Genomic DNA, 57,671 nt, shown 5'->3' on the forward strand with positions numbered 1-57,671 from the left:
TCTTATAGTATTTCGTAATTAAATTATAGAACAGGTTAAATAAAAATTATCAATGAACCGTAGCAGCAGGATATGATGATTCGCTCATCGCCATCCTTCATTTATAATCTCTTTTAGAGGCCTTAATTATCAATTTAAAATACTTGGTGTTACTAAAAAGAATGCCTCATAAAAAAATGGAATTAAAATATCATCTTGTCTTAACATAGAGTATGTATGATTAAATTATAGGCAATCCAACTTGGTAATAAATAATGTCTGCTTTAAAAAATTTTAATAGCGTTATATGGGAAGAACTCAGTAAAAAAAATCAAATAAAACAAATTAAGGAAAAATTAAACCACTTTTTAGGAAATGAGATTTCTTATTTAAAACAATACCCAAACAATGATAGAAAACCAAACGAAGAACACTCAAAAAGTAATTCGGAGGAAACGTTTGAAGAAAGAATTCAAAATATTTTAAAAAATATAGAACAAATAGAGACTAAACTAGCCAAACTAAAATAAGTCTTCGATACGTCACTGGGCAAGATATTACCCAATTGGATACAATAGCTGATTAGTGTGTTAAGAAGAAACCTACCCTTTTACGTCAAAGCAAAAAGCGCTACAGGTGTACCACACATGGCCTTGACCTGCACTCCTACTGAAATAAAAAGCTCATTTGAGTCAAATAATTATCAAGTAGATTGATTTTTTTCTTTTTCAAAGTAAAATGCCCTCTTTTTAAACTATAGTTGTCCATGCGAGGTTATAATGAGATTAAAGTTTGATGGTTTTTTCAAAACAAAGACGAACAGTCCTTGTAGTGTAATACCAAAAATCCATACAGGTAGTATCCAAGCAAACCAGGGGGGATGTTTTGATGAATCGAGTATTAAAGTTACTCTTCCACATGTCACTCTAAATGACAAAAAGTTATCTGAACTTATTGAGAAAGAACATACCTATACCTTCAAATTGTAATCTTTGTTCCTGCCCTCTTGAATTTATAAAATCGGAAAAACTAGGATTATCGCTCTAATTAGGAGGGATGATTCACTTATAATTTAAATCGCATACTCAATGGTGCCGAGAAGAGGACTCGAACCTCCACGGAGTTACCCCCACTAGCACCTGAAGCTAGCGTGTCTACCAATTTCACCACCTCGGCATTCTGGCGCTAAAGTACTCATATTTTATAGAACTGTCAATAGGATAATTGGCTTCTTTTACTCGATTGTGGTGTTATCTCTGTTTCTGCACCGCTTCTTTTAATTCATGAAAAAACACGAATGTTTGTACTCACTTGCTTTTGCAGCACAATGATGTGATAAATAAACGTTTATAGCTTTACAAATACACTTTCAAATTGGCTCATTAATCATGAAAAAAATATTTATTGTTGCAAGTATCCTATTTTATAGCTCTATTGTAAGTGCGTCCCAATCCATAATTTGGACGGCAGTATTTGATAATATAACCCCTAGGTCAGAAGATGTTACCTTACAATATTGTCTAGAGCATACACCCACTGTAATGGTCACTACAGTAGATCAAGTCTTGAGTAAAGAAGGGGTAAAGGCTTTAAATGGATTGCGTGTAAACTATAACAGCTATAAAAGTACTAAAAAAGACGGGCTATTATTTAATGTAGTTAACGCGACAATTAGCGGAAAAGACTCCCATGGAGAATGGTCTACCCCCATAAAGATGTATCAACAAACTTTAAGTGAGCAAGATCAAGGTAAAACTTGGGTAGTATGGAGTACACCTAAATGTAAAGGAACGTTTATCGGCACACCGACAATCATTAACAACTAACCGCATTTTATTAATCAGTGTAAGGAACGCCTGCTTTAAGTATACGCTCCCTTACTCCTTGCCATGCCCCGGTGGCTGGAGGAAGCTCCATGACAATAACATTCGCGTTAGAAGCATCCGCCTTTCTTAATTGGTAGTATAAATCAAACGCTACTTTTCCAGGATTATCTTCAAGCAAATGAAAATGCCCCTCACTAATACCTATTGGTTGTTTGCTTGCTATCACGTAAATGTTATCAGTGTTTTTTTGGCAAAAATGAGCTAGGGTTTCATAGCTGTCAAAATAATACAGCTTTTTGTGGGGTTGGTAATGGCTGTTTAATTTCCCTGGGACACGTAAAGTATTTTCACCGTGTACCGATGAAAGAGCTATGAGTTCCGCTATCGCATTTTCATCAATCATCCCATGTCGTAAAATTTGATAATTATTGGCATCAGTTGCATCAATGATGGTTGATTCTATCCCTACAGTGCAACGACCACCATCTAAAATAGTTAATTCTTGATTAGGAAACGATTGGCCTACATGCTCTGCTGTAGTAGGGCTAACCTTCCCAAATGGATTTGCTGAGGGTGCAACGAGGGGTACGCTCAGTTTTGTTAATAACTCCTGAGCGATAGGATGAGCAGGACATCTGATTGCTACAGTCGTTTGGCCACCAGTTATTAATGGGCTAATTTGATTCGGTTTGCAATGAAAAACAAGCGTTAAAGGGCCGGGCCAGAATTTTTTAATTAATTGTTGTGCGTAAGCTGGGATGTCTTTAACCAACTGATTAATCGCCCAATTTTGCGCCACATGTATAATTAAAGGATGATTTAATGGTCTGTTTTTTATTGCAAAAACCGCTTTAATTGCCTTCTCATTATTGATAGGGGCTGCTAAGCCATAGACAGTTTCTGTAGGTATCGCAACAGGTTTTCCTTGTTGCAAATCGTGAATCGCTCGATCAATATTGGTAGTGATTAAAGGCATATTACAAAGCATGGATTAAAAATTTTTTATTTTTACACAATTTGCAAGAGAATGCAGCTATTTTTGCCTTTTCAATTTTACCTGCATAAAATTAAGAATAAAGTATTATTTAGGAAATCATGTCGTGTTACTTAGTTTATTAGGAAAAACTGTAGATGGTTATTTTTCATTTATCCCTAGAAATAAGCCCTCCCATGAACTGATGCAGGCAGTTCGTTTAGTTGCACATAGAGGAGCTCATAATTATGCCCAAGGAGTTATTGAAAATACACTTCCCGCTTTCGCCTTAGCCAAAGATTTAGGCTGTTGGGGGATCGAGTTTGATGTACGCAGTACAGCAGATAACGTATTAGTGGTTAATCATGATGCTACCTTGAAGCGTCTGTGGAGACATAATCAAGAAATCGCCAAAATAAGCTTTAATGAATTGCGTGCGCTTGCTCCTAATATCCCCACACTTGCAGAAGTAATTGCCGCATATGGCAAGAGTATGCATTTATTTATTGAATTAAAAACACCTATTCAGGATGAAGTAATCTTAGTAGATCAGTTACGAGAATTATCCGCTGGAGAGAACTACCATTTATTAACGTTACATTCACCCATTTTTTCTTCATTGACCCAATTCCCCAAAGAATCTTTATTACTCGTGGCCTCACATAATAATGTGCAAGAATTTTGTAATTTATGCATCAAAGAAAATTATGGGGGTGTATTAGGTCATTATCTTTTGATTCACAAAAAAGTAATCAATCAATTAAGGACAACTCAAAAAATTGTTGGCGTTGGTTTGGTTGACTCCAAGTACAGCTTATATAGAGAATTAAATCGAAGACTTAATTGGATTTTTACGGATCGCGCTGCTGAAATAACCAGATACTTGCAAGCCTTACAAAATAATGAAGAAAAAAACAAACTATAGGACATATTGACGATTCACGCTGATCTCCACTGTCATTAACTTAAAAGCTCCCTCAATTTTATGATTAATTTCCTGGAATAAAACAGTTTAGTACCCTGATGCATTATCTAAATATTGGAGGCAATAAACCATTTTTTGCTACCTACTTCAAATTGAGGCATTGTCCCTAACTCCTACTTGATTATTTTGTTTTACTCTCTGAAGGGCTCTGCCATCCTCCGCCTAGAGCCTGAAAAAGAGCAACAGTATCTGATAGCCGATTGGCTTGTGCTTGAATTAAATTTAATTTGGCTTGTTGATAAGTTAACTCATTAAGAATTAATCCTACCGTACTGCTATCACCTAATGTCAATTGGCGTTGTGCAATGTTCAGGCTTGTTAAGGCTGCGCGCTCTACGTTGCTTGCTGTTTGTAGGGAAAGAGCATCAGATTTAATCGCTTTTAAGGTATCAGCCACATTTTGGAAGGCGTTAATGACTGTTGCTCGATATTCTGCTGCAGCTTGCCTGTAGCTGGCTTCCACAGCACGTTGTTTATGACGCAAAGTCCCTGCATCAAAAATAGGCTGAGTGATAATCCCTGCCATTGCCCAGAATTGGGTATTAGATTGCAATAAAGTACCTATAGTAGTTGCTGCGCTTCCTAGATTAGTACCGCTACTATTAATCGTCACATTCGGCAATCGATTTGCGATAGCAACACCAATTAATGCATTTGCTGCATGCATTTGTGCCTCAGCAGCCCGGATATCAGGTCGATTTTCGAGTAGTTTTGCAGGCACGGAAAGAGGCAGCTCTCTTGGAAGATGTAATGAACTTAAGCGAAATTGTGGGGTATGTTGATCATCTGGAAAGCGTCCGGTTAAAGCATTAAGCAAATCACGCTGAATCGCAAGTTGTTTTTCCAACGGAGGAAGCATTGCTTCTGATGCCGCTAATGCTGCTTGTTGGATGGCAACATTGGATAATGCAGTATCACCCAATGTTAACTGTTGCTTGGTGATTGCCAAAAGTTTTTTTTGATTGGCAATGATATGCCGGGTTACCGTAATTTGCTCCCGCAAAGCAGCTTCCTGAATGACAGCATTCACCACATTTGTGGTTAGGGTCAAATACGTCGCAGCTAATTGAAAGTGTTGAACTTCCACTTGGGCAACTAATGATTCTATCTGACGTCTTGTGCCACCAAAAACATCAGGCGTATAAGAAACATAAAGCTGACCGGTAAATAAAGAATACAAATATTGATTGCTTGCCAAAACACTGGTAAGAATCTTTGCTGTTTGTTGGTATGTAGGCGAAAAGGAACTACCTACAAAAGGAAGTAGAGCCCCTTTTCCAGCATAGGCACTCTCAAGAGCAGCAGATAATGATTCTTGAGCTGCAGTTACTGTGGGATTATGCTGTAAACTTGCCAAGACCACATCATCGAGATCTTTGGAATGAAATAATTGCCACCATTGTTTCGGCAGTTCTTTGTTTGGGGCAAAATATTGAGCTTCGCCCATTTTTGTAGCAGTTACAGGTGTTTTTTTTCCCAATGATTTTGCCGTATAAGACTGAGGAAGTGTTTGTGTTGGCCTTTTATAATCGGGACCGACCGTACAATTGCTTAAGAAAAAAAATACCAGTAAAGCCCCCATACCCGAAAGGCGTTTAAAACGTATGTTAAAGAGCTTATTACAAAGTTCAAATCGCCAATTGTCTTTTTTATACTTACTCATCGCCTCCACCTCCATCGGTGTCTACTGCTTCTACCGTGTTCAATGAAGTGTTCCAAGTTGTAATAGTAGGTAGGGAGAATAAATAAAGTTAATAAAGTAGATACTGCAAGACCGCCAACGATTACTGTGGCTAAACCACGTTGTACATCTGTTCCTACCCCAGTTGCTAATGCAGCAGGAAGCATACCAAATGAGGCCACGGTTGCGGTCATGAGTATAGGACGCAAACGTTCGGCCGCGCCACATACCACCGCACGACTTAACGATTTATTGGTTTTACGAACCCTCCTAATGTTTGCAATCATAATAATCGCGTTTTGTATGGAAACACCAAAGAGGGCTATAAAACCAACGGCAGTAGCAACATTGAACGTTTCCCCTGTAATATGAAGTGTAACCAGTCCGCCTAGAGTTGCCATTGGCACTACACCCAAAATGAGAAAAACGAGGTGTAATTTTTGGAACTCAAAGAATAAAATGAGTCCCATAAGGACGAACATAAGACCTAAAATATAGATTAATCGTTTTTCCGCACGTTCCTGGCTTTCAAATTGTCCGGCCCATTCCAGACGAACTTGTTGCGCATCAAATTTTACCTCTTGAGCAATGCGCCGTTTGGCTTCATTGAGATAAGAAGTGAGATCTCGACCCCGATTATCCATACGCACCGTGATTTCTCGCTCTCCCATTTCATGAGCAATAGTGCTTTCACCAGTCTTATATTCGATGTTGGCTAATTCTGATAAAGGAATTTTAGCCCCATCAGAACTGATTAAAAATAAATTTCCTAAAGACTCAATGCTGTTCTTATCTGCTTTAGGAAAGCGTACGGTTGCATTGTAAATACGACTGCCCTCATAAATAGACGTTATTGGGGAGCCGCTAAGACCAGTTTGAATTAAATTAGTGATATCGGCGACATTAATACCATAGCGGGCTATTTTTTCTCTATTAGCTTGAATCGTTATTTGGGGAATGGGGGGCTCTTGGAATACGGACGCCGAGGCAGTGCCAGGAATCGTTTTTAATATAGCAACAATTTGATTGGCTATCCGGCGACACTCGCGTAAATCATCACCATAAATTCGTAAAGCAAGTGGACTATGTGCCCCTGCTATCATATCATTTACATTGTCAATAATAGGTTGGCTTATTCCTATGGTATAACCAGGCATCCTGGCAAATCGTTGTATAAGCTTGGCGATAAATTGAGCTTTTGTTTCATGATTAGGCCATTGTGAATAAGGATTTAAACCGACAGGCACCTCCATATGAGAAGGAGTCCATGGGTCAGTACCCTCATCATTGCGCCCTACTTGCGTGATCACATAAGAGACCTCAGGATATTCAAGGAGAGTATCGCGTAATGAACCTGCCATTTGATTGGCTTTTTCTAAAGATAAGCCCGGCGGCAAATCAACTTGCAACCAAAGTGATCCCTCATCCAACTCCGGTAAAAACTCACGACCTGCGGTAATACCTAAAAATAAGACCAAAATTAATGTAATTATTCCTAATACATAAGCAATATAAGAGCGCTTCAACAATTGACGTAGCAGCAATTGATAGCGTTTTGTTAACCAAATCAGAGGACGATTATGAAATATTTTTTGTGGTTTTCGTAACGCGGTATAGGCTAACCCTGGAATGAGCACTAAAGAGCAAATTAAAGCGCCTAAAAGAGCATAACTTACCGTATAAGCCATGGGCGTAAACAATTTGCCCTCAGCATGTTCAAACGCAAATAATGGCAAATACGCAGAGATGATAATTAAGGTCGCAAAAAATATAGGGCGAGCCACATAGTTAGTTACTTTTAAAGTATCTTCTGCGGTCAGCATTTTATCAGGATCTTGTTCCCTCTGGCGTAAAATTGCTTCCATTACGACAATTGCCCCATCAACAATGACTCCAAAATCAATAGAGCCTAAGGAAAAAAGGTTCGCAGGCATTTGCGTTAAATTCATGAGGATAAATACCGTTACTAAAGCTGCAGGGATTGCAACAGTAACGACCAGCGCACTACGCCAATTTCCAAGAAAGAGCATCAATACAAGCGAGACAAAGATGATTCCTTCAATGACCGTATGCTTTATTTTATCGACAGTAAGGTTCACTAATTTATCGCGATCAAGACAAGGAACAATAGAGACACCCATAGTATTAAGTTGCTCCTGCAATACATTTAATTTGGCATGTACTCCTTCTAATATTTTGCCAGCATTCTCACCTTTACGCATGAGAACGATTCCTTCAATCGTATCAGGATTATGATTTTTTCCTAATATCCCTTCACGCTCTTTGTGACCAAACTCCAGTTTGCCAAGATCACGAATAAGCACGGGGATACCATTTTGTTGTTTGACAACTATAGCGCCTAACTCGTCTAAAGTATGTACCTGACCCTTGCCACGAATGATGTAACTTTGTTCGCCTCGAGTAACACGCCCCCCTCCGGCAAAGGCCGTATTATTGTTTATTGCATTACTAATATCGTTTAAAGAGAGGTTATAAATTCGCATTTTAAGTGGATCGAGAGTAAGCTGAAACTCTTTAGTCAGCCCCCCAAAATTTATCACATCAGAAATCCCTGCAACTTGTTTTAGTTTGGGAAGAATTAACCAACGTTGAATTTCTGATAACTCCATCAGCGTTTTAGTATTGGATGTAAGTGTATACCGATAAATTTCGCTACTTGATCCAACCAGAGGATCCAAAGAAGGGGAAATACCCGGTGGTAATGAAATTTGGTTTAAAACTTCTTGAACTCGCTCTCGTGGAAAATATTCGTCTGTTCCATCCTTAAAAACCATAGTAATTAAGGATAAGGCAAAAGTGCTGCTGGAGCGTAGAACGGATATATTGGGTACCCCCACCAGGGCGCGCTCTAAGGGTATGGTAATTTGTTGTTCTATTTCTTCTGCAGCTAGTCCAGGTACTTGAGTGGTGACAGAAACACTGACATCATCAAGCTCTGGATAAGCCTCGACCATCATTTGAGTGCCAGAAATATAGCCATAAATGCCAATCAGAATAGCAGCTCCCCATGCAATGTGGCGACGATGAAAACATGTAGTGATTAGTTTATCAATCATTGACCAGTATTCCTCCAGAAACAACAATGCGATCACCGTGTTTTAATCCTGAGGTAATTCGTACAACATTTTTATCTTCAGGACCGAGCACTACGGCACGTGATTCAAAAGTCCACGGAGTTGTTTCAACATACACAGAGGTCGTGTCATCATTCATAAGAATTGCAGACAGCGGCACCATGACTTGTTCTTCTTGTGGCACCTCCATTTGTACTGCGGCAAACATATTAGGCTGTAGTTTGTGATTCGAATTTGTAAGGGCAAGGCGCGTTTTATTACATCGTGTGTCAGGATCAATTAAATTATTAACAAATGCCACTTTACCTTCCCAAATTTGATGAGGGTAAGCAATTAACGAAATTGATGCTTTAAGTCCTTTATGGACTGACGCAATTAAATGCTCTGGAACACAAGCAGCAACCCAAACAGACTGAATGTTAGATAACGTCAATATAGGGATTGTTGAATCATTGATGTATGAACCTATACCATAATTGATCGCAATGACTTTACCATCAATAGGAGCTTGAATGAGTAACCTACTAGGCTCATTATTGCCTAATGACTTTAATGTTGCTTGAGCACGTTGAACTTCAGCAAGGGCCTGAGTGTAATTGCTTTGCGCTTGTTCAATATCTTTAACTGAATTAGCTCCTGCGCGATTGACTTTTTGGGTACGCTTTAATGTTTCTTGAGTCTGCTTCAAAATACTCATGGCCTTAGCCAGATCAGAATATGCTTGAGCTAAGCCAGCTGATTGTAAAGTTGCTAAAACTTGATTGCGTTTTACTTCATCACCGAGCTTGATATTTAGTTCAGTCAGGTGTCCTGTCAGCGGAGGAAGAATATTTACTGTACGCACAGGATCAGCTTCAACTACGCCGGGCAAGAAAACGCGATGAGGTTTTTTTGATGTTTTAACGGGACGTACGATGAGTTGGGCACGTAAAGGAGAGTTTTCTGGGACGAATATATGATGATCTTTGCGAATAAGCATGGGGGTGGCTGCTTTTTTAGGGCTACTGTTTATAAGAGTCAGGCAGCCCCTAACCAAAAGGATAATGAGCAAGAGCAGCAAGAGCAGGATAATAATTCGAAATATTTTGACACCAGGGGCCTGATTTTTATCAGGATCATTAAAAGTAGAAAATAAAGAATGTATATCCATAAAGTTACTCTTTTTGCAAATTTAGAGTGTATTTCATGAAGAAAAATAATCTAAGGAGAAAAAAGGAGTAAAAGGGATGAAAAAGTGCAACTGTGGGCACAAACATAACATGGTTCCGTGTCATCAATTTTTGTACTCAGTATAATGAAACTTCTTTCTATGTGCTATAGCTTGATGCAGGACGATTTGGTAAGAAAATATTTTTAAAAAGCACGCGTTAGCATTTGATTGGATTCACAAAAAATAACTGTTGTGTCTGTTTCTGAAGCAATAAACACATTTTCTTTAAATCCATGCTCGGCTCATCAATATGTTCCAAAGAAAGACGAAAAGTTTGATGATGATTGGAGGGTATTTTATGTTTTGACATTATAGAATCTTTTGATATGGTTAGGTGGCATTTCAATTATAGCTTATCTTGGCGTTAGTCCAATTTTACTGAAGGACTCAGACCCTATTTTTTATTTTTAGAAATTAAGACAAGGAGGTTCGTATGTATACACTTTACTCATTTGGCACTCCCAACGGTATTAAACCAACCCTTATGCTGGAAGAGTTATCCCAACCGTATACGATCAAATCAATAGATATTTCCAAAGGCGAGCAATTTAATCCAGAATTTTTAAAAATTTCACCGAATAATAAGATCCCAGTTTTATATGATTCTCAAAAAGATTTTTATTTGTTTGAGAGTGTTGCAATTTTGCAATATCTTGCAGAAAAGCATGAAAAATTTTTACCGAGTACACCACAGGCTAAATACACGATTTTGCAGTGGTGTTATTTTCAAGCAGCTCACATTGGCCCAATGTTCGGTCAACTGGGCCACTTTCACCGTGCAGCTCCGGAACAGATTCCGTATGCACTCAAACGTTATGCAGATGAATGCGATCGTTTATTGGGTGTTATGGAAAAACAATTAACCAATTGTTCATTTATTGGCGGAGATGACTATACTATCGCAGATATGGCTATTTGGCCCTGGATTTATTGTTTTCAAGTGATTTACAAACAAACCATAGATACGCAAAGATTTGTCAACCTGCTTACATGGTATCAACGCCTAGGTGAACGTACTGCGGTGCAAGCTGCTTTAAAGGCCTATGAGTTATCCTTGGAAGGTAAGATTTAGCTCCGCAACAAACCTTGCTAAAAACTTCACCTTGCAGCATAACCTTAGTAAACCTCCTGCTGTTGTGGCGCTTGTTACAGAGGGGGACGCTCCTTTAAATATCACCCTTCACAACAGCACTGGAATTTTTCCTTAAGTGGACGTTTATAGGGAATACCAAAGATCAGTATCAATTGTCAATAAACCCTCTAGGAACAAGCGAGAAAATCCCCTCTCTCGGCTAGGGAGAAAATTGAGAGAGAGGAATAAAGATGCAAATCGCAAGTAGATTTAATTGCATTAAAGCGTCTGCGTCAGTTGAGATTCATGTGTTTCGGTAGACCCTTTGTCCTTCTGAGATGTAGCATAAAGCCCATTTTTGCTTAGAGATTCTCCAATGGAGGGTTCTTTAGAGCTTTGTGCTTTAGACAATTTTTGAGACAAGCCGTGGAGATCTAAACCTTCGAGTATATCCACTTGTTTTACCTGTCTTTCAAGGAGTTTCCGATACTCAGCATTAGTATTTTCTAACTCTTTTTGTACGCGCTCCAGTTTTTCTTCCGCCTCGCAAATTCGTGTTGATATTAGCAGAAAACTAGCTTCTTTATTTTTAAGAAAATCATCCAATTTTTCTTGGAATACTCGTTGTTTTTCTTCATTGCCAATTGTGGACGAAAACTCTGAGATTGCCGACCCCAAAGCATCTATCATTAATTTGGCGTTATGGAGATCTTCACCTAATTCTTTTCTTACCATCCCAATCTCCAAAATTTTCTCTGCCAACTCTCTCTGGCTGGTACCGTAGGCTTCATTAATATAGTACAGCTTTTCTTGAGCTCGTTGCAATAAATCTGTTTGTTGGTTGACACCCTCGGTTAACGTGTTGGCAACGCTTTGTAACCCTTCTTTGGTAATCGTAAGTGTTTCATTTATTTTAGAAGTGGCTCTCACTTGTTTATCAACAGCGTCGATTTGAGTGCTTAAAAAATTAATATTTTCTACAAGCCTTTGATTCTCTTGTGCAAACTTTGAAATTTCGATCTCTAATTGTTCACGAATTACATTTAAGGCATTAATCGTTAATTCAAGTAAATCTGCCAAACCTAAAATCCCTTTTTGCAAGCTTTCCACCACACTTGTGCTGCATTTGTGATGATCATCAAGAATAAGTCCACCTGCTGTATAGGTAATCGCTGTTACGCCACAGATTGCCAAAAGAAAACCAACATTGGCAGCAATGCCAATAATTAATGTAGGTAAAGTAAGTGCAACCCCTCCCAGAATTTTTTGCCACAGGGGTAGTTCGCCCCAAAAATCCGCAGCACGAGAGAAAAGGCTTGGATTTTTCTCCAAACTTTTAACCGTATTTTCCAAACTTTGCCTGATTTGTTCAAATATTTCTTTAGTAATTGTCATTTTTTTGAATTTATTTTCTTCAGTATCACTGAGAACTTTTAACTTAGCTTGGATTTCTTCCTCTAAGTTTGTTTGGAGTGGCGTGGTTTCTGTTACTTCTTTGAGATCATTTTCTGTATCTATAGTGACAAGAGCTTGAAGCTCTTCTGTGTTGGTAGCCATGTGAAGTTCCTTTTCTGTTAAATATTCATCCTGTGCCAACTATTTTTAACCAGAAAAGCTTAAAAAAACAAGTAAAAATTAATTTTTAGAGTTAACGCAGCTTGAATTTAATAAAGGATGTTCTTTTTAAGGGCATATTAAAGGATAGAATCAGAGGGAAAGCTAGGCTATAAAGCCTAGCTGAAACAATGTTTATTAATTACATGCTAAAATAGGTTGCTCATGCTCATCAACAAGTAGTTCATTAACTTCATCCTGTTTTGGAGCTTCTGATTTAGGTAAGCAACGAGAGAAGCAGTCAGAAACAGCAGAAACAACGGTAGCACCGCCGCGAGTAAAAATGCTAGCAATTAATAATGGAGTTGAAACAGCAGCAATTACAGCCAATGCAGCAGTAATAACAGTACAAGCAACAGTAACAACACCTGCTAAAGCAGCGATCATAAGTGCATCTTTTGCAGTTTCTTTTGCATTTTTATTGAAAAGACCAACGACCCCAGCACCAGCTGCAAATAATAAACTTCCAGCAATAGTAATTGCTCCTAATGCTGCACCAATTGCCGTAACTCCAGCAACAAGACCTAAAGTTAAAGGAGTAACAATGGGAGCAACTAAATTACCACCAAAATCTTTGAAGCTTCTATAAGGAGTAAAAAATCCTGGAGCATCTTTTTTCTTCTCAGCAGCATATGCAGCTAAAAGTTTTTGTGCTTCCTTTTTCTCGTTCTCATTTTCTGAAAATGCAGCAACACCACTTAACGCGATTAGTTCCTTAAAACTCAACTCAGGAAAGGTCTCTCTTTTCGCTTGCATAGTCTAACGTCCTCTTTTGATTAAAATTGCGCCATTCTATTTCAAAAAAAAGCTACATGTCAAGTTGAGTTTCTTTAAGTTTTTTATTATTTTAGTCATACTTAAAAAAATATGGTTTCTTATGACTTTCACTATTGGCCAACGCTGGATAAGCAATACCGAATCAAAACTCGGTCTGGGTATTATTGTTGATGTAAGTGGTAGACAGGTAAGCTTGAGTTTTCCTGCTGCTGGAGAAGAGCGCATTTATTCGATGGATAATGCTCCCTTAAGTCGCATTATTTATAAAGAAGGTGAAGAAGTAGTGACTTCCAACCATCAAAAAATGAGTATTACTCATGTTGAAGAGCGACAAGGGTTGTATTTTTATACTGGTGAGGATGACGCGGGTAATACGCTTCATATTAGCGAACTTAATTTAGATTGTTTTATCAAGTTAAATACTCCTGAGCAACGCTTGTTTAGCGGATTATTGGACAAATTAAGCACTTTCAAATTAAGAATAGATACTCTCAATCATGCGAGCAGGTTGCAACAATCTCAAGTCAGAGGATTATTAGGTTCACGAACCAGTCATCTGAAACATCAGGTTTATATCGCTCATGAAGTTGCTCAACGTTATGCCCCGCGCGTCCTACTTGCCGATGAAGTAGGCCTTGGGAAAACCATTGAAGCCGGTATGATTTTGCATTATCAACTTTATACGGGACGTGCCAATCGGGTGTTGATCGTGGTACCACAAACATTGATTCATCAATGGCTAGTCGAAATGATCCGTCGTTTTAATTTGAGCTTTTCAATCATTGATGCCAATCGCTATGAACTAATCTATGAGCTAGACGAAGAAGAAGGAATTCAAATCGGAACAACGCAAGAAAACCTTTTTGAAAACGAACAATTGATTTTATGCAGCTTGGATTTTCTGATGGACAATGAAAAGGCACGTCAACAAGCACTAGCAAGCCAATGGGACTTACTTGTGGTCGATGAAGCCCATCATTTACATTGGTCTGAAGAAGAGAAAAGTCCTGAGTATGAATGTATTGAAGAATTGTCTGCGCACAGCAAAGGCTTACTTTTGTTGACAGCAACTCCTGAGCAAGCAGGAATCGCCAGTCATTTTGCGCGATTGCGATTACTTGACTCTTCACGATTTTATGATTTTTCTGCATTTAAAAAAGAAGAAGAGGGATATCAGGAAATCAATAAACTAGTGCAAGCACTTATGGCTTATGGTGAAGAAGCATCTATTGATGATTTAAGCATGGAATTAAAATCAAAACTTGAAGCTTATTTGGGTGAAACAATAGGAACCCGCATCGATCAAGTGATTAAGGATTTATTAGACAGACATGGGACGGGACGAGTTTTATTTCGCAATACTCGCGCAGCCATTCAAGGCTTTCCCGAACGACAAGTGCATGCTTATCCATTAGAGTGCCCTGCCATTTATTCATCATTAGAAGAGCAAAAAGGCCAGAGAAAACTTTATCCCGAACAACTTGTGGCTAAAGAACTTTGGCTTGAAAACGATCCCCGTGTGAAATGGTTAACCGATAAGATTACAGAACTTTATCCCAAGAAAGTCCTGATTATTTGCGCTAAAGCGAATACGGCTATTGCTTTGGATCAACATTTAAAATTAAAAATGGGAATTCGCTGCACTTCTTTTCATGAAGGATTGTCTATTATTGAACGAGATCGCGCTGCAGCTTATTTTGCAGAACAAGAAAATGGAGCACAGGCACTTGTTTGCTCTGAAATAGGGAGTGAAGGTCGGAACTTTCAATTTGCACATCATCTTGTTTTGTTTGATTTACCTTTAAATCCTGATTTGGTGGAACAACGTATTGGACGTCTCGATCGCATAGGACAACGTCATACGATTGAAATTCATGTTCCGTACCTATTGAATTCAGTGCAAGAAAAATTATTCCGTTGGTATCATGAAGGAATTAGCTTATTTACCCAAAGTTGTTCGATTGGTTTTTCTCTTTATGAAGAATTTGAAAATGAGCTTTTGCCTATTCTAGATCGAGTAGAAACAAGCGAAGAAGAGCTCCAGACATTAATTACCCACACCAAAATGCGTGCAGAAGAAATCAATCAAGCCTTGCATGATGGGCGTGATCGTTTGTTGGAACTAAATTCGTGTAATGCCTTACAAGCCCAGGAATTAATTACTGCAATCGAAGCAGAAGAAAATTGTTTGGAATTGGAAAATTACATGGCTCAAGTATTTCAAGAGTACGGTATTGATCACGAATATCATTCAGAAAATACTGAAATTCTGCGCCCCACAGATCATATGAAAACAAGCCATTTTCCAGGTTTAAAAGAGGATGGTGTTACGGTAACTTATTCACGTCCTAAGGCACTCATACGCGAGGATGTTGAATTTCTAAGCTGGGAACACCCTATGGTCAGTGAATGTATGGAAATGACTTTAGAATCTGAGTTAGGAAATGCAACGTTAGCGACAATATCCATTAAAAGCATCAACCCCGGAACTTTATTTTTAGAGTCTTTTTATACGGTAAACTGTGCAGCGCCAAAAAGTCTACAACTGGATCGCTTTTTATCCCTAGAACCAATTCGTGTGTTCATGGATGTTTCAGGAAAGAATCTTTCTAAGGTATTGGGTTATAACCAATTAAATCAATTGTGTGAGCCTGTTAAACGTCACCTATGTTATCCTATTATTCAGCAGGTGCACCAAGATCTGGAAACGATATTAACGCAAAGTAAAAAAATTGCGGAAATTCAGCTGCAAGAAATTCTTGAACAAGCGGTTGTGGAGATGAAGAGTTGCCTTAATCATGAGATAAATAGGCTTGAGGTACTAAAAAAGATAAACCCCTCTATACGCGATGAAGAAATTACTTATTTAAAAAATCAACTCGTAGAGAGTGAACAGTTGATGCATAGCGCCACTTTAAAGTTACAGGCATTAAGAGTAGTGATTAATAAAGTTTAATTAAAATGTTTCTCTTAACGATCATTACCGCGTTGCACAACATTATGACCTAGAGATCGTAGGTTGGACCAAAGCCAACCTACAATTTTTTCTTTATCGACACCACACTAAAATTAAGATAAAATTAGTTTCATTAAGTTACGCATTTAATGTTCTTCAATTTATCTCCGTATTTTTATCAATTTTGCGGATTCCTGTCTAAATATTTCCAACTCTCTATAAAAACAAACAACCCAAATAGTTTAGATATTTATGCCATAAAAACAGCAAAACCGAGTTTTATCAACTGCAAGGAGTTATTGTGATAAAGAATGACATCATCGAAAAAAATCTAGAGTCCGGAGATAAGAATGACTTGAGGTATTTATTTTATCTCTCATCTCATAACGCCTGGGTAAATGTGGCGGGTGATCTATTCAAATTAAAAATAACAAATAGTGTAGAGACCATCGAAAACCAAGTTGGTTCCATGATTTATTTTAATAAAGAATATCGTCCAGTCACAGAACAGGCTGAATTGAAATTAAAAACTCTAATTAGTAAAAACGCTATCGAGGCATTCGTATGTGGTGTCAGTTCCGATCGTGCTCAGCTTGATGCTACAGAAAACAAAGAATTACGTGGTTTATCCCTTAAATCTATTCAAAAAGTCTTCACCAACATTCATTTCAATTTGGAGAGCCACCGCACTATTGAATTATCCATCGAGCTTTACAATTTCGATAATGAATTTGTACATCAACTCAATGCTCTAACTTCAACCGAGGAAAAAAAACACCTCATTTCAGAATATAAAAATAGATTCATTGCAGCTCAAGAAGATGCCTTAGCCAATGCATTTTGGAAAGCCGCAGCTTCCGGTGATTATGAACAATTGCTTTTATTATTCAATGAGCTTAATGATTTTAACATTAATCGCAGCTATGAGGGGCGATCTATTATTGAAGCCATGTTTGCTGCCAATCCCAAAATAGATTTACCCTTCAAAAGTAGGCAACCCGATTATAAAAAAACAGTTGAATTGCTCTTAAGCCATGGCTTAGAGAAACAAATTATTGACTCTGCTTCTCAAAAATATCAAACCATTCAAAATAATCTTTGGTTTTTCCAGCGCGAAAATCCAGTTCATAAAAATATGTTGTTGCTTTTAAATCAAGCTGATGATGTAAATGAATTGGATAATGAGCATGTTTTTGAAGTAATAAACTGTGTAATCCAATAGCCTCTAGGGTCAATCAGTCCCTCCCTAAAGTTTTTTCCGAGACTTAGTGGCAGCTTTGCGCTTCCTCAACATATCAGTTGCTCCTAGTCAAACAATCATTCCTCAATCCTGGGGAATGATTGGGAGCTGTTGGCAATGGAGTTTTCGCTGTATAGGTGTCGCACTTTTTGTGCCTTAATTCATGGGTTTAAAATGTGCTGTAAAATGGCGCAAGAAGGGGGCTTGCTGAGTTATGGTATAGGCAGGAATATTTTTTCGGTTTTTCCAAACATGTTCTATGACTTCAATAATATAATCAAAATGGCTTTGTGTATATACTCGGCGCGGAAATGCAAGGCGCACTAATTCATGTAAAGCTGGATATTCTACCTCATTTTTTACCCGTCCAAACATTACCGTGCCTAATTCCACCCCACGAACTCCACCTTCGATAAAAATCTCATTTACGAGCCCAATTCCTGGATAACCAGAAAATGATATATGAGGGCAAAAGCTTGCAGCATCAAGAAAAATGGCATGGCCGCCTGCAGGACGTACTATAGGGATATCTCTATCGATTAAGCGTGTAGCTATATATTCAATCGTTGCATGGCGATAACGTTGGTAATCATATTCAAGAGCTTCTTTTAAACCTACGGCAATTGCATCCAGGTCTCGACCTGCGAGTCCTCCATATGTAGGAAAGCCTTCCGTAAGAATGAGCATATTACGAAAATCATTAGCCCATTCCTCATTATGGCATGCAAAAAAACCACCAATATTTGCCATACCATCCTTTTTGGCGCTCATAGTAGTAGCATCCGCGTACTGAAACATTAAATTGGCAATTTCTATTAATGTCTTATTTTTATACCCTGGCTCATATTCTTTAATAAAGTAAGCATTTTCAGCAAACCGAGAACTGTCAAGAATAAGAGGGATATTATGCCGCTGCAGGAGACTTTTCACTGCTGCGATGTTTCCCATCGACACGGGTTGCCCCCCTCCTGCATTGTTTGTAATGGTCAGCATACAAAATGGAACCCGTTTTGCTTGATTTACTTTTATGACTTGCTCAAGCTTATTAAGATCCATATCCCCTTTAAACTTTTTCTCAAGAAATAAATTTTCTCCATCTGGCGTGAGTAGATCTTGCGTGGCTGCACCCACATATTCGATGTTCGCACGAGTTGTATCAAAATGGCTGTTGCTTGGCACAATATCGCCTGGCTTAAGACGCGTGACAGAAAGAATACGTTCTGCAGCACGTCCCTGATGGGTCGGAAAAATATGCTTAAAGCCAGTAATTTCACGCACCGTACTTTGAAAATTTTGCCAGGAGGTACTACCTGCATAACTCTCATCACCAAGCATCATTGCAGCCCATTGCTGGGTTGACATTGCTCCTGTACCACTATCGGTCAGAAGATCAATAGTGACATCCTGAGCGTTAAGAAGAAACATATTATAATGTGCTGCTTCAAGTTGCTTGATACGATGGTCACGCTCAGTGATGACCATTGCTTCCGTCATCTTAATACGAAATGGTTCAATGATTGTTTTCATAAGAAGTCCTTTTCTGGGCGCAGCAGTTATGCAATTGCTTTAAAATAAGCTATTTGAGAACATTCTTAGCTTATCATTCATTAATCATGCTCCTATGAGAGTGATATGAATGAATCAAGCAACATCAACAATAATCTTATCATTATCAATACGGACAGGATATATTTTCAAATTCTTAGGTTTACTCAACTTACCGAGCACCGGACCAAGAGCCGGTGGCCAGGGTGACCAGCATTCAGATTGTCCTGTTGTAAGATTAAAAGCACTTTTGTGAAAAGGGCAAACGATGGTATTTTCATCAGTAATCACCCCCTTAGTCAAAGGTAATTTGAAATGTGGGCATTGAGAAGCAACAGCATGTACCGTGTCATTGTGCCAAACTAATAAAATTTTATGGCCATCAATGGTTTCACAGTGACGTCCTTTTTGTTGCAGCTGATCGAGGGTAATTGTTTGTTTCCAAGACATAATGATTTGATCCTTTTAGTTTTTATTAAAATGTTTCTTTCGTTTGGCATTTCCTTCAAGTAATAGTACTGAAAGTACTCTCACCGAGCTATAAGATAAGTTTTAACTGAAACTAAAACAAGATCCGTCTTTTGGATTGCATAGTGCATTAACCTAAAAAATGAGCCTAAAATCAAAGATTACAGATTCAACTTTATTTCAAGCAAATCGTTCTCGTTAACATTGTGATAAAGTTTTGGGGTGTACTAAATTTAAAAAGTCATTACTTTTCATTTGCAGCACTTCATTATGATTTCCGGCATTAAAAGCTAACCATTCTTGATGGGTCAGGCTTTCTGCAAGATAAACGTCCATACCGTAAAGGTCGCCAAAAAGCGGTATTGCTCCAATTTCACAGTCTTTAAATTTATCTTGAAACTCAAATTCATGAGCTATTTCTGCATGGTTTGCATGAGTCTCTTTTTTAAATAACGTTAAATCAAGTCGCATATTGGCAGGAATTGCGACGAGTACAAATTTTCCATCTAATTTAACAACCACAGATTTAGCAAAATGGTTTCCTTTAATATGTGCTGCTTGTGCACATTGCAATGCCGTATAAGCTCTAGGGTGACTGATGGTTTTGCAGGAAATATGATGATTATCTATATATTTTCTAAGTGATGGGCTTAACATAAAGCACTCCTAAGAAAGCTTATAATGTTTAATTATAGACCAATTCACTTATATCTGCTAACCATCGTATTTTCCTCGCCTTGCCTTTATTAAAGAAGAGATGACACCAATTATCCATTATTTTCTAACTCCATTCGCACAAATAGAATGTCCACATATGGAGTACTTTCTCCGTGGATGATTTATATTGAAAATAAGCGAAAAGAAAGGCGTAAATAGATTGCTGTTAAAGTTTTTAAAGACTTATTGCATGTAATCTTAAGTAGTTCCTGAATTGATTTATAAGTAATTTTTTGTAATTCTATATAAGCTCAAGATAAAACATTTTGAAAAAATCGAACAGGAGAAAATATGGAAAGCAATGGATGTGCTGATGAAAAATGTTCTTGTCCATGTCATTTTACACATGAAGAATGCCATCATGATCATTGTGATCATCATGAAGAAGAAATCAAGGCAAACTATTTTTTAGAACTTGCTGATGAAGCATGGGAAGAAGTATTAAAAGAAAAAATCAAAGAATACATTCTAGATACTCAAAATAATCAAATGGTTAAACTCGCCAAAATAGTTGCCGAAGGAAATAATCAGCGATGGCAAAATAGAATGGAGAAAAAACAAGATTATAATGATTTCATGGATGAAATTCGCAAGTTCTTTAGCAAATCAAAGAAGTAAGCCGCAACTTAGAACCGCTCCGACAGAGAAACACTGCCATAGACGTCAGAGCCTTGTAGTCGTCCTCGTGCAAACGGGGACCCATTTTGATGGAGCCCAATGAGCAATTTCCACTTAAAAACCTTAAATCTATAGAAGGAGTAAATGCTGTGTCTCAAAGGATTTATCTGCGGCTTCGAGACAACATTTCGTACTTCTTCCGTCCAAACGATACAAAGGGATAGCGTTACCCCATTATATTGAGAAACGCTCCATTTTATCTTTTTGTTCTATATCCATCATATCCAGAGAAACGGTACCTGTTTGATGTTTCAATGCTTCAGCAAAAAAACTTGGATACTCTCTATTCTTATAAAACTTATCCTCAAAAGTTTCCAAGTGAATTTGCGGTTGATTAAGTGCCGACCAAATCTCATCCATGAGGTCCTCATATTTACGCGTAGAGCATAAATCTTCTGATTCTATCTCACTTGCTACCTCATATTTGATTGCATCAAAAATAATCTTATTGCCACCTTTCTTCCGTAAGGTTGTTATCATTTCTCGAACCGCTAAGGAGTTTTCATCACTGACACTTGCTGCAATTCTTGATTTGCAATAGTTCGTCAATGCGGTCGTAACCTTATCCCCAATATTTACATCCACAATGTATTTTTGACTTGGCGGAAAAGGGCGAAATGACGTAAGAAAATCAAAAAAAATGTGTATCTTAGTCTCTTCATCCACCGTACTAATCAGTCGGTTAATAATTTCATCCGCATCAGTAGAATTTAAGGGTTCTGCAATAACCGCATAATCTGAAAAACTACGCCATCGAGACTCAAAAATAGTTTGGCATAAAGGATTTGCAAGTACTTTAGCGATGGCACTAAATTTTGGAAAATGTTCTGGCTTATAGCTATAACTACTCAGATCAAAAAGGGTTAACGCACCATTTATCCCTTCCAGTGTGACATTTTGCGATAAGTAATTCAGAATGGCGCTTAACTCCACTCCTTTTTGGAGCGCCCGCATCATAAAACCCACACAATCTTGCGGATTTCGGATGGAAAATAAAAATTTTACCACATCAGAGGTGATGATCGTGTGATTAGAAAGAACATCAATACTCTCTTGCAAGTCGGGTAGATAATGATGTGTGAATAAATGATTCAGCATGGATTTATCCATACATTTAAGATCACTCATTAAAATAATGAGATAGGTTAATTCCGATAAATCAGAAGAATGGTTTAAGATATGAAAAACGGTATCGCCATCAAGTAATCCTCCACCTGCTTGTTCTATTACATGCAATAATTGAGATAGAGTTTCTTGTTGTTCAAAATCTAATTCGGTAAAAAGATTTGGAAATTGTGCAAAACTGTATGGAAATTTTATTTGCCAGTCCTTTAGCATAATGAATACTCTTAAATGATAAAAAATCAATCACAGATTAACTAGATTAAATACCTAAAGTCAAGGAAATAAAAAATTTGCGCAGACTAGAACAACACTGCACAAATCAGAATATTGCCAAGGTTCAGATAAATAAGTTTAGATTTTTATCGATTGCTTCATCTTTCTCAGTTTTCATCCGTTGTGTAGATGATATCTCTGCCTGATCCCCCTTAGAAAAAAATGAAGAAGTACTTAGCGAACGCTTCAGTAATTTGGAATGCTTTTCTTGTGAAGACTCACTCGCATGGGGTTGTGATGAAATAGGGTGCAAGGGATGATCGGGATGAAAAAAACTCTCTGAATAAACCAATGGACTTAAAGTTCCCATAATTTCTTCAGAAATAAGTTTTAATTTTTTTACATCTTCCCGTACCGTAGCTGATAACCACTCCCATAAATGGGCCAACTGAATGTTCGCGGTTTCCATACTAAACTGTCGTACTTCTTCATCAAGATAACCATAACGAAATCCACTAAAATGAATTCCTAGTGGTTTTAAAGCCAGCATCACTCGTTCTAGGTGTTTTTTCTTATCATCAAGCATCACAATATGGCGAGGAGTACGCCCTAATCGCGATAAAAACGAATTTAAATTTTCTCCTTTATCACCACCCCCACAAAAAATAACGCCTCCCTGACATGAGGAGTCATCATCAGCAACAATACTGTTGCGTGAAAAATCAACCCCCATATCCGCTAGCTGCCTTAATGTCTGATGTCGAATCGAATATCCACGTGCGGTTAATCCCACGACAGGAATACCAATATCTTGCAATGCCCTAATAATACTCCCTATCTTTGGTTCTACTGCAGAGGTGCGCACAAAATGCTGTGCTGAATTATAAACTGACATGAGTGAGGGCTGGGCAGTGGCCATTTCAATTTTTTTTTGTGCGACATGAGAAAATAAGCCTTCAAACCATGCATCTCCTCCAAACGCAATTCTAGGAGTCATGACCGTATTATCGAGATCTAACACCAACCAAGTATCAAAATGAATGTCTTTTAAAGCTTCTCGAAAATTTTTTATTTCCATAATTTTTTGAAACATCATTATCCCCTACATCATTCAATAAAAAAATGCTGGGCTGACTCACCCAGCACAATAAAGAAATGGATTATTTGTATTGGAATCGTTTTTGATTCTGTTCAAGATTAGTGTCCACATCCATAGAGGTTGGTTTGAAAAATCCATGGCTATGAAGACGTGTATTTTTAGAAGATTTATTTTTCGCTTGTACCTCGACGTTCTCTTCTGACTCTGAATCATCTAAGTCCATGCTTTTCTCATCCGCTTCACTGTCTTCCTCATCGGAATACTCTGAATCTTCAGAAGAATTAACATAATCTTCCTCATCTTCTTCATTTTCTGGGAGATCTTTATAACGCTCTTCCATCTCCTCAATTTTTTGTTGCCAGCGTTTTAAACCAGGCAACATGTCCCTTGTTAACTCTCCTTCTTTTTTACCCGATGATAGGTTTTTGACTTCCTCCATTTCCTCTTCATCTGATTCAATAATTCGCCTTCGTTTAGGCTTAGCTTCTTTCTGTTCGCTATTTGCAGAAAGTTGGCCAAATAACCCCATAGAGAGCGGTTTTATAGGAATAGGACTTATAATTTTAGGACGCTGTAGCTCTGCTTCACTCGCATATCTTAATTCTCGCGCATCAATTGGTTTTACTGCTGGAGAGCCTGTAAATTTTTCAGCCACAGACTGTAACCAAGTTATAATTTTCATGAATCCATTATTGGCTAACTCAGCTTGCATCTCCTCAGTAACCGTTTGCCCCATTCTCTCTAAATTTGGTGAAGTGGTTTGATTTAATGCAGCATAAGCCCTCAAACCTGTTGAGGCAACCCAATACCCACATAACCCTCTGTTTAATCCTGCTGCATTCGGAATAACAGAAATTTTGGCTCCTTTAGGTAATTGGTCTGCTAGGCAATCCACATAATTTTTACCCGATGTTTGCCCTAAAGGATCAAAAATGTAGTATCGATTGCCATGACCATGCATTAACATAATCCAATGACCAGAAACGTTTCTTTGGTCAACATCAGTTAATACAGGCATAAATCCTTGACGATTCAGTGCGTCTAAATTAAGCGTTGGATTACCATTATAGATAGAGCCACTAAGAATGTCTGGATATCCCATACGGGCAAAAAGAGCATGCATTCCTGATTGAGTTAATTCCATTTCCTCTACATACAATTCTGATCGTTGGGGAGCAGTTATAGATGCAGAATCTTTGGAATCAACTAGCATCAAATCTAAGTCTGTAGATCTATCTTGAGTTATATGGTTACGTTTTAATAACTTAGCATGTTCTTCCGCGGGCATGTTAGGAATAACAATTTTTGATTTTGAAGCCAGTGAAATCACATGTCTTTTCTCTTTATTCTCTTCCATAACACGAATAACATCATGAATATTGTTAATCGGCTTGCCATTAATTTCTTTAACAATCCCACGAATATGCTTTTCATAACCTTGTGTTTCTTTACAATTAAGAATTGTATTGATCACAATAACTTGATCGGTGGGATTTCTTTTGGGTGCATCAGGCAAGGAGCAATTCTCTTCAACCAAATGCATCTCTTCAAATTCACAACCATTTCCTTCCATATAATTACGTGTCAATGGAACAAAACAAATTCCAGAGTTGATGTAATACGTTGGCATTTTATCGTGCTCGGCGACTGATACTTTTTCGGTATCTCCCAAGATCGTATCCAAAACAACATCAACCTCTAATTCCTCAACAGCCTCTTCATGCGCTTTCTTGCGTAAAATGTTAAGCCTGACACTATCACCGATAAATTTAGACTGCGTCACATGAAAATAATCGATACAATTTCCAATCTCTGGAATATCAACTGTCCCTTCGTTTGATATCGGTAAGCCATCAATAGCAAGGATAATATCGTCGGGTTTTAACTTACTGAATGCATCTGATAAATTATCTACTTTTAAAATGCGAATACCCGATCGTTTACCCATCTTATAAAATTCACGTTCATGAAGGTTTTCGATTTGTTCAGTAACAATAGGAAGGGTGGGAAAGCCACGATATTTCTTCCCACTAAATGCTTCAGTTAAGAAATGTTCCATAATCGGGGCAGGGATAATATAGTTCAATCCTTGATGTCCACCATACCCTTGAAAAGCAACCCCCACTACTTTGTTCCCTATAAAGACTGGTCCACCACTATTCCCAGGATTAATTGCTGCATCAACTTGAGCCTGTAATAAATTTTGGCCACTCATGGAGTAACTATCCACTTGTATACGTGAAACAATACCTTTGGAAAGGGATATTTCCGTACCACCCATAGGGAAGCCAACCACCATGATTCTATCTCGTAAACTCACCATCTCACCCAACTCTACTGGGTCTACAAGCTCCTCAAACTCAGGATCATCAACCTCTAATAAGGCTAAATCACACTGATATGAAACACATTTGACCTTGGCTTCATATTTTTTAATGCGGTTATTCGCTAATCGTACTTGAAGAAACGTTGCGTTTTCTGCTACATGAGCATTGGTCATGACGTATTTTTTTCCCGAAGGATCTTGAACAATAAAACCAGATCCTGAACACGCGGCTGATTCTGGGCCTCGCCAGGGATTATCATAATCGGCTACAAAAAAATCGGAATAAATTTGCACCACTGAGCGTTCATGTTGATTCTGAGTAGGAAACTTGACCCGTTTTCTAATTGGCGGTTCGAATTCTTCTTCGTCACTCTCTTCGCTGCGTCTTCTTTTGCGATTCAGCGAGCTTGGCTTATCTTTCACTGTCTCATGTGACGACCTCGCTATCTGGTTTTCTTGAGCAACGCGTTTGGATTTCGGTGCACTCCTTTCAAAATCCTCTTCAGCATCTCGATCACGCTTTCTTTTTCTACTTCCTAGAGAGGTCTCGTCTAGAGAAGTCTCTTGATGAGAGGGTGAGGTTTTTACAGCATCAGTCTTACCTACATGAGTGCGCGTTAAAATAGATGTGCCCTTTTTAGATAAACCATGTTCATCACCTTTGGATTTGACACCTTTAACTACTTGTTTGCTCACCGGATCGATCTTATTTAAAATGTTATAAGTTATTCCAGCACCCTGAGCTAAATCAGATGCTTTAGGAAATAAAGGATAAGCTAGAAAAGGATCTATGGATTGCATCAATTCCACATATCGTTCTTTTATTTTAATTTTCACATCAAAATCAATATGCTTCACCAATTCAGAATCCAGCAACATCTCAAATTTAGGTTTAATTGTTAATAAGGAGTCTGGAGCATTTATGGCAAACCATTTGATAATTCGCTCTAAAATCATCATCTGGGTATTTGCCCATTTTGGCGCAGAGCCCAAATTATCTTTAGTTTGCGGATTCATACTCATTGGCATTAATGACCAACCTTTAAGATGCAACCACTCGGGGCGAAAACTATTTTTATAAAAATTATCTTTAATATCTGCTTTAAAGGCGCGTTGTAGCCGCTTTTTCATTTCTGGATGAAGTTCATCGGTCATTTTATCAAAAAAATGTTCGTAGGCATCTCGAGCTGATTCCCCCATCACTGTATTTTGATCCGGTGTTCTTGTTTTAAGAAGATCGCGTTGCGGAACAGAATCATGCTCAACCGTTAAAACATCTCCACCTTTAGTGACCTGCTCCATTTCTGCCAAATCTTTCTTTAAATCTTTTTTCACTGATTTAGGAAGATCCTCTCGAAATAAAGGTGTTTCTTTAATAGACCCCCAAAAAGGTTGTTTACCTTCTTCAGGAGAGGGGGAAAAACAAGCTATTTGAATGGGCTCTTCATCTTCATTCTCCCCTACTTTTCCATTAATAAAGCGTTTTGCATACATCGGTGTATGGCCATCAGGCGTTTGAGCTCGAAATCGATGCATCCCCCGGAAAGGTTCAATCGCTTCAATATTAACCAAAGGGCGAACTGTAGGTGTTTCTTCATCATCGGCCGCAGGAAGCTCGTATTGCAGTGCAACAGTTTGATCCTTTTCTTTAGTGATCACTGCATGACCTATTTTTTTGCTATTTGGTGCGTAACGAAAATGCTCATTTTTTGTGAGATGAGAAAAATCATTCGCTGTAAATTTTTTGTTGTTTTTGTCAGTTTCAGAATTGTGAGAGGGTGAAGTATCGGTATCGTTGTGGTGACCTTTTTTTTCCTTTTTGAGGTCTTTTTCCTTAGAACCTTCATCGATATCCATTCTATCTTTGGGCATAATTTAACTCCTTAGTAAAGACAATGTAAATCCATTACAACTCTTCGCTAAAAGACAGCAATTTATTGTTAACAGAAACAAATCAGGGTGTAAAGATATTTTTTTATGACCCAAAATTAGATTAAATTAAGCCAAATAGTTATAAATACAAACAAAATCTATTTGTAGCTAAAGAGTAATTACTTGTTAATTCACAAAATATTAATCATGGAAAGGTATAAAATGCAGTGATTTTTCAGAAACAATTTGAGATTTATCTCTTTCTAAAAATATCATCAAGATAATTAAAAGCTTGCAGTCACCAACTTGCGTTAACTCAATTCATTAAACGATACTCTGTGGCTAAATGAGCCATGAGTTCAAGATAGGGATTATCCCTGCTTAGGCTAAGCGAGCACAATGCTCTGATAGAAATGGATTTTCGCTGTCGCGAAAATGACATAACCTTTATGTGCTCCTCAGCCCGAACGTGCCAGGATATAACTCATCTTATTATATTCCGAACTCACCTACCTGAATTTTTTAAAATACAGGTAAGCTCTATTAGTAATTTGTGCCCGGACTCGAATTAGTTTTTAAAATAGGAGTAGTTCCTGGGTTAGAATTAGCTCCCGGGGCAGGATTAGTCCCTGGAGTAGGATTAGTCCCTGGAGTAGGATTAGTCCCTGGAGTAGGATTAGTCCCTGGAGTAGGATTAGTCCCTGGAGCAGGATTAGTCCCTGGAGTAGGATTAGTTCCCGGGGTAGAATTAGTTCCTGGGCTAGGAGTGGCACCTGGATTCGGATTAATACCTGGACCTGGATTAACTCCTGGGGAAGGATTAGCATCCATATTGGAATTAGTTCCTGGGCTGGGAGTAGTATTCATATTAGCATTGCTATTTGTTGAGTTAGTGCTATTACCTAGGTCATCTCCAGCTGCATGGACATAATAAAAAACACTCATTCCCATTAAAAGCAAAAAGATTTTTTTCATTGTTATCTCCTTATAACTCTTGTTTTTTCCTCTATCTAAATCAAGTTTAGATAATTTTTCAAAAGACATTAAATTGTATAGGCTTTTTACAGTCATTCTCTCTTCTGCCGATTAGATCTAATTTAAAGTAGCTCCAATTGGCCTATGAATATCAATTACAAACTTGCAGCAAGAGAGGGAAGCATTTCTCTTATATTTTTTTAAACGCAAAGTCTACGTTATTATCCTCGCGCGACATGTATTTCATTTGATGTTGTAAACAAAAATCACCGGCCTTTCTGATTACAGCTTCGCCATTTTCAATACTCACTCCTGGGATAGTTTGTAGTTTTGTAAGCAATGTTTTTAAGTTGAAGTTATCTTGAGGTGTGCCATATAAATGTCCTGTCCAAATGGCCAAATCATGAAACGGATAATAATACCAAATGAAGGGGCAACCTAAAAATGAAATTTGCGGAAAATAAACTTCTTCAACAATTCGCTGAGGTGAAGTATTTTCCGCAGATTTCTTATAATTTGGAACATTGCCTTCAGTCTTTATAGGAGAATTTAGTGATTCTTCTTTTGGAGAAAAAAATAGAGTTGAGAATCGTTTCATTTGGCTTCCTTCTTCAATACCAAAAATATCAAAAAATAACGTATTCAAATAATAAAATAAAAGTATTACTTTAGAGAGTGGGAACCAATTGTCAATAGAACTTAATGATATCCTCTAAAGGGAAATAATATAGTCTATACTTTTAATGACAGTTAAGAAGATAAGCTTTGCTCATTGCCAGATAATAAGTTTTGTCTCGCAATTTATAGTTAGAGAAAAAATTGCGGTTGCGGCCGAATTTTTTATTTTTTTCGTTTTTTACCAGGCAGATTTGACTTAACTGTCATTAATATAACTTATATTGTGACCTATGTTATGAACAATGAGCCTCTCATAACCGAATTACAAGACAAGACTCGTTGCATTCAAAGAATTTCAAAATTATATAATAAATTACTAAGAAGCAATCGAATCTTTGAACAAGATCAAGCAGGAATTAATATTTCCGATATCTATGCGGATAAAAAAAATATTACAAAAATCCTTATAAGAGAATTGCTCAATGGTTGTTATCAACCCATGCAGTATGATGAAAGAAAAGTGTATATCAACTCTAAGACGCGCCTTATTGCAAATTACTCCTTTATTGATCGGCTCCTGCTGGGTATTTTATATGATTTATTTAGAGAAAGAACGCTGCATTTGATATCTCCATCCGTGTACTCTTATATTTCTGGACGTTCAGCCAAGCAAGCAATCCAGTCGTTTTGTGCTTATCTGAAACAAGTTCGGACACCCAATAAACAAATTAATGTCTATGTATTAAGAGCAGATATAACAAATTATGGAGGAAGCATACCCGCAGATACCCATGCAATTTTTTGGAATTATTTCTATGATATATTAAAAGAAATTAAAGATTTAAAACAACGTCATTGCTTACGTATAGCCATTGAAGAGGCTTTAAGACCGATTTTACATACCGAAGATAATTTACCTTATCAAAAAATAGTAGGTATTCCAGTTGGCTCACCTTTAGCAACGTTAATTTATAATCTGTACTTATCTGAACTTGATGACGCTTTGGCAAATATTCCCTACGGATTTTATGCACGTTATAGTGATGATTTTATATACGCCCATACCGATATTAATCAATTCAAAGAGGGTGAGGCTCGCATCACCGCCATTTTAGAAAAGTTAAGGTTGCAATGTAACCCAAGTAAAAATCAACGTTTTTATCTCACTCATGCAGGCAAATCATCCAATGATTCGGAAAGGTTTATAGGTTCAAATAGGATAGAGTTATGTGGCCTCATTATTTTTTCTGATGGCACCAAAACATTAAAACACCCCGTCATTCAAAAAATGCTAAGAGGAATAAAGCACAGACTCATTAATGCAACACCCATGCTGACCCAGCTTAACCTTGAGCAAAGAGGGCAAGCACTCTGCCAGATTGTGAATAACTTATTAAATGAAAAAAACCCATTCCAAGACCCTACAATTCGACGCATATTCAAAGAAATAACTAATAGAGGTTGTTTAAAACAAATAGATTATTCCATTGCTTTAATCATTGTTGAATTACTTACTGGTATAAAAGGAGTACGCGCATTTCGAAAAATTTCTTACGCAACGTTAAGAAATGAATGGCATTTAACCTCTTTATGTAGGGAAAAAAATTATTGGAATCAACATAAATTTTCTTTCCGAAAAAATGGAGTTTTTACCGATGATAAGGATAAACGATTTATCTGATTTCCAAATGCTATTTCAAAATATTAATTCCCAGGATTTGGAAATTCTTTTACATTTTGTAAAGCGCATTAAATTAAAAAAGAGTCAATATTTATTTTACGAAGACACCAAAGGAGATTCTGTTTATTTAATTAAATCTGGAAAGATTGGAATCGAGTCAAAAGGCCAACATTTGACTGACCTATTTAGTGGTGATTATTTAGGGGAAATGAGTATATTAGATAGGAGGCTGCGATCCTCTTCTGTATACGCAGCAACCCCTTCAGAATTGTATGCAATAAATATGGTGGATTTACAAGATAAATATCCGCATCTTTATGCTCAATTAATTGTCAATTTAAGTAAAGCACTACCTGATCGCCTGCGCGAGGCGAATAAATTGGCCACCAACACTTTAAAAAAAGAGATATCTCTGCTTAAAAATCAAGTGCAAACGGCACGGTTTATGACTTATTTATTAGTGATTCTTGCTCTCTTTATTATTTTAAAAGACATCACCTCATGGGCTCAATTCACCGAAACCCCGAATGTATTAAATATTAGAATTACCTTGGTATTAGCTTTTATCTTCTTTGTGGTCATGTGGAAAAATGGATACTCTCTTGCTGAAATGGGACTTACTTTGAAAAACAGCAAACAATCTGTCATTGAATCTTTGCTAGTAAGTTTTTTCGTTATCTTTTCTTTTTTATTGATTAAGTGGTTATTAATAACCACTACCCCTTACTTTAAAGAAACTTCTTTGCTGTGCTTTTGCCACAACATTTATGAATTACTCGAATTGAGTATTGGTTTTATTATTTTAGCGCCAATCCAAGAATTTATTGCCCGCGGCTGTCTACAAAGCTCTTTGATGCTTTACGTAAAAAAAGATCAATCTGTCTACGCAATATTAATGTCTAATCTTATTTTTTGTAGTTTTTATTCAAGTTTTGCGTTACATGCCTCAATCCTTCTTTTCATCTTAGGATTAGCATGGGGCTGGCTGTATTTACGATGTCAAACTCTTATTGGGGTATCATTATCTCATATATTGATAGGGATTTGTTTGACGGGTGTGATTGGTTTTCCAATACAACTGTTATAAAAGGAAGTTACCATGAATCAGTCGCAAACAATTCAAGAATGGGTCAACAAGCAAAAAAGAAGGAAAGCAAGTTTTGTTAGTTTTAATGAAGCATTATTTGGCAAAAATATTTTAGCTTATATTATTTTTCGTTTACGCTATTTTAGTATTAATGTCATTTTTACAATGGCAGTACATGTTCTTGAGTTTTATTTTTTAACCGTAATTTTTACAAGTACTCATCTTGAATATTTGATTTTATTACGTGCATCAATTTTTGTGATTAATGCGGGTTGGTGGGGGATGTTGGAAGTTATGCGTTCCCGTGTACGTCATCTGCACCGATCTCAACAAAATAGTCTACTTGCTCGTGAGCTAGGAAACTGGCAATTTCTTGCAATACTTCTTTCTAGTGGCTGCTTCATCACAAGTTTTATATTTGGGGGCCTTGCTTTTATTGAAATAGGATCCCAACATGTACTTGCAAATTGCTATATTGCCGCGGTTATTTTTCAGTTAGGAATACATATTTTTATTGAAGTTCGCCGTTCAGGCATTTATGCAAAATTTCGCGTTTTTCGTCCCCTGCTCTCCATTTTATTATTGCCCTTCGCAAGCATGGCATTTTTAGTAGTTTTTTGGTGGCTTGCAGGTGGATTTACTCTTGTATTAAATACTTTTTGCAGTGCAATTCTAGGCTCTGCTATAAGCCTTTATTACATTAAAAACTCATATACAATGCATCAATGGCCAAAGCCAATATGGCCAAAATTAAATGAATTCTGGCATTTTCTCTCCCAAATTTTTATTCCCGAATTTTTTTGGGCTGGTTTAGCAAGTATCTTGATAAGCCTGGAAGGTATGTTAATTTGGATTATGTATTACTACAGCCTCAATCATACTGCTTATAATGACTATTACAAACTATTCTATTTCATAGCCCCATTATTAAATGCCAGCTCTATTTGGGGAAGATTGTTTTATTTTGACATAAAAAAATGCAGCATTTCTTCATTAAACCGATTTATAAATAGTTTTAACACGCGCGTCTTGTATATAACACCATTAATTGGTTTTTTTTACTGGCTAATCACTGCATTATTTTATGTAGGATATTTTCAAGAAAATGCATTCAGTTTTAGTTTACTCCTACTGGTATTTTTTATCTTACGTTCTAGCATGGCTTATTTACAAATTAATGCCTTTAGCAATCGTTATTATCTAGACGTTGTTGTTAGTGGTTTGATTACCTTGATTTCTGTTTTTGGCTTTATCTCTATTGAGTCTTTATACCTACACGTACTCATTTTATTTATTGTTTTGTTTTTGGGTAATATTTATATTTATAGACCTCGTTTTATGCCATTAAAAAACTCGACTAAAATCCATTATTTTTCTTTTAGTGACTGGTTTAATGCACTTATCCATCATCAAAAACCTACAACAATCATTTCCTTTAAAGTTGATACCAAGATACGGTGGAAAAATAAAGCTCAATTGCAAAAAATACTATCCAACACCTTTCAATCACCTCACCTTTTTTGGATTAACAATCATAATTTACTTTTATTCTTCGCATCAAATGAGCTTAATTTAAAAAATACATTATCTCGGATTTCTATAGAAACCGCTGGTATTATTGAAAGTTACCGCTTATGTGTCGATGCAGTAAACGGCTTACAAGCATTACAAGATCTCCTCCAAGAAAATAGCTTGTTCTCCCTTGAAAAGATTAAACTATTGAATGAAAGTCATTTGGTTTTACCCAAAGAACATCAAGCAATTATTACAGAGTTTGCGCACCATTTTCCTTTGGGTATTTGTTATGAATTTACAGATAAAAAATTAGTGATTCATCATCCTGAAAAAATACCCGAAAATGGTGATTATTATCGCATATTAGTACGGCTCGTTAAAAAATCTCTTGCTTCACCTCTAGAAAAAAATGAAGGCATGAATTTTTCGGTTTCTGTATATTGTGATGTAAAAAATAATACGCTTATATTTATTATGCCTATTTCTTATGAAAATTATAAATTAGTAAATGCTTGGAATTTAGCCGTGTTTAAAGCAACACTAGAACAGTTTTCAGCTCGGGCATGAGTGCACTTGCTTGGAAGAAAACTAAAAGCATCAAGATACGCTACCAGAGATTGGAATGACGATGAAAACTTTAATTCGATTTATTTATGAAAGCTTACTACTCCTGTTACTAATTTCATGTGGCAACAATAATTCAAGCACCGTAACGGTACTCAATAATCCAGCGCTTCTAAGCACCGCCCGCTCCTTATCAACACAAGGAACATTGGATGTCACAAAAGAGGGATATGTTTATTTAAAAGTATCTAATGATTATTTAAATGTTTTATATCCTATTTTAATACAGCATGCTGAGGAAAAAGATGCTCCTTGTATTGTGCCCGCAAAAAGCCCTGTTGGAAGTCATATTACTGTATTTTATGCGGGGCAGCTAAGTCCGGAACAAATTAAATCATTACCCATTGGTAAGACGTTTAATTTTCAGATTAAAGAAATCGAAATAGTGAATAAAACGAAACATTGGCATCATCAGCCAGAAAAAGTAATTTGGTATGTGCTCTTAATTGACTCACCTGAATTGTCTTCTCGCCTCAAGCCATTAATAACGATAAGGCAATTCCGTTCCTTTCATATAAGCATAGCCCGTGAAAACTTTGACTCCAATGGTTTCTGTATAAAACATCATGCGCCTTATTAAATAAGGTACATGATAGTTTAATATAGGATTTTTTTATCACTAATTCATCTGTTGAGTCACTATACTGTCACTGCGCAAACAAGTGCATTAGCATAAGTGTCACCCGTAGTTAAGTTATTAAGAATTTGATCATTAGTGCTTTTTAAATGTCCTTGTCCTAGATAAAAGAAACGATAACCACATTCAACGGGTATTTGCCCCATAATATTGTTTAAACGAATCCCTGCTCCAACCGTAGCAGAAAAACTTGTCGTGGTGGCTCCTTTAAATGCATTATCAGGTACAGCAAAATCAACTAATGGTGTTTCACGATAACCAGAAGTCCACATAAAATTAGGTCCTATACCTGCATCCACAGTAAAGTTGTAAGCCGGGTTATTCGTATAAATAAGTGCCTTAGCGGCAGCATAAACAGGAACATTTTGGAGGTTATATTTATAAGAAAGATTGGTAAATAAATTTTCTTGAACAATATCACCTTTTACCTTAGTTTGACCTAAATAAAAAGCATCGACTCCATATGAAAGCTGAAACCAATTATAAGAAGGCCCATTAAAATAGAGCCCCAAACCTACAAGCCCACTAATTTGGGAATTATTATCCACAGTGTATTGGTTGCCTATCAAACCATCAATATTAATATGCTGATCTTTGCCCTGCGATGCACCAAAAAAACCACCTTGAATAGGAATAGACCAGATTTTGGAGGGTCCTGTATTCCCCATCGTCCCCGCGGAACAAACAACCGGCAATGTAAGTCCAGTAAAGAGTATTTTTTTAATAAATGAACACATAATTATCCTTAATTATCTGGTAAGTTACCTCATGAAATTTATTTACGCTATTATATTTTTATTCCAGCGTCAATTCTGCATGAGTTTACCTATACTCATAAATACAGGCTACACTTTTTTTATAGAGTCATAAATTAATGTGGGTTATTGATAAGAAAGCGAATCATTACCTCAGCCGAAGGGAGTCAGGTGTAGACTTTGGCTCTAATAAAGTCCTTATCCATCACTCACGTTCAATTAAGGATAAAAATGAGTAAAACATCCATTATGATTGGTGATGCAGAAATCAAACCCGGACAACGTAAAACAATTTTGTTGCCTATGCCAAAATTATATGACTGGACTCCTATCTGTCTACCCATACATGTGATCAATGGCCCAGAAGAAGGACCTACGCTCTGTGTTACTGCAGCTATTCATGGCGATGAGATCAATGGTGTTGAAATCATACGACGGCTCTTGAAAAAAAAGGGATTAAAACATATTAATGGAAGTGTTATTGCGATTCCTATTGTTAACGTCTATGGTTTTTTATATCAAGAACGTTACTTAATGGACAGAAGAGACTTAAATCGCTCGTTCCCTGGTAGCTCCAAGGGTTCACTTGCCTCACTGCTTGCAGAAATCATTAGCAAGCAAATTTTATCCCAATCGACACATGCAATTGACTTACATACTGGGTCAAACCATAGATTCAATTTACCGCAAATTCGCGCAAATCTTGATATGGAAGGAATTGAAGATTTGGCGCGCGCCTTTAATGTTCCCGTGATATTACATTCAACCTTTAGAGATGGTTCAATGAGGGAGTATGCAAATGAACAGGGAATTCATATTCTAGTCTATGAAGGAGGAGAATCGCTACGATTTGATGAGTTATCTATTAGAACAGGTATCAATGGAATTCTAAGTGTTATGGGTGCGCTTGGAATGATTAAGCCCAGTAAGTATGGAGTTAAAAAATGCACACCTACGGTTTCAAGAAACAGCTATTGGCTAAGAGCACCTATTAGTGGAATTTTGAGACACATCAAAAAATCTGGAAATAAAGTCACAAAAGGTCAAGTTATCGCCATTATAGCGAACCCTTCAAGCACAGAAGAATATAAATTAAAATCACCAATATCCGGCATTATCATTGGTGAAAGCAAACTTCCCCTTGTCCATTCAGGACAAGCATTATTTCATATTGCTAGTTTTGAAAAATTGGATGTAGTTGCAGAACAATTAGAGAATTTACAAGAAGCTTTTGATTTAAACGAGTATGAGGATTGACCCATAAAAGCATCCCTCTCATACTTTTTTATGTAGGAGAGCCATTTCTAATATAAATTATGCAGAGACATTGCTCTTTTTGATTTTACAATGCAATAATTTCCAATAGCCAAATAAATTAATCTTTTGAGAGTCCACAAGTTTTAATTGCTTGTAATCTAGGATTGAGTGGACGGAAAAATCGGACTTAAATCCAACGAGTTTATTGACACGAGCGAATTTTTTTTCAAAAAAACGCACCACTGGGTGTTCCGAAGCAAAATGATTTACAAAAAGAATTTCAGCTGTAGGCTTAGCAACACGAGCAAGTTCCTGTAAAAAGGCATTAACATCTGGAACAACCGAAGCAACATACATAGCAACGATAAAATCAAAACTATTATCAGGAAACTCTAAATGAGCCGCATCCATAACTTTTAATTGCACTCTATCTTCTAACTGATTTTTTTCAACTTGTTCTTGTGCTTTTTCCAGCATTTTTTCTGAGATATCTATTCCAGTAATCCGTAAATCTGAACGATAAAGAGGTAATGACAATCCTGTGCCAATGCCAATTTCAAGAATAGATGCATTTTGCTTTGCGACTTTATTGATAATGTTAGTGCATAATGAACGGCCAGGGCTGAAAATAGATCCAAATAAAAAATCGTAGAAAGAAGCATAGATATTATAAACTTTTCTTATTGAGGCCACGGACATAAGTCTACTCCATTCAATGACGCAAATTTGCTAATCCTAAATAATACTTAAATTGTTCTATCACACGCCATTTAATAACAAAAAATAATACAAAAGTACAGAACATTGACACTTCAGATTTCAAAGAATTTCTTTCTAATCATAATCCTTTATTTTAATTGACTTAGAATCAGTGAAGGTTGATTCTTCAAAATATAAATCCATGGAGTCATTTTAATTTTTTTAATTTCAATATATATTGATATTAAAAAATTAAATGTGTTCTGCATTTTCAACTATACTTACAGCTAATTACTAATTAAAAACTGATTGTTACGGGATATATTTTATGGATATAAGAAGAATTAATTTAAATTTATTAATTCATTTTGATACTTTGATGACCGAACTATCAGTTTCAAAGGCTGCTGAGAAAACGTTTTTAACACAAACAGCAATGAGTTATATTTTAAAAGAACTACGTGAATTATTTGATGATCCTTTATTTATAAGAAAAGCACATGGACTTCAACCTACCCAAAAAGCCTTGGATTTAGCACCAAAAATTAAAACATTTTTAGATAGCTCTAAAAATATTTTTCAAGAAACAACTTTTGATCCATTTACTGAAGAGTTATCGTTTAAAGCTATTTTATCAGTTCATGGAGAGTTTCTTATTTTATCAAAACTATGTGCTTATTTATCCCTTAATGCCCCCAATTTTACACTAAAAACAATTTCATTATCAGAATACGTGAATCTAGAACATCTATTAGCGACGGAAATTGATTTTGCAGTGGGGCCCGCCTTTCTTGAAACTGGAAATAACGCTAATGCTGAACTCTTATTTTTTGATGAAGTTGTATGTGTAATGGGCTCATCAAATCCACTTGTTCATCAGGAAATCACTACAGAAGATTTCTTCAACGCCGATCATGTTGAAATACAATTCAGTTATCTACGCAAAGACAACATGTTGTTCAAAATATTGGCGGGATTTGGTAAGAGAAAGACCAAAATAATTGTGCCAAACCTAATTAATGTCTGCGAAGTAATAAGTCAAACAAATTGTATTGCAATGATGCCACGTTCATTGGCTGTTTCATTAAAAAACAAGTATCAGTTTGAAATTAAACCTTTCCCCTTTCCTATAAAAGAATACCGAATTATGATCCATTACCATAAACGGCTAGAGAATGATAAGCGATTGCGATGGATTATCGACGCCATTAAAAACCATTGTTGCCAATAAGTTTCTCTTTTCACCGTAGGTTAACAGTTATGATTTTAATAAATTTTGTTCACAGTGCTATGCTTTAAGGTTTTAGTACAACAAGGAGATTCTTATGAAGATCATTGTCAGTGGAGGATCTGGCTTAGTTGGTCAAACATTGATACCCAAACTCCTTCAATGCGGACACAAAGTTTATGTGCTAGGACGAAATGAAAAAAAAGTAAGAGAAATATTCTCCAACACCGTTCATGCAATAACTTGGGATAGACTTGACACCTTAAATCCGGACGAGTTTGCGGTAATCATTAATTTAGCAGGAGAAGATATTACCGCTCATCGCTGGAATACACGAGTTAAAGAGCAACTGCTTTCCAGCCGTCTTAAAACAACAAATCAGCTCGTAGAATGGGGCATCTCTGCAAAGAATAAAAAACCACATTTATACAATGCAAGTGCCATTGGTATTTATGGGTTACAAAAAAAACAAGCACAAGACGATATCATATTTACCGAAACGTCCGAGCCTATTCATTTTCCTGAAAAGAGTTTTGCAACACAGCTGGTTACACAGTGGGAAGAAGCTGCAAAAAAAGGGTTTGCAATGGGTATGCCAGTTACCTTAATGCGTTTTGGCGTCGTCCTAAAACGTGGGGAAGGGATGTTAAAAAAATTGCAGTTTCCTACTCAGTATGGAATGGGTGCGGTGATCGGTACCGGAGAGCAACCCTTAGCCTGGATTGATAGCAACGATCTTGTTCATGCCATTTTATTTTTGCTAGAACATCCGGAGATTACAGGACCCATAAATTTAGTAGCGCCAGAATGCGTTTCACAAAAAAAATTTATTAAAACATTAGCTCAAGCTTTAAAAAAACCAATATTTCTACGATTACCTGCTTGGAGTATTCGATTTTTATTTGGCCAAATGGGCGAAGAGTTGCTATTATCAGGACAAACAGTAGCGCCTCAGCGTTTAGCTGAATATCAATTTAAATTCAAATACCCAACTTTATTAGCTGCTTTAACTAAGGAATTTGGAGGTTGAAAATCATTATGGCCCTTCGCTTATTGTCTTTAGATGAAGTCAAACAATGCATTACCATGGATCAAGCGATTGCCGCTATGGAAAACGCATTTGTTCAATTAGCCAAACAACAAGTTCAATTACCACTAAGAACTGGAATACCTATTAAGGAAGAGGATGCATTGACTTTAACAATGCCCGCTTATCTCGCCCAAGATAAAACCTTAGGATTAAAAATAGTCTCTATTTTCCCTAGAAATAATGCAAAAAACAAACCGTCCATTACCGGTTGTATTTTATTACTTGATGCCAATACAGGGGAGCCGCAAGCATTAATGGATGGAGGTTATCTAACAGCACTAAGAACTGGGGCTGTTTCAGGCTTAGCAAGTAACTATTTTGCTATAGATAATGCAACTCATGTTGCAATCATTGGTTCAGGAGTTCAAGCAGAAACGCAATTACAAGCAGTAGGTGCTGTACGTGATATTAAACAAGTCTCTGTATGGTCCAGAAATATAAAAAATGCCGAACAATTTGCTGAAAAATTTGCGGATCAATATACCATTAATGTACATGATCATATTCCAGCAGCAGTTAAAAATGCAGACATTATTTGTACTGCGACCGGAAGTACTGAGCCACTACTTCATTTTAAGGACGTGCAACCCCATGCACATATTAATGCTATAGGTTCTCATACAGCGCAGATGAAAGAAATCGGCAATGACTTGCTAGGCCATGCGATAGTGATTGTCGATCAATTGCATGCAGCATTAACTGAAGCAGGCGAAATTATAAGTGCACTACAACAAAATCATTTAAAGCAAGAGTCAATTATTGAAATAAGTGATTGGTTACTTCATAAAAATCAAGACTACAAAAATCAACTCACCGCCTTCAAATCAGTAGGGCTTTCCATACAAGATTTAAGTGTCGCTTCGGTAGTTTATCACAATGCAATTAATAAAAAGCTAGGTACATTATTTGCTCTCACTTGATACGCATGTATTTTTGCAAGTAATTAGGCAGGCAAAAAAATCATCACCGTCCTGCGGCTTAGCCCTAAGTGTTGCACACCAGCCGCAGAAAACGCCCCCATACAGTAACAAATTATTATTTATCTTATCGATTTTTCGGATATTCTCTTAGCTATCGTCCAGATTAATTTTGGAGATGCTTTAATTTGGTTTTAATTTCTTCTATTTATAACGACTTATTCATGCAGGTACCCTTCTAAGTGTTAAACTCCCCAATTTCACCCATAGCCTCACCAAAACGAAGTATACTTCCCGCTTTTAACTCTTTGTTCCAATGGACTTTACTCGCATCCGTAAACAACAGGACAACAGTGGAGCCTAACTTAAAGTAACCCATTTCATCACCTTGAGCCATTTTTTTATTAGCCTGCGGATATTCAAAATCAACGCGATTTTTACTTCGTTTAATATCTCCATGCCAACTTGTTCCTATCGCACCAACTATAGTCGCACCAACCATCACTATAGCCATAGGACCAACTGAGGTAGAGAAAAAGATGGCCAGACGCTCATTACGAGCAAATAACTTAGGCACCACTCGAACCGTTGACGGCTGCACTGAAAATAAGGCTCCAGGGATATAAGTCATCGAGGTAATTTCGGCATCTATAGGCATATGCACGCGATGATAATCTTTAGGCGATAAATACACTGTTGCAAAACGCCCATTAATAAATCGAGATGCTATTTCTTCATCACACGCAAGAAGCTCAGAAACAGTATAATAATGCCCTTTTGCCTGAATCAGCTTGTTTTCCTCTATTGAACCTATTTCACTGATACAACCATCTACTGGAGAAATGATGCCTGCATGTGCCAAAGGTCTGCACCCAGGTTTTAAACGACGGATAAAAAAATCGTTAAAACACCGATAAACCGTAGGATTTTCGATTAAAGCCTCGCTCATGTTCACTTGATATTCATGAATAAAGCGTTGAATGAGGTAATCCTTAACTTTGATATTTTTTACATCCGCTAAATAACCAGCAAGCAAGGTTAAACTATGTTTTGGAATGATATATTGCGACAATGTTTTTAATAAATCTAAAGACATGCAAAATTCTCACTGCTTATAAAAAGGAAATCATAACCTATACGCTTAAGAGTCACAAACGATGATTTGTGCACTCAAAAAGCGCAAACACCAAATACAACACTCTCTGTCGCATTATGCTCCTTTAAATATAGCCTATCTTTTCTAATGCGTTAAACTGTAAGTAATTTGGAGTTGACGATGTGACGCGGCAATGGTCTCACTATGATGTTTCAGATTAGCAAGATAAAACGCTTTATGTTTTTCCAAATTAAAATTTGCAACTAATTGATATTTTGGATCTTGCTGCATCGCCGGGAACTCTCCGCTGGCAAATTCCTTTTTAATTGTTTCCACTATTTTAGTAAATAAACACTCGTTTAATGTTGAAGAATCGAAGCCATTCATAAAAATCATAGCCAATGCTCTTGCATTACAATTCCCCTTAAGATAACCCTCAACCTCCGTGCGTCTTGAGGAGCCCCAATAACTACCCCATGTTTTTGATTCATATTGTTTTAATGAAGACTTAATGAGACTTTGAAATGATTTTTCCGTTAAACTATCCACCCAATTATAAACAGCCTTATAGACTAATGAAATCCCCATCTCACTAAAGGGATGAGTAAATCGTTTATCTTTCTTTGCAAAAAACACTACATCACGAGTAAAATCGGCTATACCCCGTTCAAAACTTTTATCTCTAATGGCAACATCAATACTGGGTATAGGATGTTCTTGCAGCATTAAAGGAGTAAGTCCCTCTATGATAAGCCTATTTAAAGCGCCATCTTGCTGAGATCCGGAGCTTAAAATATAAGCTAATCGATTATCACCACTCTCATTCACGCTCTCTTTTAAATATTCTTTCACTGGTTCTGTTCGTTGACGAAATGAAAAAGCAGACAATAAAGGAGCATATTTTTTATCGATAATCTCCATAACATATCGCTCTAACTCTTCTGACCTCAAACTTTTTGCCCAAATAAATAAAGAATCATGGTATTGTTTTTTCACATCATCATGAGTGAAAGGCAACACGTCTTTTTTAACAGAAAGTAACGCTTCTTCCATCAACTCATCTGTAGTGGTCAAGTGCAGCGGGAAATTAACCTGTTCAGCAATTAATTTAAGACTCGATGAAAGATTATGAAATTCAACAGCGCAAGGTGTTGTATTCGCTAAAGCTTTGCGAATATCTAAGTTGTATTTCTGATGCAGTAAAGTAAGTTTGGTTGAAAACTCTAGGTTATCTTCTTCAGTAAGGTCTTTACGTTCTTTGATATAATAGTCTTTCGTAATGGCACGAAACTCGTTAGTAAATGCAACTAACGCCAGTAAAGCATCGCGCAGATTACTGTCTTTATCGACGCTAATTTTTTCTTCAATGGTCTCAACAGTGAGCTCAGGCATATTCCCAAAAAGTTCCCATGCACTGGTTAAACTATCATCAGTAACCTTTTTGCTGATAATCTCAGAGATCTGAACATGGGGTGGATTAGTAGTCTTCTGGAGTAATGTATTGGTGAGTCGGTATGAACTATGAAGAAGTTCTTTTAACGTTGGAGCAAACGCATCACGCCAAACTTGATGATAACGTTTTTGTAACTCAGCGAGATCGTATTTAAATTCATCTTCTTTCGCGTAAGTTGTATTATTCTCATTGTTGACCCATTTTTCGATATTACGATAAAAAGAAGGTTTTTGGTAAAGAGCCAAACACGTTGGTGGCAAAGGGATACCATAACCATTATTAACACATCCCATGTAAAAGACGACCACTCGATATAAGTTATCATAATGTTCCTGATAGAGCTTCATCATAAAATCAACAAAGGGCTCTGCATTTGTCTTTTCATTGCAAAGATCAGGGTAGAGCTCTTCATATTTTGCACGCAGTTCTTTATTTGTTTCATCTAAAGAAGTGTAATTTAATGTTAAATCACCAAAAAGCTCCGTTAAGCGTTTACGTTGTACTTCAGGTTGATACGTTAATAATACTTTTAAAGCCGCTGCAAGTTTTTGTTCTTGCGCAACAGAATCTTGAGCCAAACGTGCAAATTGCACCGGATCCGCATAGGCTTTAGGTAATAATTTAGGTAGAACCTGTTCTTGCCCTGGCAAGAGTACAGGAATAGTTACTTTGCCTGGATGTGTGTATGGCGCCCAATGATAAGGCTTAGAATCTTGAACATTAGGAAATGCCTCGTAATCTGGCACTGAAAGAAAAACGTGCTTTTTAGGAATGCCTATGACTGATCTTGGTTCTTTCATATGAATAGTAAACCAATAAAAAAACATATCAAAATCGATATCGGCATCCAAACTTAAGTTATGCGGATGAGCATCATCATCATCAAGAAACCATCTCCCAAACAACAGCTCTATAAAGTTTTTTTCAACTAAAGTTTTCACACTTGGAGCAACTTGCTCTCTTAAAGTGCTATTCACGGGAATTCCATCTTCCGCATAATGAAAAGGTTTAAAATTATCAACACAAATGGACAAAGTCCCAATTAATCGATCTTCATCATCAAAAACTAATCGTTCTTCAGCCGATCTTTTTCCCTGAAATGATCTTTTGAATGAAGAAGTGGCTACACTTATTTTAGCTAATAGCTCTGGGTAATGTCTTTGAGGTTCAAGTTCTTTAAAAAAGGCTTTTTTAGTAATACCTTCTTCTTCAAACGAGACAGAATAAACTTTATGAGAGCCATCAGAAATAGGGGTTTTCGTGATGAATTGACTATGCCTCAGTGCTTTTTTTGGTATTGCCATTTTTTAATCCATTAATTCACAGTCGTCCATATAGAATAGTTCATATTAAGCAGAAATTTTTAAGAAGTTCAAGAATAATTTTCATACAAAGAACAACGAAACTAAACAGTGGATCAAAATTTAATCTTTTAGACCATTTATTGTATTTTTTGAGGGTGAACTGCTATTTGATTACTGCCTGAACAATAAAGCTTTTTTTAGGGACCGCTCCCACGAGTTCAAGAATAGCTCAGGGAGCCGGGTCAGCTTAGAAGAACGGCAACCGCTGAAAAAACAGAGAATCTAAAGAAGAGTTACTAATTTCTGTTATATCAAACTCATAATTATTTTCAACATGGGGAGAGTATCCCACAAGAGTTAACTTCATCATTTTTTTCTGGTGTAATAAGCTCAAAAACCTCTCTATCAAGAGCACGTAGTTCCTCTCCTGAACGAGTTTGATTAAAAAACCAAAAATTACCAGTAATTTTATATTTTATGACATTTGCAAGGCTAAGAGATAAAGCAGTAATAATGATATTTGCGAAAACAATGAGTGCCTTATAAATGTCTGATTCAATTTTAGGATCAACAATCGCTAAAATCTTATCTTCAGCCTCCTGTAATTGGGGGCGTATGTTTGCATTAGGATTTGTGAGTCCCTCATAGGCGATTTGATATAATGCTTTTCTATATTTTTTTTGCTCTGCTTCCCATTTCAGAAACATATTTCTATAAGACTGTGATCCAGATAATTGCCTATCGACTACTTTACATTGCTCCAAAATGCACAAGATGACTTGACGGAAACGTCTAGCCTCTTCAGAATCTTTTTGGGCCACAAATTCAATGGCTTCTTTTTCACACATGAAATCTTGCAATTGCATAATACACTTAAAACATTCATGAAAATCGATAGCCAATTCTTTTAATTCTTCAGGACCTTTTATCTCATCCACCCTCTTGTCCTGAGATTCAACATTAAATTTTGCCCCAACCAAAAGAATTTCAATTAATAATTTTCGATACTCATCATTCTTTATTTTTGTTAATTGCGGTAAAAGGAGTCGCAAAGCATGTCCCCTACTCTCTTTATCTAATACCAAACGATAAGATTGAGGATCAGTAACTTTTGATTTTTTCAATAAGATTAAGGACTCACTTGCTGCCTCTAAAGCCTGAAGGGGAAGCTCGCGCAAATTTGTGGAGACACCATGTAAGGTATTTAATTCTTCTCGAAAATGGTGAAGAATTGATTTTCGTAAATGATCTTTGGGATTTAAAGCCAGCTCCTGTAATTGATCAATTCTTTTAGTTTTTGTTTGCTCTAAAGCAACTAAGGTGGAGGCTAATAATGGATAACGATTGGTTGCCGTAATAATTTGTTGATAACCATCTTCGGATAAGTTTTCATAAACCCAAAAAAGCAAACAAAGCCTCTTGGTATCATCATTAGATAAAGAATGAATAAATTTTAAATCTTCCAATTTTTTGGGGTCTTTAAAAAATTGTGGGACATCTTGGTTAAGTTCCGGCTGCAAATCCACCAACATCCCTATGGCTTTAAAATAGGCCGGTTCAGATAAAATATGGCGAATTAAGCCATCAGGATATTTGCGTTGTTTTAAAAAAGGAATGAGTTTAATTTGTACTTCATCCCCCATGAAGCTGCCAAATGTTTGCACAAGCACCGGATCATTAAGTAGATGCCGATTTTTTTCCAACAATCCATGCTTATAAAATACAAGCACCATTTTTAATAAATTCTTGTTGCGATTTTCATCTTGAGTTAATTTAATTGCCTCGATCTCTTGACGCAAGGAGCTGGGCTCTTTCAAAAGCTCATGCAGTAGAGTAGAGGATAAAGGAAATAAGTTGGCAAAGTTATGGTGGATAATTAAATCCAGGGCACGATTGTCTGCAAACAATGCAGCTATGTTGAGTTCGGAATATGGAATAGGATCGGATAATCTTGCCGTTTCCTGTTCCACTTGTAATTTCCGTGTCATTAATTCGACACGCTGCACGCGTAAATTTATTTCACCACTTTCGTCACTCACGACATCTTTTAATAAGCTACGTGGTAAATCGGCGCCAATTTGCTTTATTAATGGATTATCCAAAAAATCGACACGAGAAACAGTGACTGTTGGCATAGGCGTAGCAGCAGAAGAAATAGGTTCTTTTTGATCCGGTACAGAAATAAATGGAGCCAGATCAAAGCTTGATAAAAAAAGAAGCTCTCTATCTTTAGGCTCAGCATAACCATTTTTCACTAATCCCATAATCCATTGCTTTGGGTTATCTTTTCGATACATAATCATAAGCCCGCAGGGTTCTCCTTCATCATTCACATACGCAAAATGTTGACGAACCACATTTGCTTTGTAAGACTCTGGATCTTCCTCTTCCTTCATAAGAGGATTAGCGCCGAGTAAATAGTGCAAATTCCCTGCAGACATATTACCTTGCAAATAATATCGCCCCGAAGCTTTAGTATTCCATAGGTCAAAATGTTTTATGGCATCTTCTGAGGTACCCAGAAAATGGGTTCGTGGAAAATCTAAGTGAATTGTTCCAATATCATCTTTTCCTTCAGCAACGGCCCAATCTTGTCCAAATGCATGGAAAATTTGTTGTGCGTTTCCTGTTACCAAATAAGGCATAATTCATTCTCAACATAGCAAATTGAGAGTATTATAACCAATAATTCGTGCTAATGGTGATAAATTTTTACAAAAAATGTATTTTTTGTGCCTTTTATAAGAGCATCATTTATAATGCCTTTTTTTGAACGGAAAAAATATGAAATGCAATATCATAGGTGCAGGTCGATTAGGTAAAAATATTGCGTTAGCTTTATCTACAGCACAGCTTATCTCATCGTTTTCCATATGCAATCGTAACTTAACCAGCACTCAAAACGCGTGTCATGAAATTGGTTCTGGTAGGGCAGTGAATAAAATCGAGTTGTTACCAGAAGCTGAAATCACTTGGATTTGCTGTAATGATGATGCCATTCAATCTGTTGTAGAAATTTTAACCAAGAGCCCTACTTTAAAACCAAATAGTTTTGTGATTCATTGTAGTGGAGTATTGAGCTCTGCTTTACTTACTCCATTAAGAAAAAAAGGCTGTTTGATTGCGAGTTTTCATCCTTTAAAAGCATTCCAAATAAATTACTTAGATCCCACTGCTTTTGACCAAGTTGATTGTGTTTTAGAAGGGGATAATGAAGTTTGTGAGTGGCTAAAAAACGCTTTCACTCAATTGGGCGCCAACCTTATAGCCATTAAACCTGAGGCAAAAGCAATCTACCATGCCGCAGCCTGCATGGCCTCGAATTATCTAATTACATTGGCTGCTTGTAGTGAGGAATTATTTCTTAAAGCAGGAATCAATACCCGACAAAGCCGACAAATGATAGTAAAATTAATGCAAGGAAATTTAGATAATTTACAACACACAGAATATATCGCAGAAGCACTCACAGGGCCTTTGGCAAGAGGAGATATTGAAACAATTTCTCTGCATTTAAAAACAATACAAAACGATAAAATAAGAAATTTATATCAAGAGTCAGGATTAAATACGCTTCCTTTAACGCAATTATCGGAACCAATAAAAGAAGAAATAAAAGCCATTCTTTCTAAAAAACGCTCTCCAACAAGTATTTAATGGGCTTTAAGAAAAAAATACTCATTCTGTATAGTGTGGTTTAATCACTCATCAATGTTTGGCTTTAAGTGACAGCCCTTCATAATCAACCTCTGGACCTTCGTTTTGTTGTCGTGGTTTAATTTGCGCTAAAACACCTTTAAATTGGCCCATATGCTGATGAATATCTTCTGCTTTAACAGTTAATGGCTCATGAGGAGCAGCGAAGAGTTTAGTATGATGAACACCTTCTTGCTCCTGCTCCATTACAGGTTGCTCCTTGTCAAACAATCCCACGTCTGCCTTAGGCTCATGCAGTTGATGATTAGCCTTTTCATAGCTGGCAACTATTTTTTGGGAGTTCTGTTCTATACGTTCTGCATAAATTTTTTCACATTCTTTTATTCTTAGTTCCGCTTTAGCGATCAGTTTCTCTTTATAAGGTTTATAAGAAAACTGATAAATCCCAGCAACTACTAACAAGCTAATTGGGAAGGCAATAATACTCAATGCCATCCCCAACTTGCCAAGTCCAAGATAGGAACTAAAACTCTTAGGATGCCCTGAAGCAGTAGCCATCGCTTCCGTAAGTCCTTTGTGTGCCTGCATATTTCCAGATTTTTTTTGCGATAGATGGGTTAATGAAGGCTCCTCGGCGTAATTTGGATTAAGTCTTGTCCAAAATTTATACCATGGGGCCTTGGCATTAACTTTAGCAGAGGCACCTTGATCGACATCGCTAATTAATGATAAGCCTGTTTGTAAGTGATTATTATATTTATCATCTAAATTGTGTTTTAAGTCAGACGCAAGCCTTTTAACCTCATTGGGTTTCGCCTTTGCTAAAACATCCATAGCTTTAAAAATAGTGCTGTCCGATTTACTAGCCTCATGATCTAAAATCGCGACTCTACCATTAATTGCTTGCGCACGCTCATTTCCACTTTTACATCCGGCGATGGAGGCTTCTTCAATAAATATAGAAAGTGATTGCACGAGTTTGGCATATTCATGAGTGTGATGCAGATTATTGGCCATGATTGTTTTTAAAGCGTCTTTTGCTTTTTCAACTGGAGTAGCATCTTCCTCATGTATTCTTGTATCTTGTTGGATCCATGCTGCTTTAATTGCTTTAATTTGCGCAATGGCTAGTTGACCTTCTTCGGATCGAGAAAAATAGTGTTCACCATGCCCATTACACTTTTCCAAGAACTGCTCATAATATTTAAATACCTTCTGAATTTCATGCAGATCGTCATTTGGTCCCACCAGATTTTGCAGCATTGCCATTTCAGCCATTAAAGTGGCCTCATTCCTCAGCTTATTCCAACTAATATTCCACCCATATCCCAAACTATCGCCAAAACCATTAACTGATAAATTTTGTACCAAGCAAAAAGGTTGGGGGGTTTTTGCTTTAAGTTGCGCTTTATTATATAAGTGAGCACCATTTAAAATGGCCCGCGCACCCCATGATTGTTTATTATCTTTAAACCAATCATCTAATGTATGATTAATTGCGGTATGAAGATTATAAGTAAATGCTTTGCGTCCTAATGGATTTGCAGAGATAGAATCTTGGATTGAATATTTATCAGCAAGTTTTAAGAGTTTCACACTAACATCATCAATCGCACTGTCCATGGAAAGATTTTTTTTCACATCAAGCGAAGGTGTTCTAATTTGTAAACGCGCCTGCCGTTGATTTTCTTCTTTAAGTGCGAGAGTCACAATTTGTCTATCGGCAAGAGCATATGCTCCTGGCAGGTGAGGTAGACGCTCATGAGCAGTATTTTCGGAGCCAGAAATCCAAATTGCTTGCTCTAATGATTGATCGATGTGTAACAAGTCATTAGGAGAGGCTGTTGTTTTTTCAGCTAAATGCTTTTTCTCTATTTTCTTTAAGTCTTCTTTTGATAAACGTTGTCCTGTTTCTTTGAGCACTTCTTGCATTAAAATACTATGTGCTTCTGCAGAAATTTTTTTTCGTGCTTTATCTAACTCTTGAATAAGGGCCACGTCATTGAGTGTGTTTCCTTCCTTAGCCTGTTCTAATGCATTAGCAAATTCCTGTTCAATTAATGGTTGTATGCACTTCATCGCTTCTTGATGCGCTATTTCCATTTGTTCCTTAGGAAACCGTCTATTGTCAACTTTTGTGTAAGTGCGTGCAGCAAGTGCCAAGTGAAAATGAAATTCTTGTTGGAGAGGGACAATACTCCCTCTAGCAGTTGATAATTTATCTAACTGTTCTTTATTTAACTCATCAAGACCATAGCGACGCTTGTATTCTTCATTAAGTTCTTTGATTTGTGTAACATCCAAACTCACTGTGGTTATTAGAGAGGGGTTTCTAGTTTTACCGAAGCCTTGTTTGAATAAACTCTGTGCCTTTGCAGATAATTTAACATCAATCAACACTCGTCCTTGAGGATCAAAAAGCAAAGAGGATGGTTTTTTTTGTATCGCTTGCTGAATCGCTAGAGTAGTAATTTTTTCAAAATATTCTATTTGAGCTTGCTGTTGTTTTAATGTCGTCATTATAAAACTCTCACCACACAGTCACCTTTATAAGTTTACCATAATCAAGACCAGCATGATATATTAACGATCAAAATGACAACAAAAAAATCAAATAAGTGGACAGAATAACATTAAAATCGTGAATTATTGGAGACCATTGGCTGTTTAGCCTTAGGGCGATTGGAAACCCGCCCTATTTTAAGGTGTTGCCTTCTTTTTTGCTTTTCTACGTTCCTGCCAACTTTGGAGCATCACATAAAAAGCAGGCACAAAAACTACGGCAAGGCATGTTGAGGCCAACATCCCACTACATACAGCAATACCAATAGACTTACGAGCATTAGCTCCAGCTCCTGTAGCGAATACTAAAGGCATCACACCAAGAATAAAGGCAAAAGAAGTCATTAAAATGGGGCGAAAACGTGTTTTTGCACCAATTACCGCGGCTTCCATTATGGATTTGTTATGATATTCATGTTGTTCTCGTGCTACTTCAACAATCAAAATAGCATTTTTCGCTGCCAAAGCAATAAGCAATAAAACCCCAATCTGCGTGTACATATTGTTCGCTATTCCCAAAGCGGATAAAGCCAACACGGTGCCAACTAAAGCTAATGGAACACTTAATAAGATTGCTGCTGGAGCCACCCAATTTTCATACTGACCTGCTAAAATGAGATACACTAATATCAGCGACAACATAAAAATATAATAACTCAGGTTTCCAGCGATTTTTTCTTGATAAGCGGTACTCGTCCATTCAAAAGAGATCCCTGCAGGTAATACCTGATGCGCTACTTTTTCTAAGGCCGCCATCGCTTGGCCTGAACTATAGCCTTGTGCAGACATGCCATAAATATTACTGGAAGGGTAAAGGTTATAAAGAGAAATAATGGAGGGCCCTGTAGTCGGAGTCATATCCGTTAGTGTTCCTAATGGGACCATCTCACCCGATTTATTTTTAACGTAATAATTGCGTACATCTTCAATAGACATTCGCCAAGGAGCATCCGCCTGCACATAGACTTGAAATACTTGGCCAAATTTTGTAAAAAGATTCACATAAGATGAACCAAGATAAGTTTGTAACGCATCGGATGCATCACCTATAGAAACACCTAAAGATTCTGCTTTGACCCTATTGATTGGTGCTGAAAGTTGTGGCACTGAGGCTCGAAATGAAGTCATCATTCTCTGTAGTTCAGGCTGCTGCATTGCATAACGAATTAATTCATCAGTGGCTGTTTGTAATTTTCGATAATCAAAAGAACCATCTTGTAATTCAACTTGCATTTGGAAGCCCCCGGCATTTCCTAAACCCTGAATAGCAGGAGGGATCATCACTAAAATTTTAGCGCCTAAGTTTTTCCGTGCCACCGCACTTAGTTTTTTGTACATTTCCAGTAAATCTTCTTTTTTACCGCGCACACTCCAATCTTTAAACATCACATAAAGTGCAGCACCATTAGGAAGGCTAGCACTATTATCCAAAAGCGAAATACCATCGATGGTGATTACGTTTTCCACCCCATCAATTTTAGATACTTGTTCACTTAAATCATGCATCAAAGCCTCAGTGCGTTCCAAACTCGAACCATCAGGTAATTGCACGTTTAACATAGCATAGCCTTGATCTTCAATGGGAATAAAACCGGTAGGAATACGACTTAAACCTAGGATAGCGATAATTACTAAGGAAAAACCTACAAGACAAACTGTTTTATTTTTATGTACCAGTTTATCTATGAATCCTATGTAGGCATTTTCTATAGGTAAATAAATCCTATCGAAAAAACGAAATGCCATATTCTTTTTCTTTTGCGGATCAATAGGCTTAAGCCATAAAGCGCATTGAGTGGGTTTCAACGTCATCGCATTGATTGCACTAATAAATGCTGTAGCTGCAATAACCAATGCAAACTGAGCATACATTGCTCCCGTTAAACCAGGCATAAAACCCGCGGGCACAAATACAGCCATAAGAACTAGGGTAATACCAATTACAGGCCCCATTAATTCAGCCATAGCATGAATAGCAGATTCCTTTGGAGGTGTTCCTCGCTCAATATGTTGCGTCACTCCTTCAACAATCACGATTGCATCATCTACGACAATCCCTATTGCCAGCACTAGAGCAAATAAGGTTAATAAATTAATGGAATAACTTAATGCAAGCATAGCAAAAAAAGCACCAATAATCGTTACTGGTACGGTGGTGGTAGGTACGAGGGTTGCTCTTGCGTTTTGAAGGAAAACAAGGATAACAATTAATACGAGAATACCTGCCTCAAATAAAGTCTTATATACTTCATCAATGGACGCTTTTACGAAAATAGTCGTGTCAAAAGGAACAGAGTACTGCATCCCCGGAGGGAATTTTTTAGACATTTTTTCCACTGCTTTTCGTACTTCAGAAGCAACCTCTAACGCATTAGCACCAGGAAGTTGAAAAATACCAATAGCGGCTGCCGGTTTATTGTTTAATTTCGCCAGCTGGTTATAACTATTAGAACCTAATTCAACACGACCTATATCACGGATACGTACAAGTTGAGCACTATTATTAATCCTATTACTGGTTGCAGATTGGTTAGGCTTTTGAGCTATCGTCTTCACAATGATATTGGAGAATTGCTCTACATTAGCAAGTTGTCCTGGAACATTCACTGTAAATTGATAAGCGGGTTTCCCTGCTGATGGTGGAGCTCCAATTTGCCCTGATGAAATCTCTTGGTTTTGATGGCTAATAGCTTCAAGAACATCACTTGGGTTTAAGGAATAAGCCAACATTTTTTGAGGGTCAAGCCAAACACGCATCGCATAGGTACCCGTTCCAAAAATAACTACATTTCCTACTCCGGGCAAACGTGATAGCTCATCTTGCATGTTAATTGCTGCATAATTATCCAAGAATAAACCATCATATTCATTGTTTTTAGACGTTAAGGTAATAAACTGTAAAATGTTGGTCGACTTTTGCTGTACAAGCACTCCTTGTTTTTGTACCGATTGAGGCAATTGCGCCATTGCAGATTGTACTCGGTTTTGTACCAATACCTGGGCAAAATTCAGATCTGTTCCAATAGCAAAAGTGACAATTAAGGTATATGTGCCATTATTAGTGCTGGTGGATTGCATGTAGAGCATGTTTTCCACTCCGTTGACTTGCTGCTCAATAGGCAAGGCTACGGTTTTAATTAAGGTTTCTGCATCGGCACCTGGATATGTAGTAGTTACCTGAATAGTGGGTGGAACAATAGCTGGATATTGAGATACAGGTAAGACAATTATAGCAACCAATCCGAGTAAAATTAGGAGTAGTGCAATAACGTTTGCCAAAATAGGCCGCTCAATAAAAAATTTAGAAATCATTCTGCGTTCTTCTCACGTTTTGTATCAATTAACTGAACAAAATTTTTCTTACTTACCTGCATTATTGCTTGCTTCACTATTAACATTCGTTGCTGCTGGTTGTTGTATCTGAACTTTATTGCCAGGGGTTGCGTTTTGCAGACCATCAACAATAACATTATCTTGTGGGTCCAGGCCCTTGATCACAGCACGCATTCCTGCTTCTTGACTGCCCAAAGTTACATGTTTTAATACCACTACATTATTGTTATCCACTGTCAATAAGTACGAGCCAATTTGGTCATAAAGTACTGCTGTATCAGGCACGGTTAATTGTTTTTTAGGCTCTGAGATCGCTACTCTCACTTTTACAAAGAGACCAGGGACAAAAACATAATTTTTGTTTTGTAAAAGAGCTCGTAGCTCCATAGTTCCTGTAGAAGCATTAAGCCCCGTATTCACAAAATCCAAGGTAGCTTTATATTTAAAAGTTGTTTCATTTTGCAAACTCACTTCAACAGGAACTTTATGAATATCTTTAGGTTTAAATCCTCGAGCTCGTGCTGCAGCTCTTAATTTAATTAAATCAAGCTCATTTAAATTAAAATACACATAGATGGGATCAATCTGCTCGATAGTTGCAAGGTTTGTGGCTTCCCCATGTCCAACCAAATTACCCACATCGACCAAATGACGGCCAATTCGTCCATCAAATGGTGCAAAAATATGAGTATAGCTGTAATTAATTGCTGCATTTATTTCATCAGCTTCTGCTTTATCAACTTCTGCGGCCAGTTCCAACGTTTTAGCGTACCACTTCTCTACCTCGTTTAATGAAGTAGCGTGTTGTTTGTACATTCTTTGTTGGCGGGCATATTCTGATTTATCATAGGCAAGCGCGGCTTTTTGTGCAGCTACTGTAGCTTTAGCTGCTCTTAATTGTTCAAAATAAGGTTCAGGCTGAATGACAAATAATTCCTTTCCTTTTTTGATAAATGTCCCGTCTACAAACTCAATTGAGTCAAGATAACCTTCGACACGCGCCACCAAATTGACTGAATTATAAGCCACCATGGTCCCTGTTTGTGTCACATACTCCACCATTTCTTCAAGTTTTGGTTTTTGTACAACAACCCTGGGCAAAGGAATAGCAGGTACATTACTTTTACTAAAAAAATGCACTAATAAATAAATAAAAAATAAAATCGCAATTATTGCTACAACTTTGACTGATGTTGAATCTCTATTAAAGTTCATGCTCAATACCATTTTTGTTTAATTTTTCTTAATGTAGCCTGGGTAAAGCATACCCTGGAAGTCATTGTTTTTTTATCCATAAAACACCTAGCGGCTGCTGTCTTCATTTCGGTGACATCTACCAATTAGGTAAATAAAGTTCTTTTATTTTTTGTTTTTTAGTTCGGGGTGCCATATGATTGTTCTCTTTGAGTAAAGAACCCCAATTGGTTCGTGCAGCCATTTCAGCTTTTATTTGTTGCGGTACAACATCGTTACAACCTCGAATTTCCCAACCCCCACCAAGAGCGCGATAAAGAGATACTAATGCTTCGGGAATGTTTGCTTGGGCACTAACTAGGGATGTCTGCACACTCAACTGTTGTTGCTCTGCATTTAGCACTGGAGTAAAGTCTGTTTCCCCTTCCATATACCGTATGATTGCTAATTTTAGGGTTTTAATTGCAGCAGTATTTGCTGTTGTTAGCGCCCGTTCCGCTTTTTTAGCCTCGATATAGGCAGTAATGCTATTTTGTACTTCTTGTTGGGCTTTTAAAACCAAATTGACATAGCTTAATAAAGCCTGCTGATAAGCAGCATCTTGTGCTCGTACGGCATTGGTAATTTGTCCATAGTTCAAAATTGGCCAAGTCAGACTGGGGCCCGCCGTTATATTCCGATTAGAGGGTTGAAAAAGATCGGAAAGAGAATTTGAACCAATATTGTTGGAAGAAAAAGAAAATGTTCCATTCAATGCAAGTGCTGGAAAAAGATTGGCTTTTATTTCACCGATCTTGGCAGATTGAGAAACTGCCTCTAAACGTGCTTGATAAATATCAGGTCGTCTTGCTAATGTTTCTTTAGGAATACCTACAGCCACACTTGGAGGAGCGATGGGAATTCCTCGACTTTTCTTAAGCTGATGATCAACCCCATTGGGTACCGTACCTAATAGAAGGGCAAGCGCATTTTTTTGTTGTTCAAGGCTGCTTTCTAAAGGTGGAAGAGAAGCCTCTGTTTGTGAAAGCTCCGTCTGAGCTTGCTCTACATCAATAAGATTGGTTTGACCTGCATTATAACGAGCCCGAGCTATATTTAACCCCTCTCTTTGGACTACGATATTTTGATTTGTTACCTTAATTTTTTTTTCATACATACGAATTTTGATGTAAGTAGTGGCAACATCTGCAGTCAAAGTGACTAAAGCATTATCATAAGCAGCAATAGAGGATAAAAATACAGCATCATTAGCCTGAATGGCTCGTCGATATTTACCCCAAAAATCAATTTCCCAATTCGCAGAAAATCCCAATGATAAAGTCTCTAAAGAGGAAGGCAAAACAGATTGCAACTCACTACCGCCAATTTGGTAATAAGTAAAATTGCTAACCACCGCTTGTTGCTGTGGATAAAGCTCTCCAACGGATTGAGCTAATAATGCTCTCGTTTGCAAAACCCGCACTCCAGCAGTCTGCAGGGTTAGATTGTTATGATAACCTTGATAAATTAAAGAGGTAAGAACTGGATCATGAAATACCTGCCACCATTTAGTATCTTTGAATGGAGTTTCTTTAACCGATGCGTTTTTTTTGGGCCAATGTGCTGCAACTGGCTTTATTGGTTCCTTATAATTAGGCCCAACCATACAAGCACTAAGCATCAGAGTAATGGCAAGAATAAAAATCTTTAACATAAGTGCTAATATTTCCCTCTGAAATGTGCTCCCCATCATGGGCATTAGCTATTATTAGGTCTCGGTACTGTATCATTACTAGGGACTATTTAATAGATCATCTCTGGACAATATTTTAGTATGTAGCGCATCTCATTAAAGGTAACCAGCAAGAGTGAAGTGCTTTAGAAACAGAATATTACTTTCATCTGATAGCGAACGCTAGGCTGCTAAAACGGCGGAATCCTCCATACCGCTCACCCAAAAATTACATTTGATCCATCTTGAGCAAAATGCCCTATCCCAAGAGGATGATCTTGTCACTGAGAAACCTTTCACGCGGACTAACTCTTAGCTGTTGCCGTCGTTTATAAGGCTCATTTTTCTAAGAGTTAGAATCAGCGGTAATAACTTGTAATTGAGTTACATTTTGCAAGCCGCGCGGCAATCTGTTCCCTCTACGCCCACGTTCACCTTTATAATGCTCAAGATCAGCCCCCTTTAAGGTAAAATGTCGTTTACCTGCATGGACAGTAAGTGTATCGTCAGCAGTTAACACTTGTACATCAATCACATATTCTTCGCGTGAGGCTACTTTAGCAGCAGGAATACTAATTAATTTATTTCCTTTTCCACGCGACAATTCTGGAATTTCTTTCGTAGAACAAATAAGGAGTCGACCAGCACTAGTGGCACAAGCAATGAAAAGTTCATCATGTTTAGGGAGTAGCCGCGGGAGTAAAATATGACTCGCTCCAGGAAGCTTAATACAAGCTTTACCGTTACGATTTTTTACATAAAGATCACCAATTTTCGCAATAAAGCCATACCCAGCATCACTCGCTAATAGTACGGATTGCTCTGCT

42 protein-coding genes and 1 tRNA gene (1 of these 43 cut by a window edge) are annotated in these 57,671 nt (G+C 37.2%); 17 read left to right on the forward strand and 26 right to left on the reverse strand.

From position 1 onward, the window contains the following. Window positions 1-254: 254 nt before the first annotated feature. Together DYH34_RS17130 and DYH34_RS17135 are read left to right on the forward strand one after the other, a co-directional pair. Complete coding sequence (locus DYH34_RS17130) at window positions 255-509, forward strand: hypothetical protein (protein WP_058464311.1); 255 nt, start codon at window positions 255-257, stop codon at window positions 507-509. Between the two features lie 249 nt (window positions 510-758). Beyond that, on the forward strand, window positions 759-968 hold the full coding sequence (locus tag DYH34_RS17135; RefSeq protein WP_058464310.1) for a hypothetical protein: 210 nt from the start codon (window positions 759-761) through the stop codon (window positions 966-968). A 100-nt stretch (window positions 969-1,068) separates the two neighbouring features. Here the strand turns inward: DYH34_RS17135 and DYH34_RS17140 are convergent. Then, a tRNA-Leu gene (locus tag DYH34_RS17140) sits at window positions 1,069-1,155 on the reverse strand. A gap of 212 nt (window positions 1,156-1,367) precedes the next feature. Here DYH34_RS17140 and DYH34_RS17145 point away from each other — a divergent pair. Beyond that, on the forward strand, window positions 1,368-1,805 hold the full coding sequence (locus DYH34_RS17145) for a hypothetical protein (RefSeq protein ID WP_058464309.1): 438 nt from the start codon (window positions 1,368-1,370) through the stop codon (window positions 1,803-1,805). Between the two features lie 10 nt (window positions 1,806-1,815). Here DYH34_RS17145 and DYH34_RS17150 read toward each other — a convergent pair whose 3' ends face one another. Beyond that, the gene (locus DYH34_RS17150) at window positions 1,816-2,781 is read right to left on the reverse strand and encodes an L-threonylcarbamoyladenylate synthase (RefSeq protein ID WP_058464308.1); all 966 of its coding nucleotides are present in this window, start codon (window positions 2,779-2,781) and stop codon (window positions 1,816-1,818) included. Window positions 2,782-2,905: 124 nt separating this feature from the next. On the opposite strand from DYH34_RS17150, the gene DYH34_RS17155 reads away from it, so the two are divergent. Beyond that, window positions 2,906-3,703, forward strand: coding sequence for a glycerophosphodiester phosphodiesterase (locus tag DYH34_RS17155; RefSeq protein ID WP_058464307.1), 798 nt, complete (start codon window positions 2,906-2,908; stop codon window positions 3,701-3,703). A gap of 181 nt (window positions 3,704-3,884) precedes the next feature. Here the strand turns inward: DYH34_RS17155 and DYH34_RS17160 are convergent, their stop codons facing one another. The 4 genes from DYH34_RS17160 to DYH34_RS18140 form a co-directional block, all read right to left on the reverse strand. Next, on the reverse strand, window positions 3,885-5,426 hold the full coding sequence (locus DYH34_RS17160; protein WP_238589458.1) for an efflux transporter outer membrane subunit: 1,542 nt from the start codon (window positions 5,424-5,426) through the stop codon (window positions 3,885-3,887). Then, window positions 5,423-8,521, reverse strand: coding sequence for an efflux RND transporter permease subunit (locus DYH34_RS17165; RefSeq protein ID WP_058464305.1), 3,099 nt, complete (start codon window positions 8,519-8,521; stop codon window positions 5,423-5,425). Before DYH34_RS17165 ends, DYH34_RS17160 begins: the two co-directional genes overlap by 4 nt. Next, complete coding sequence (locus DYH34_RS17170; RefSeq protein ID WP_058464304.1) at window positions 8,514-9,689, reverse strand: efflux RND transporter periplasmic adaptor subunit; 1,176 nt, start codon at window positions 9,687-9,689, stop codon at window positions 8,514-8,516. Before DYH34_RS17170 ends, DYH34_RS17165 begins: the two co-directional genes overlap by 8 nt. A 217-nt stretch (window positions 9,690-9,906) precedes the next feature. Then, window positions 9,907-10,059 carry a hypothetical protein gene (locus tag DYH34_RS18140; protein ID WP_157061443.1) on the reverse strand — a complete coding sequence of 51 codons (153 nt, stop codon included), beginning with the start codon at window positions 10,057-10,059 and terminating at the stop codon, window positions 9,907-9,909. A 123-nt stretch (window positions 10,060-10,182) separates the two neighbouring features. Between DYH34_RS18140 and DYH34_RS17175 the strand changes: the two genes are divergently transcribed. Further along, complete coding sequence (locus DYH34_RS17175) at window positions 10,183-10,821, forward strand: glutathione S-transferase family protein (RefSeq protein WP_058464303.1); 639 nt, start codon at window positions 10,183-10,185, stop codon at window positions 10,819-10,821. A gap of 279 nt (window positions 10,822-11,100) precedes the next feature. Here DYH34_RS17175 and DYH34_RS17180 read toward each other — a convergent pair whose 3' ends face one another. Beyond that, window positions 11,101-12,378, reverse strand: coding sequence for a LegC2/C7 family Dot/Icm T4SS effector (locus DYH34_RS17180; RefSeq protein WP_058464302.1), 1,278 nt, complete (start codon window positions 12,376-12,378; stop codon window positions 11,101-11,103). Window positions 12,379-12,573: 195 nt separating this feature from the next. Continuing rightward, on the reverse strand, window positions 12,574-13,191 hold the full coding sequence (locus DYH34_RS17185) for a hypothetical protein (protein ID WP_058464301.1): 618 nt from the start codon (window positions 13,189-13,191) through the stop codon (window positions 12,574-12,576). Window positions 13,192-13,312: 121 nt separating this feature from the next. Here DYH34_RS17185 and rapA point away from each other — a divergent pair, with 121 nt between their 5' ends. Both rapA and DYH34_RS17195 read left to right on the forward strand, forming a co-directional pair. After that, complete coding sequence (gene rapA / locus DYH34_RS17190) at window positions 13,313-16,168, forward strand: RNA polymerase-associated protein RapA (RefSeq protein WP_058464300.1); 2,856 nt, start codon at window positions 13,313-13,315, stop codon at window positions 16,166-16,168. Between the two features lie 301 nt (window positions 16,169-16,469). Then, on the forward strand, window positions 16,470-17,390 hold the full coding sequence (locus DYH34_RS17195) for a hypothetical protein (protein WP_058464299.1): 921 nt from the start codon (window positions 16,470-16,472) through the stop codon (window positions 17,388-17,390). A 174-nt stretch (window positions 17,391-17,564) separates the two neighbouring features. Here the strand turns inward: DYH34_RS17195 and DYH34_RS17200 are convergent, their stop codons facing one another. From DYH34_RS17200 to DYH34_RS17210, 3 genes are all read right to left on the reverse strand, one after another. Then, on the reverse strand, window positions 17,565-18,935 hold the full coding sequence (locus DYH34_RS17200; RefSeq protein WP_058464298.1) for a tryptophanase: 1,371 nt from the start codon (window positions 18,933-18,935) through the stop codon (window positions 17,565-17,567). A gap of 114 nt (window positions 18,936-19,049) precedes the next feature. Then, window positions 19,050-19,403: a Rieske (2Fe-2S) protein gene (locus DYH34_RS17205; RefSeq protein ID WP_058464297.1), complete on the reverse strand. Its 354-nt coding sequence runs from the start codon at window positions 19,401-19,403 to the stop codon at window positions 19,050-19,052. 216 nt (window positions 19,404-19,619) lie between these two features. Next, window positions 19,620-20,078 (reverse strand): aminoacyl-tRNA deacylase, encoded by a 459-nt coding sequence (locus tag DYH34_RS17210; RefSeq protein ID WP_058464296.1) that lies wholly within the window; start codon window positions 20,076-20,078, stop codon window positions 19,620-19,622. Between the two features lie 351 nt (window positions 20,079-20,429). Here DYH34_RS17210 and DYH34_RS17215 point away from each other — a divergent pair, with 351 nt between their 5' ends. Further along, window positions 20,430-20,756, forward strand: coding sequence for a hypothetical protein (locus tag DYH34_RS17215; protein WP_058464295.1), 327 nt, complete (start codon window positions 20,430-20,432; stop codon window positions 20,754-20,756). Between the two features lie 234 nt (window positions 20,757-20,990). On the opposite strand, the gene DYH34_RS17220 is transcribed toward DYH34_RS17215, so the two are convergent. From DYH34_RS17220 to DYH34_RS17240, 5 genes are all read right to left on the reverse strand, one after another. Beyond that, window positions 20,991-22,154 carry a hypothetical protein gene (locus DYH34_RS17220; protein ID WP_058464294.1) on the reverse strand — a complete coding sequence of 388 codons (1,164 nt, stop codon included), beginning with the start codon at window positions 22,152-22,154 and terminating at the stop codon, window positions 20,991-20,993. 124 nt (window positions 22,155-22,278) lie between these two features. Beyond that, on the reverse strand, window positions 22,279-23,247 hold the full coding sequence (locus tag DYH34_RS17225; protein ID WP_058464293.1) for a DUF2608 domain-containing protein: 969 nt from the start codon (window positions 23,245-23,247) through the stop codon (window positions 22,279-22,281). 67 nt (window positions 23,248-23,314) lie between these two features. Beyond that, a complete protein-coding gene (locus tag DYH34_RS18620) occupies window positions 23,315-27,451 on the reverse strand; it encodes a PDZ domain-containing protein (protein WP_058464292.1) in 4,137 nt (1,378 codons plus the stop codon). A 543-nt stretch (window positions 27,452-27,994) separates the two neighbouring features. Then, complete coding sequence (locus DYH34_RS18215; RefSeq protein ID WP_058464291.1) at window positions 27,995-28,426, reverse strand: hypothetical protein; 432 nt, start codon at window positions 28,424-28,426, stop codon at window positions 27,995-27,997. A 190-nt stretch (window positions 28,427-28,616) separates the two neighbouring features. Next, on the reverse strand, window positions 28,617-29,024 hold the full coding sequence (locus tag DYH34_RS17240; protein ID WP_238589457.1) for a hypothetical protein: 408 nt from the start codon (window positions 29,022-29,024) through the stop codon (window positions 28,617-28,619). A gap of 315 nt (window positions 29,025-29,339) precedes the next feature. Here DYH34_RS17240 and DYH34_RS17245 point away from each other — a divergent pair, with 315 nt between their 5' ends. The 4 genes from DYH34_RS17245 to DYH34_RS17260 all read left to right on the forward strand — a co-directional run bounded on the left by DYH34_RS17245 (window position 29,340) and on the right by DYH34_RS17260 (window position 34,531). Next, on the forward strand, window positions 29,340-30,725 hold the full coding sequence (locus DYH34_RS17245; RefSeq protein ID WP_058464289.1) for a reverse transcriptase domain-containing protein: 1,386 nt from the start codon (window positions 29,340-29,342) through the stop codon (window positions 30,723-30,725). Then, window positions 30,700-31,812: a cyclic nucleotide-binding domain-containing protein gene (locus tag DYH34_RS17250; protein ID WP_058464288.1), complete on the forward strand. Its 1,113-nt coding sequence runs from the start codon at window positions 30,700-30,702 to the stop codon at window positions 31,810-31,812. The genes DYH34_RS17245 and DYH34_RS17250 overlap by 26 nt, the downstream gene beginning before the upstream one ends. A gap of 12 nt (window positions 31,813-31,824) precedes the next feature. Continuing rightward, the gene (locus DYH34_RS17255; RefSeq protein WP_058464287.1) at window positions 31,825-33,894 is read left to right on the forward strand and encodes a hypothetical protein; all 2,070 of its coding nucleotides are present in this window, start codon (window positions 31,825-31,827) and stop codon (window positions 33,892-33,894) included. Between the two features lie 61 nt (window positions 33,895-33,955). Further along, window positions 33,956-34,531 carry a hypothetical protein gene (locus tag DYH34_RS17260; protein WP_058464286.1) on the forward strand — a complete coding sequence of 192 codons (576 nt, stop codon included), beginning with the start codon at window positions 33,956-33,958 and terminating at the stop codon, window positions 34,529-34,531. A 59-nt stretch (window positions 34,532-34,590) separates the two neighbouring features. On the opposite strand, the gene DYH34_RS17265 is transcribed toward DYH34_RS17260, so the two are convergent. Next, complete coding sequence (locus DYH34_RS17265; RefSeq protein WP_058464285.1) at window positions 34,591-35,325, reverse strand: hypothetical protein; 735 nt, start codon at window positions 35,323-35,325, stop codon at window positions 34,591-34,593. Window positions 35,326-35,574: 249 nt separating this feature from the next. Here DYH34_RS17265 and DYH34_RS17270 point away from each other — a divergent pair, with 249 nt between their 5' ends. Continuing rightward, window positions 35,575-36,600 (forward strand): succinylglutamate desuccinylase/aspartoacylase family protein, encoded by a 1,026-nt coding sequence (locus DYH34_RS17270; protein WP_058464284.1) that lies wholly within the window; start codon window positions 35,575-35,577, stop codon window positions 36,598-36,600. A 57-nt stretch (window positions 36,601-36,657) separates the two neighbouring features. Here the strand turns inward: DYH34_RS17270 and pmtA are convergent, their stop codons facing one another. Beyond that, window positions 36,658-37,299 (reverse strand): phospholipid N-methyltransferase PmtA, encoded by a 642-nt coding sequence (pmtA, locus tag DYH34_RS17275; protein WP_058464283.1) that lies wholly within the window; start codon window positions 37,297-37,299, stop codon window positions 36,658-36,660. A gap of 328 nt (window positions 37,300-37,627) precedes the next feature. Between pmtA and DYH34_RS17280 the strand changes: the two genes are divergently transcribed. The 3 genes from DYH34_RS17280 (at window position 37,628) to DYH34_RS17290 (ending at window position 40,537) form a co-directional block, all read left to right on the forward strand. Further along, on the forward strand, window positions 37,628-38,530 hold the full coding sequence (locus DYH34_RS17280; protein ID WP_058464282.1) for a LysR family transcriptional regulator: 903 nt from the start codon (window positions 37,628-37,630) through the stop codon (window positions 38,528-38,530). A gap of 94 nt (window positions 38,531-38,624) precedes the next feature. Beyond that, window positions 38,625-39,557 carry a TIGR01777 family oxidoreductase gene (locus DYH34_RS17285; RefSeq protein WP_058464281.1) on the forward strand — a complete coding sequence of 311 codons (933 nt, stop codon included), beginning with the start codon at window positions 38,625-38,627 and terminating at the stop codon, window positions 39,555-39,557. Between the two features lie 8 nt (window positions 39,558-39,565). Then, complete coding sequence (locus tag DYH34_RS17290; protein WP_058464349.1) at window positions 39,566-40,537, forward strand: ornithine cyclodeaminase family protein; 972 nt, start codon at window positions 39,566-39,568, stop codon at window positions 40,535-40,537. A 235-nt stretch (window positions 40,538-40,772) separates the two neighbouring features. Here DYH34_RS17290 and asd read toward each other — a convergent pair whose 3' ends face one another. The 3 genes from asd to DYH34_RS17305 all read right to left on the reverse strand — a co-directional run bounded on the left by asd (window position 40,773) and on the right by DYH34_RS17305 (window position 47,032). Then, a complete protein-coding gene (asd, locus tag DYH34_RS17295; protein WP_058464280.1) occupies window positions 40,773-41,630 on the reverse strand; it encodes an archaetidylserine decarboxylase in 858 nt (285 codons plus the stop codon). A 144-nt stretch (window positions 41,631-41,774) separates the two neighbouring features. Next, window positions 41,775-44,387: a hypothetical protein gene (locus tag DYH34_RS17300; RefSeq protein WP_058464279.1), complete on the reverse strand. Its 2,613-nt coding sequence runs from the start codon at window positions 44,385-44,387 to the stop codon at window positions 41,775-41,777. 329 nt (window positions 44,388-44,716) lie between these two features. After that, complete coding sequence (locus DYH34_RS17305) at window positions 44,717-47,032, reverse strand: hypothetical protein (protein WP_058464278.1); 2,316 nt, start codon at window positions 47,030-47,032, stop codon at window positions 44,717-44,719. A 139-nt stretch (window positions 47,033-47,171) separates the two neighbouring features. Here DYH34_RS17305 and DYH34_RS17310 point away from each other — a divergent pair, with 139 nt between their 5' ends. Beyond that, entirely contained in the window at window positions 47,172-48,044 is an 873-nt protein-coding gene (locus tag DYH34_RS17310) for a Rossmann-like and DUF2520 domain-containing protein (protein WP_058464277.1), read from the forward strand. Window positions 48,045-48,095: 51 nt separating this feature from the next. Here DYH34_RS17310 and DYH34_RS17315 read toward each other — a convergent pair whose 3' ends face one another. The 5 genes from DYH34_RS17315 to parC form a co-directional block, all read right to left on the reverse strand. Next, a complete protein-coding gene (locus DYH34_RS17315) occupies window positions 48,096-50,564 on the reverse strand; it encodes a hypothetical protein (RefSeq protein ID WP_058464276.1) in 2,469 nt (822 codons plus the stop codon). A 180-nt stretch (window positions 50,565-50,744) separates the two neighbouring features. Beyond that, window positions 50,745-53,918: an efflux RND transporter permease subunit gene (locus tag DYH34_RS17320; RefSeq protein WP_058464275.1), complete on the reverse strand. Its 3,174-nt coding sequence runs from the start codon at window positions 53,916-53,918 to the stop codon at window positions 50,745-50,747. Between the two features lie 48 nt (window positions 53,919-53,966). Continuing rightward, on the reverse strand, window positions 53,967-55,166 hold the full coding sequence (locus DYH34_RS17325) for an efflux RND transporter periplasmic adaptor subunit (protein WP_058464274.1): 1,200 nt from the start codon (window positions 55,164-55,166) through the stop codon (window positions 53,967-53,969). A gap of 106 nt (window positions 55,167-55,272) precedes the next feature. Further along, on the reverse strand, window positions 55,273-56,826 hold the full coding sequence (locus DYH34_RS17330; protein ID WP_058464273.1) for an efflux transporter outer membrane subunit: 1,554 nt from the start codon (window positions 56,824-56,826) through the stop codon (window positions 55,273-55,275). A 364-nt stretch (window positions 56,827-57,190) separates the two neighbouring features. Continuing rightward, on the reverse strand, window positions 57,191-57,671 hold the 3' end of the coding sequence (gene parC, locus DYH34_RS17335; protein ID WP_058464272.1) for a DNA topoisomerase IV subunit A. Its footprint extends 1,781 nt past the window's final position; only the last 481 of its 2,262 coding nucleotides appear in the window; its start codon lies beyond the right edge, outside the window; its stop codon occupies window positions 57,191-57,193.

Source organism: Legionella cincinnatiensis, from assembly GCF_900452415.1.
GTDB lineage: Bacteria > Pseudomonadota > Gammaproteobacteria > Legionellales > Legionellaceae > Legionella > Legionella cincinnatiensis.

Bases quoted from the DNA above. Each gene is read 5' to 3' on its own strand.
- DYH34_RS17130 (WP_058464311.1), top strand. From the start codon at position 255: ATGTCTGCTTTAAAAAATTTTAATAGCGTTATATGGGAAGAACTCAGT.
- DYH34_RS17135 (WP_058464310.1), top strand. From the start codon at position 759: ATGAGATTAAAGTTTGATGGTTTTTTCAAAACAAAGACGAACAGTCCT.
- DYH34_RS17145 (WP_058464309.1), top strand. From the start codon at position 1,368: ATGAAAAAAATATTTATTGTTGCAAGTATCCTATTTTATAGCTCTATT.
- DYH34_RS17150 (WP_058464308.1), bottom strand. From the start codon at position 2,781: ATGCCTTTAATCACTACCAATATTGATCGAGCGATTCACGATTTGCAA.
- DYH34_RS17160 (WP_238589458.1), bottom strand. From the start codon at position 5,426: ATGAGTAAGTATAAAAAAGACAATTGGCGATTTGAACTTTGTAATAAG.
- DYH34_RS17165 (WP_058464305.1), bottom strand. From the start codon at position 8,521: ATGATTGATAAACTAATCACTACATGTTTTCATCGTCGCCACATTGCA.
- DYH34_RS17170 (WP_058464304.1), bottom strand. From the start codon at position 9,689: ATGGATATACATTCTTTATTTTCTACTTTTAATGATCCTGATAAAAAT.
- DYH34_RS18140 (WP_157061443.1), bottom strand. From the start codon at position 10,059: ATGTCAAAACATAAAATACCCTCCAATCATCATCAAACTTTTCGTCTT.
- DYH34_RS17175 (WP_058464303.1), top strand. From the start codon at position 10,183: ATGTATACACTTTACTCATTTGGCACTCCCAACGGTATTAAACCAACC.
- DYH34_RS17180 (WP_058464302.1), bottom strand. From the start codon at position 12,378: ATGGCTACCAACACAGAAGAGCTTCAAGCTCTTGTCACTATAGATACA.
- DYH34_RS17185 (WP_058464301.1), bottom strand. From the start codon at position 13,191: ATGCAAGCGAAAAGAGAGACCTTTCCTGAGTTGAGTTTTAAGGAACTA.
- rapA (WP_058464300.1), top strand. From the start codon at position 13,313: ATGACTTTCACTATTGGCCAACGCTGGATAAGCAATACCGAATCAAAA.
- DYH34_RS17200 (WP_058464298.1), bottom strand. From the start codon at position 18,935: ATGAAAACAATCATTGAACCATTTCGTATTAAGATGACGGAAGCAATG.
- DYH34_RS17205 (WP_058464297.1), bottom strand. From the start codon at position 19,403: ATGTCTTGGAAACAAACAATTACCCTCGATCAGCTGCAACAAAAAGGA.
- DYH34_RS17210 (WP_058464296.1), bottom strand. From the start codon at position 20,078: ATGTTAAGCCCATCACTTAGAAAATATATAGATAATCATCATATTTCC.
- DYH34_RS17215 (WP_058464295.1), top strand. From the start codon at position 20,430: ATGGAAAGCAATGGATGTGCTGATGAAAAATGTTCTTGTCCATGTCAT.
- DYH34_RS17220 (WP_058464294.1), bottom strand. From the start codon at position 22,154: ATGCTAAAGGACTGGCAAATAAAATTTCCATACAGTTTTGCACAATTT.
- DYH34_RS17225 (WP_058464293.1), bottom strand. From the start codon at position 23,247: ATGTTTCAAAAAATTATGGAAATAAAAAATTTTCGAGAAGCTTTAAAA.
- DYH34_RS18620 (WP_058464292.1), bottom strand. From the start codon at position 27,451: ATGCCCAAAGATAGAATGGATATCGATGAAGGTTCTAAGGAAAAAGAC.
- DYH34_RS18215 (WP_058464291.1), bottom strand. From the start codon at position 28,426: ATGAAAAAAATCTTTTTGCTTTTAATGGGAATGAGTGTTTTTTATTAT.
- DYH34_RS17240 (WP_238589457.1), bottom strand. From the start codon at position 29,024: ATGAAACGATTCTCAACTCTATTTTTTTCTCCAAAAGAAGAATCACTA.
- DYH34_RS17245 (WP_058464289.1), top strand. From the start codon at position 29,340: ATGAACAATGAGCCTCTCATAACCGAATTACAAGACAAGACTCGTTGC.
- DYH34_RS17250 (WP_058464288.1), top strand. From the start codon at position 30,700: ATGATAAGGATAAACGATTTATCTGATTTCCAAATGCTATTTCAAAAT.
- DYH34_RS17255 (WP_058464287.1), top strand. From the start codon at position 31,825: ATGAATCAGTCGCAAACAATTCAAGAATGGGTCAACAAGCAAAAAAGA.
- DYH34_RS17260 (WP_058464286.1), top strand. From the start codon at position 33,956: ATGAAAACTTTAATTCGATTTATTTATGAAAGCTTACTACTCCTGTTA.
- DYH34_RS17265 (WP_058464285.1), bottom strand. From the start codon at position 35,325: ATGTGTTCATTTATTAAAAAAATACTCTTTACTGGACTTACATTGCCG.
- DYH34_RS17270 (WP_058464284.1), top strand. From the start codon at position 35,575: ATGAGTAAAACATCCATTATGATTGGTGATGCAGAAATCAAACCCGGA.
- pmtA (WP_058464283.1), bottom strand. From the start codon at position 37,299: ATGTCCGTGGCCTCAATAAGAAAAGTTTATAATATCTATGCTTCTTTC.
- DYH34_RS17280 (WP_058464282.1), top strand. From the start codon at position 37,628: ATGGATATAAGAAGAATTAATTTAAATTTATTAATTCATTTTGATACT.
- DYH34_RS17285 (WP_058464281.1), top strand. From the start codon at position 38,625: ATGAAGATCATTGTCAGTGGAGGATCTGGCTTAGTTGGTCAAACATTG.
- DYH34_RS17290 (WP_058464349.1), top strand. From the start codon at position 39,566: ATGGCCCTTCGCTTATTGTCTTTAGATGAAGTCAAACAATGCATTACC.
- asd (WP_058464280.1), bottom strand. From the start codon at position 41,630: ATGTCTTTAGATTTATTAAAAACATTGTCGCAATATATCATTCCAAAA.
- DYH34_RS17300 (WP_058464279.1), bottom strand. From the start codon at position 44,387: ATGGCAATACCAAAAAAAGCACTGAGGCATAGTCAATTCATCACGAAA.
- DYH34_RS17305 (WP_058464278.1), bottom strand. From the start codon at position 47,032: ATGCCTTATTTGGTAACAGGAAACGCACAACAAATTTTCCATGCATTT.
- DYH34_RS17310 (WP_058464277.1), top strand. From the start codon at position 47,172: ATGAAATGCAATATCATAGGTGCAGGTCGATTAGGTAAAAATATTGCG.
- DYH34_RS17315 (WP_058464276.1), bottom strand. From the start codon at position 50,564: ATGACGACATTAAAACAACAGCAAGCTCAAATAGAATATTTTGAAAAA.
- DYH34_RS17320 (WP_058464275.1), bottom strand. From the start codon at position 53,918: ATGATTTCTAAATTTTTTATTGAGCGGCCTATTTTGGCAAACGTTATT.
- DYH34_RS17325 (WP_058464274.1), bottom strand. From the start codon at position 55,166: ATGGTATTGAGCATGAACTTTAATAGAGATTCAACATCAGTCAAAGTT.
- DYH34_RS17330 (WP_058464273.1), bottom strand. From the start codon at position 56,826: ATGTTAAAGATTTTTATTCTTGCCATTACTCTGATGCTTAGTGCTTGT.